Annotated in this window: 60 protein-coding genes (2 of these 60 cut by a window edge); 29 read left to right on the forward strand and 31 right to left on the reverse strand. The window is 65.4% G+C overall.

What is annotated here, in order from left to right; genetic code table 11:
* From M2432_RS03680 to M2432_RS03690, 3 genes are all read left to right on the forward strand, one after another.
* Nucleotides 1-1554, forward strand: partial view of an LCP family protein gene (locus M2432_RS03680; protein ID WP_280825404.1) — the 3' portion only. It extends 852 nt beyond the left edge of the window; the window shows 1554 of its 2406 coding nt (coding positions 853-2406); its start codon lies off the left edge, out of view; the stop codon is at nt 1552-1554.
* Between the two features lie 78 nt (nt 1555-1632).
* Nucleotides 1633-2301, forward strand: a complete 669-nt coding sequence (gene phoU, locus M2432_RS03685) for a phosphate signaling complex protein PhoU (RefSeq protein WP_280825405.1) — start codon at nt 1633-1635, stop codon at nt 2299-2301.
* Nucleotides 2302-2307: 6 nt separating this feature from the next.
* A complete protein-coding gene (locus tag M2432_RS03690; protein WP_280825406.1) occupies nt 2308-3282 on the forward strand; it encodes a zinc-binding alcohol dehydrogenase family protein in 975 nt (324 codons plus the stop codon).
* Between the two features lie 47 nt (nt 3283-3329).
* Here the strand turns inward: M2432_RS03690 and M2432_RS03695 are convergent, their stop codons facing one another.
* The 7 genes from M2432_RS03695 to M2432_RS03725 all read right to left on the reverse strand — a co-directional run bounded on the left by M2432_RS03695 (nt 3330) and on the right by M2432_RS03725 (nt 9935).
* Nucleotides 3330-4004 carry a response regulator transcription factor gene (locus M2432_RS03695; RefSeq protein WP_348536293.1) on the reverse strand — a complete coding sequence of 225 codons (675 nt, stop codon included), beginning with the start codon at nt 4002-4004 and terminating at the stop codon, nt 3330-3332.
* Nucleotides 4005-4133: 129 nt separating this feature from the next.
* A complete protein-coding gene (gene pstB, locus M2432_RS03700) occupies nt 4134-4910 on the reverse strand; it encodes a phosphate ABC transporter ATP-binding protein PstB (protein WP_280825408.1) in 777 nt (258 codons plus the stop codon).
* Nucleotides 4911-4929: 19 nt separating this feature from the next.
* On the reverse strand, nt 4930-5832 hold the full coding sequence (pstA, locus tag M2432_RS03705; RefSeq protein ID WP_280825409.1) for a phosphate ABC transporter permease PstA: 903 nt from the start codon (nt 5830-5832) through the stop codon (nt 4930-4932).
* Nucleotides 5833-5834: 2 nt separating this feature from the next.
* Nucleotides 5835-6803 (reverse strand): phosphate ABC transporter permease subunit PstC, encoded by a 969-nt coding sequence (pstC, locus tag M2432_RS03710; protein ID WP_280825410.1) that lies wholly within the window; start codon nt 6801-6803, stop codon nt 5835-5837.
* A gap of 92 nt (nt 6804-6895) precedes the next feature.
* Nucleotides 6896-8029 carry a phosphate ABC transporter substrate-binding protein PstS gene (pstS, locus tag M2432_RS03715; RefSeq protein WP_280825411.1) on the reverse strand — a complete coding sequence of 378 codons (1134 nt, stop codon included), beginning with the start codon at nt 8027-8029 and terminating at the stop codon, nt 6896-6898.
* Nucleotides 8030-8289: 260 nt separating this feature from the next.
* Nucleotides 8290-9159 carry a mycothiol synthase gene (gene mshD / locus M2432_RS03720; protein ID WP_280825412.1) on the reverse strand — a complete coding sequence of 290 codons (870 nt, stop codon included), beginning with the start codon at nt 9157-9159 and terminating at the stop codon, nt 8290-8292.
* Nucleotides 9156-9935 carry a response regulator transcription factor gene (locus tag M2432_RS03725; protein ID WP_280825413.1) on the reverse strand — a complete coding sequence of 260 codons (780 nt, stop codon included), beginning with the start codon at nt 9933-9935 and terminating at the stop codon, nt 9156-9158. Before M2432_RS03725 ends, mshD begins: the two co-directional genes overlap by 4 nt.
* Nucleotides 9936-10137: 202 nt before the next feature.
* Here M2432_RS03725 and lmeA point away from each other — a divergent pair, with 202 nt between their 5' ends.
* The 6 genes from lmeA (at nt 10138) to M2432_RS03755 (ending at nt 14239) form a co-directional block, all read left to right on the forward strand.
* The gene (lmeA, locus tag M2432_RS03730) at nt 10138-10953 is read left to right on the forward strand and encodes a mannan chain length control protein LmeA (protein WP_280825414.1); all 816 of its coding nucleotides are present in this window, start codon (nt 10138-10140) and stop codon (nt 10951-10953) included.
* Nucleotides 10950-11378 carry a thioredoxin family protein gene (locus tag M2432_RS03735; protein ID WP_280825415.1) on the forward strand — a complete coding sequence of 143 codons (429 nt, stop codon included), beginning with the start codon at nt 10950-10952 and terminating at the stop codon, nt 11376-11378. The genes lmeA and M2432_RS03735 overlap by 4 nt, the downstream gene beginning before the upstream one ends.
* A gap of 205 nt (nt 11379-11583) precedes the next feature.
* Complete coding sequence (locus M2432_RS03740; RefSeq protein ID WP_280825416.1) at nt 11584-12066, forward strand: DUF4395 domain-containing protein; 483 nt, start codon at nt 11584-11586, stop codon at nt 12064-12066.
* 34 nt (nt 12067-12100) lie between these two features.
* Entirely contained in the window at nt 12101-12937 is an 837-nt protein-coding gene (locus M2432_RS03745) for a sulfurtransferase (RefSeq protein ID WP_280825417.1), read from the forward strand.
* A 1-nt stretch (nt 12938) separates the two neighbouring features.
* Complete coding sequence (locus tag M2432_RS03750) at nt 12939-13241, forward strand: DUF1416 domain-containing protein (protein ID WP_280825418.1); 303 nt, start codon at nt 12939-12941, stop codon at nt 13239-13241.
* Nucleotides 13242-13594: 353 nt separating this feature from the next.
* Entirely contained in the window at nt 13595-14239 is a 645-nt protein-coding gene (locus tag M2432_RS03755; protein ID WP_280825735.1) for an FABP family protein, read from the forward strand.
* Nucleotides 14240-14542: 303 nt separating this feature from the next.
* Here M2432_RS03755 and M2432_RS03760 read toward each other — a convergent pair whose 3' ends face one another.
* Nucleotides 14543-15391, reverse strand: a complete 849-nt coding sequence (locus M2432_RS03760; RefSeq protein WP_280825419.1) for an aminotransferase class IV — start codon at nt 15389-15391, stop codon at nt 14543-14545.
* Nucleotides 15392-15414: 23 nt separating this feature from the next.
* On the opposite strand from M2432_RS03760, the gene M2432_RS03765 reads away from it, so the two are divergent.
* Both M2432_RS03765 and M2432_RS03770 read left to right on the forward strand, forming a co-directional pair.
* Nucleotides 15415-16506: a folate-binding protein YgfZ gene (locus M2432_RS03765; protein WP_280825420.1), complete on the forward strand. Its 1092-nt coding sequence runs from the start codon at nt 15415-15417 to the stop codon at nt 16504-16506.
* Nucleotides 16507-16588: 82 nt separating this feature from the next.
* Entirely contained in the window at nt 16589-16810 is a 222-nt protein-coding gene (locus M2432_RS03770) for a DUF3073 domain-containing protein (RefSeq protein WP_280825421.1), read from the forward strand.
* Nucleotides 16811-16850: 40 nt separating this feature from the next.
* Here M2432_RS03770 and purM read toward each other — a convergent pair whose 3' ends face one another.
* The 4 genes from purM to purL form a co-directional block, all read right to left on the reverse strand.
* Nucleotides 16851-17933, reverse strand: a complete 1083-nt coding sequence (gene purM, locus M2432_RS03775; protein WP_280825422.1) for a phosphoribosylformylglycinamidine cyclo-ligase — start codon at nt 17931-17933, stop codon at nt 16851-16853.
* Between the two features lie 177 nt (nt 17934-18110).
* Complete coding sequence (gene purF / locus M2432_RS03780) at nt 18111-19634, reverse strand: amidophosphoribosyltransferase (protein ID WP_280825423.1); 1524 nt, start codon at nt 19632-19634, stop codon at nt 18111-18113.
* Nucleotides 19635-19737: 103 nt separating this feature from the next.
* Nucleotides 19738-20127 (reverse strand): sterol carrier family protein, encoded by a 390-nt coding sequence (locus tag M2432_RS03785; protein ID WP_280825424.1) that lies wholly within the window; start codon nt 20125-20127, stop codon nt 19738-19740.
* Nucleotides 20128-20178: 51 nt separating this feature from the next.
* Entirely contained in the window at nt 20179-22467 is a 2289-nt protein-coding gene (gene purL, locus M2432_RS03790) for a phosphoribosylformylglycinamidine synthase subunit PurL (RefSeq protein WP_280825736.1), read from the reverse strand.
* Between the two features lie 125 nt (nt 22468-22592).
* Between purL and M2432_RS03795 the strand changes: the two genes are divergently transcribed.
* On the forward strand, nt 22593-22901 hold the full coding sequence (locus tag M2432_RS03795; protein ID WP_280825425.1) for a hypothetical protein: 309 nt from the start codon (nt 22593-22595) through the stop codon (nt 22899-22901).
* Between the two features lie 2 nt (nt 22902-22903).
* Here M2432_RS03795 and M2432_RS03800 read toward each other — a convergent pair whose 3' ends face one another.
* From M2432_RS03800 to M2432_RS03810, 3 genes are read right to left on the reverse strand one after another with little or no spacing between them, the layout of a single operon-like run.
* Entirely contained in the window at nt 22904-23272 is a 369-nt protein-coding gene (locus M2432_RS03800) for a VOC family protein (protein WP_280825426.1), read from the reverse strand.
* A 16-nt stretch (nt 23273-23288) separates the two neighbouring features.
* A complete protein-coding gene (locus tag M2432_RS03805) occupies nt 23289-23642 on the reverse strand; it encodes a VOC family protein (protein ID WP_280825427.1) in 354 nt (117 codons plus the stop codon).
* Nucleotides 23643-23656: 14 nt separating this feature from the next.
* Nucleotides 23657-24919, reverse strand: a complete 1263-nt coding sequence (locus tag M2432_RS03810) for a M18 family aminopeptidase (RefSeq protein ID WP_280825428.1) — start codon at nt 24917-24919, stop codon at nt 23657-23659.
* A gap of 136 nt (nt 24920-25055) precedes the next feature.
* On the opposite strand from M2432_RS03810, the gene M2432_RS03815 reads away from it, so the two are divergent.
* On the forward strand, nt 25056-26060 hold the full coding sequence (locus M2432_RS03815; protein ID WP_280825429.1) for a Dyp-type peroxidase: 1005 nt from the start codon (nt 25056-25058) through the stop codon (nt 26058-26060).
* Nucleotides 26057-26854, forward strand: coding sequence for a family 1 encapsulin nanocompartment shell protein (locus M2432_RS03820; RefSeq protein WP_280825430.1), 798 nt, complete (start codon nt 26057-26059; stop codon nt 26852-26854). Before M2432_RS03815 ends, M2432_RS03820 begins: the two co-directional genes overlap by 4 nt.
* Before the next feature lie 3 nt (nt 26855-26857).
* Here M2432_RS03820 and purQ read toward each other — a convergent pair whose 3' ends face one another.
* The gene (purQ, locus tag M2432_RS03825; protein ID WP_280825431.1) at nt 26858-27532 is read right to left on the reverse strand and encodes a phosphoribosylformylglycinamidine synthase subunit PurQ; all 675 of its coding nucleotides are present in this window, start codon (nt 27530-27532) and stop codon (nt 26858-26860) included.
* A complete protein-coding gene (gene purS / locus M2432_RS03830; protein WP_280825432.1) occupies nt 27529-27768 on the reverse strand; it encodes a phosphoribosylformylglycinamidine synthase subunit PurS in 240 nt (79 codons plus the stop codon). The genes purQ and purS overlap by 4 nt, the downstream gene beginning before the upstream one ends.
* 93 nt (nt 27769-27861) lie before the next feature.
* On the opposite strand from purS, the gene M2432_RS03835 reads away from it, so the two are divergent.
* Both M2432_RS03835 and M2432_RS03840 read left to right on the forward strand, forming a co-directional pair.
* Nucleotides 27862-28512: an MBL fold metallo-hydrolase gene (locus M2432_RS03835; protein WP_280825433.1), complete on the forward strand. Its 651-nt coding sequence runs from the start codon at nt 27862-27864 to the stop codon at nt 28510-28512.
* Between the two features lie 47 nt (nt 28513-28559).
* A complete protein-coding gene (locus M2432_RS03840) occupies nt 28560-29114 on the forward strand; it encodes a phosphatase PAP2 family protein (protein ID WP_280825434.1) in 555 nt (184 codons plus the stop codon).
* Here M2432_RS03840 and M2432_RS03845 read toward each other — a convergent pair.
* The 3 genes from M2432_RS03845 to M2432_RS03855 form a co-directional block, all read right to left on the reverse strand.
* Nucleotides 29111-30751 (reverse strand): FAD-binding dehydrogenase, encoded by a 1641-nt coding sequence (locus M2432_RS03845; RefSeq protein ID WP_280825435.1) that lies wholly within the window; start codon nt 30749-30751, stop codon nt 29111-29113. The two genes, M2432_RS03840 and M2432_RS03845, sit on opposite strands and share 4 nt — an antisense overlap.
* Before the next feature lie 48 nt (nt 30752-30799).
* Nucleotides 30800-31504, reverse strand: coding sequence for a DUF2334 domain-containing protein (locus M2432_RS03850; protein ID WP_280825436.1), 705 nt, complete (start codon nt 31502-31504; stop codon nt 30800-30802).
* A 101-nt stretch (nt 31505-31605) separates the two neighbouring features.
* Entirely contained in the window at nt 31606-32157 is a 552-nt protein-coding gene (locus M2432_RS03855) for a TetR/AcrR family transcriptional regulator (RefSeq protein WP_280825437.1), read from the reverse strand.
* Nucleotides 32158-32242: 85 nt separating this feature from the next.
* Between M2432_RS03855 and M2432_RS03860 the strand changes: the two genes are divergently transcribed.
* A complete protein-coding gene (locus M2432_RS03860) occupies nt 32243-32689 on the forward strand; it encodes a DoxX family protein (RefSeq protein ID WP_280825438.1) in 447 nt (148 codons plus the stop codon).
* Here M2432_RS03860 and M2432_RS03865 read toward each other — a convergent pair.
* Both M2432_RS03865 and M2432_RS03870 read right to left on the reverse strand, forming a co-directional pair.
* A complete protein-coding gene (locus M2432_RS03865; protein ID WP_280825439.1) occupies nt 32618-34792 on the reverse strand; it encodes a S9 family peptidase in 2175 nt (724 codons plus the stop codon). The two genes, M2432_RS03860 and M2432_RS03865, sit on opposite strands and share 72 nt — an antisense overlap.
* Entirely contained in the window at nt 34789-35688 is a 900-nt protein-coding gene (locus tag M2432_RS03870; protein ID WP_280825440.1) for a phosphoribosylaminoimidazolesuccinocarboxamide synthase, read from the reverse strand. Before M2432_RS03870 ends, M2432_RS03865 begins: the two co-directional genes overlap by 4 nt.
* Nucleotides 35689-35718: 30 nt before the next feature.
* Here M2432_RS03870 and M2432_RS03875 point away from each other — a divergent pair, with 30 nt between their 5' ends.
* The 3 genes from M2432_RS03875 to M2432_RS03885 all read left to right on the forward strand — a co-directional run bounded on the left by M2432_RS03875 (nt 35719) and on the right by M2432_RS03885 (nt 38274).
* Entirely contained in the window at nt 35719-36369 is a 651-nt protein-coding gene (locus M2432_RS03875; RefSeq protein WP_280825441.1) for a hypothetical protein, read from the forward strand.
* A gap of 146 nt (nt 36370-36515) precedes the next feature.
* Nucleotides 36516-37379 (forward strand): cyclopropane mycolic acid synthase family methyltransferase, encoded by an 864-nt coding sequence (locus M2432_RS03880; RefSeq protein WP_280825442.1) that lies wholly within the window; start codon nt 36516-36518, stop codon nt 37377-37379.
* A gap of 10 nt (nt 37380-37389) precedes the next feature.
* The gene (locus M2432_RS03885; protein WP_280825443.1) at nt 37390-38274 is read left to right on the forward strand and encodes a cyclopropane mycolic acid synthase family methyltransferase; all 885 of its coding nucleotides are present in this window, start codon (nt 37390-37392) and stop codon (nt 38272-38274) included.
* Here M2432_RS03885 and M2432_RS03890 read toward each other — a convergent pair.
* From M2432_RS03890 to M2432_RS03900, 3 genes are read right to left on the reverse strand one after another with little or no spacing between them, the layout of a single operon-like run.
* Entirely contained in the window at nt 38271-39494 is a 1224-nt protein-coding gene (locus tag M2432_RS03890) for a cytochrome P450 (RefSeq protein WP_280825444.1), read from the reverse strand. The two genes, M2432_RS03885 and M2432_RS03890, sit on opposite strands and share 4 nt — an antisense overlap.
* Nucleotides 39491-40909: an adenylosuccinate lyase gene (purB, locus tag M2432_RS03895; RefSeq protein WP_280825445.1), complete on the reverse strand. Its 1419-nt coding sequence runs from the start codon at nt 40907-40909 to the stop codon at nt 39491-39493. The genes M2432_RS03890 and purB overlap by 4 nt, the downstream gene beginning before the upstream one ends.
* A 15-nt stretch (nt 40910-40924) precedes the next feature.
* A complete protein-coding gene (locus tag M2432_RS03900) occupies nt 40925-41551 on the reverse strand; it encodes a TetR family transcriptional regulator (protein ID WP_280825737.1) in 627 nt (208 codons plus the stop codon).
* An 83-nt stretch (nt 41552-41634) separates the two neighbouring features.
* Here M2432_RS03900 and M2432_RS03905 point away from each other — a divergent pair, with 83 nt between their 5' ends.
* Nucleotides 41635-42534 (forward strand): alpha/beta hydrolase-fold protein, encoded by a 900-nt coding sequence (locus M2432_RS03905; protein WP_280825446.1) that lies wholly within the window; start codon nt 41635-41637, stop codon nt 42532-42534.
* A 48-nt stretch (nt 42535-42582) separates the two neighbouring features.
* Here the strand turns inward: M2432_RS03905 and purD are convergent, their stop codons facing one another.
* Nucleotides 42583-43851 (reverse strand): phosphoribosylamine--glycine ligase, encoded by a 1269-nt coding sequence (gene purD, locus M2432_RS03910; RefSeq protein WP_280825447.1) that lies wholly within the window; start codon nt 43849-43851, stop codon nt 42583-42585.
* A 125-nt stretch (nt 43852-43976) separates the two neighbouring features.
* On the opposite strand from purD, the gene M2432_RS03915 reads away from it, so the two are divergent.
* A complete protein-coding gene (locus tag M2432_RS03915; protein ID WP_280825448.1) occupies nt 43977-45230 on the forward strand; it encodes a cytochrome P450 in 1254 nt (417 codons plus the stop codon).
* Between the two features lie 10 nt (nt 45231-45240).
* Nucleotides 45241-45828: a helix-turn-helix domain-containing protein gene (locus M2432_RS03920; protein ID WP_280825449.1), complete on the forward strand. Its 588-nt coding sequence runs from the start codon at nt 45241-45243 to the stop codon at nt 45826-45828.
* A gap of 42 nt (nt 45829-45870) precedes the next feature.
* Here M2432_RS03920 and M2432_RS03925 read toward each other — a convergent pair whose 3' ends face one another.
* The 5 genes from M2432_RS03925 to M2432_RS03945 form a co-directional block, all read right to left on the reverse strand.
* Nucleotides 45871-47097, reverse strand: coding sequence for a hypothetical protein (locus M2432_RS03925; protein ID WP_280825450.1), 1227 nt, complete (start codon nt 47095-47097; stop codon nt 45871-45873).
* Nucleotides 47087-47530 carry a carboxymuconolactone decarboxylase family protein gene (locus M2432_RS03930; protein WP_280825451.1) on the reverse strand — a complete coding sequence of 148 codons (444 nt, stop codon included), beginning with the start codon at nt 47528-47530 and terminating at the stop codon, nt 47087-47089. Before M2432_RS03930 ends, M2432_RS03925 begins: the two co-directional genes overlap by 11 nt.
* Before the next feature lie 17 nt (nt 47531-47547).
* A complete protein-coding gene (locus M2432_RS03935; RefSeq protein ID WP_280825452.1) occupies nt 47548-48399 on the reverse strand; it encodes an NAD(P)-dependent oxidoreductase in 852 nt (283 codons plus the stop codon).
* A complete protein-coding gene (locus M2432_RS03940; RefSeq protein ID WP_280825453.1) occupies nt 48396-49145 on the reverse strand; it encodes an SDR family oxidoreductase in 750 nt (249 codons plus the stop codon). Before M2432_RS03940 ends, M2432_RS03935 begins: the two co-directional genes overlap by 4 nt.
* A 100-nt stretch (nt 49146-49245) precedes the next feature.
* Entirely contained in the window at nt 49246-50715 is a 1470-nt protein-coding gene (locus M2432_RS03945) for an aldehyde dehydrogenase (RefSeq protein WP_280825454.1), read from the reverse strand.
* A 210-nt stretch (nt 50716-50925) separates the two neighbouring features.
* Here M2432_RS03945 and M2432_RS03950 point away from each other — a divergent pair, with 210 nt between their 5' ends.
* The 6 genes in view from M2432_RS03950 to M2432_RS03975 are tightly spaced (at most 53 nt apart) and all read left to right on the forward strand, a layout consistent with a single transcriptional unit that may run on beyond the window.
* Nucleotides 50926-51573 (forward strand): TetR/AcrR family transcriptional regulator, encoded by a 648-nt coding sequence (locus M2432_RS03950; protein WP_280825455.1) that lies wholly within the window; start codon nt 50926-50928, stop codon nt 51571-51573.
* Nucleotides 51570-52802: a cytochrome P450 gene (locus M2432_RS03955; RefSeq protein WP_280825456.1), complete on the forward strand. Its 1233-nt coding sequence runs from the start codon at nt 51570-51572 to the stop codon at nt 52800-52802. The genes M2432_RS03950 and M2432_RS03955 overlap by 4 nt, the downstream gene beginning before the upstream one ends.
* Nucleotides 52803-52855: 53 nt before the next feature.
* Nucleotides 52856-53710 carry an SDR family oxidoreductase gene (locus M2432_RS03960; protein ID WP_280825457.1) on the forward strand — a complete coding sequence of 285 codons (855 nt, stop codon included), beginning with the start codon at nt 52856-52858 and terminating at the stop codon, nt 53708-53710.
* Nucleotides 53707-55098 (forward strand): cytochrome P450, encoded by a 1392-nt coding sequence (locus tag M2432_RS03965; protein WP_280825458.1) that lies wholly within the window; start codon nt 53707-53709, stop codon nt 55096-55098. Before M2432_RS03960 ends, M2432_RS03965 begins: the two co-directional genes overlap by 4 nt.
* Nucleotide 55099: 1 nt before the next feature.
* Complete coding sequence (locus M2432_RS03970) at nt 55100-55321, forward strand: ferredoxin (RefSeq protein WP_280825459.1); 222 nt, start codon at nt 55100-55102, stop codon at nt 55319-55321.
* A gap of 16 nt (nt 55322-55337) precedes the next feature.
* A protein-coding gene (locus tag M2432_RS03975) for a nuclear transport factor 2 family protein (RefSeq protein WP_280825460.1) crosses the window boundary here: on the forward strand, nt 55338-55464 show its 5' end (the start). 437 nt of this gene lie beyond the right edge of the window; only the first 127 of its 564 coding nucleotides appear in the window; it begins with the start codon at nt 55338-55340; its stop codon lies off the right edge, out of view.

A 55464-nucleotide genomic window follows, 5' to 3' on the forward strand; every position in this document is an offset into this window, starting at 1 on the left:
CGCCGCACCGCACTAGTGATCGGCCGCGCGGTGATCGCCCTGGCCGCGATACTGGCGCTGTCTTTGACCGGCTCCGCCTGGCAGTGGCAATCGGTGAAGAACCGCAACATGAACAAGGTTTCGGCGCTCGACCGCAACTCGCGCGACATCGTCGATCCCAACGCTCAGTTCGGCGACGAGAACTTCCTGATCGTCGGCGTCGACAGCCGATACGGCGACAACTCTGATATGGGCGCCGGCACCACCCAAGATGCCGACGGCATCCGGTCGGACTCGATCATGCTGGTCAACATCCCGGCTAGCCGAAAACGCGTCGTGAGCGTGTCATTCCCCCGAGACCTGGCGATCACGCCCACCGCTTGTGAGCCCTGGGACCCCAAGACCGGTAACTACGGCCCGGTCTGGAATGAAGACACCAAAAGCAATGGGCCCGACCAGGTTTACACCGAGACCAAGTTGAACTCGGCATACGCATTCGGCGGTCCGAGATGTCTGGTCAAGATCATCCAGAAGCTGTCCGGACTGTCGATAAGTCGTTTCATGGCAGTCGATTTCGCCGGATTCTCCAAGTTGGTCGACGCGGTCGGCGGCGTCGAGGTGTGCAGCACCACTCCGCTGGAGGACTACGAAATTGGCACGGTCCTGGACCATGCAGGCCGTCAGGTGATCGACGGCAAAACCGCGTTGCAGTACGTGCGGGCACGTCAGGTGACCACCGAGGTCAACGGCGATTACGGCCGGATCAAAAGGCAGCAGATGTTCTTGTCATCACTGCTTCGTTCGATGATCTCCAAGGACACGTTCTTCAACCTGAGCAAGCTCAACAACGTCGTCAACCTGTTCATCGAGGACACCACGGTTGACAACGTCACCACCAAGGACCTGGTCAACCTGGGTCAGTCCATCCAGGGCGTGAACGCCGGCCGGGTGACGTTTGTCACCATCCCCACCGGGGTCACCGATTCCGACGGCAACGAACCGCCCCGCGTCGACGACATGCACGCACTGTTCAGAGCCATCATCGACGACGATCCCCTGCCCGAGGAGCGCAAGGCCGACAACACCCCGGTGTCGGCCGCCCCGCCTGCTCCCGGGGCCGGGTCCGACAGCCCGTCCAACAGCGCGGACAGCGACCTGGTGAACGCCGTCACCGCAGATCCGAGCCAGGTGACGGTTCGGGTATCCAACTCGACCGGGCAAGACGGGCTGGCGGCCACTGCAACCAAACAGCTGGAACAACAGGGCTTTTCTGTCACCACGCCCGACGACTACCAAGGGCAGGTCAAGTCGACGACGGTGTTCTTCTCCCCGGGCCACGAACAGGCGGCCGCAACCGTTGCCTCCAGCCTCACCAATCCCAGCATCGAGCGGATGTCCGGCCTCGGCGATGTCGTCCAAGTGGTGCTCGGGACCGACTTCACCAAGGTGTCCGCGCCGTCGCCAAGTGGTTCGGCGGTTCAGGTCCAGGTTAAGCAGGGCACGCAGGCCGGCGAACCGACAAAACTCCCGGAAGACCTGACCGTCACCAACGCTGCGGATACAACCTGCAAATAGCTCCCGCTCAGCGGCATTCATCGGCCGTTCACCACCAGATCTCCGCGGGCCGGACCATCAGAAAGTACGCTGAATCACATGCGTACCGCGTACCAAGAGCAGCTAGAAGCATTAACCAACCGCCTAGGCGAAATGTGCGGATTGGCTGGTGTTGCCATGGAACGCGCGACCCAAGCCCTGTTGCAGGCTGACCTGGTGTTGGCCGAGCAGGTTATCACCGATCACGACCAGATCGCGGTATTGAGCACCGAAGCAGAGGAACAGGCCTTTGTGATGCTCGCCCTGCAGTCTCCAGTGGCCGGCGATCTGCGGGCCGTGGTCAGTTCCATTCAGATCGTCGCCGATGTAGACCGGATGGGCGCACTGGCACTGCACGTCGCCAAGATCGCCCGCCGTCGCCACCCGCAGCACGCGCTGCCGGAAGAGGTGAACGGCTACTTCGCCGAAATGGGACGGCTGGCAGTCGAATTGGGCAACAACGCCCAAGAAGTGCTGATCACCCATGACCCGGAGCGGGCGGCTCGCATCCAGGAGGAGGACGATGCGATGGATGACCTGCACCGTCATCTGTTCAGCGTGTTGATGGACCGGGAGTGGAAGCACGGCGTGACGGCCGCAGTCGACGTGACGCTGCTCAGCCGGTTCTATGAGCGCTTCGCCGATCACGCGGTCGAGGTTGCACGTCGGGTGATCTTCTTGGTGACGGGCCACTACCCAGAGCAAGACGACCTGCCCGCTTCGCCGTAGATCGCCATGAAAGCGGCGGTCGTTCAGGAATGGGGCCAGACCCCTACCTACACCGACTTTCCCGAACCAGAGCCCCACGGCGGCGCGGTGGTCGCCACCGTCGAGGCGTCCGCGCTGACCAATCTCAGCCGGATGGTCATCATGGGAAAGCACTACAGCAGCAAGGAAATTCAGCTTCCTGCCATCGCAGGAGTGGACGGTGTGGCCCGGCTCGACGACGGTAGTCGGGTCTACACAGGGTCACTGGCACCACACGGGCTGATGGCCGAACGCACCCTGGTGTACCCGGCCGCCGGCGTACCGGTGCCCGAGCACGTCGACTCGGTGACCGCGGCCGCGGTGCCCAATCCCGGCATCTCAGCCTGGATGACACTGGACTACGCCGCTGCCACCAAGCCCGGCGATCACGTCCTGGTGCTCGGTGCCACGGGAGTCACCGGATCCGTAGCCGTCCAGCTGGCCAAGTCGGTGTTCGGGGCGGGCCGGGTGGTAGTGGCGGGCCGCAACCCCTCACGTCTCGACTGGCTGCGCAGCGTCGGAGCCGACGACGTCATTCGGCTCGGTACGGACGACCTGACCGAATCCGTTGTCGCACAACACTCCAACCGTCCGTTCGACGCCGTCATCGACTACCTGTGGGGTTCACCGGCCCAGCAGGTCCTTGCCGCGCTGGCCGCTGCCCACTCGTCAACGCATTTCCACGCCACACGTTTCATCCAGGTTGGCGCCATGACCGGCGAAACCATCAGCGTCGACGCATCGACTCTGCGCAGCACCGGAATCACCTTGCAGGGCTTGGGCATTGGCAGCGTTCCACCTGAGGCCATGACACGGGCGCGCACCGACGGTCTGCCCCAGATGTTCGACATGCTCGATGCCGGAGAATTGCAGATAACCACTGTCGCGCGGCCCTTGGCACAAATCGAAAATGTTTGGGCCACAACCGAACCGTCAGGCACCCGGGTGGTCATCACGCCTTAGGGCGCATGCCGCGAGCTGGTACACGTCGGATTGTTTGTCGCGGTCGTTCAGGCGCAGATTGACGGCGCCAGCCGGTATCCGACCCCCCGAATGGTGCGGATGAACTCGCCGTGTTCGGGGTCGTTGCCGAGCTTGCTGCGCAGTCGTTTGACGTGCACTGCCACGGTGTTGGTGTCCGACGGGCGGCCCCATACCGCGCGGCTGATCTCTTCGCTGCTGGCGACTTTGCCGCGTTGCTCGATGAGAAAAACCAGGAGTTCCAATTCCCGCTGGGTCAGCTGCACTTCACGGCCCCGGACCTGTGTTTCATAGCGGTATAGATCGACGTGGATCGGTCCAGCGACCAACATTCTGGGCTCGGACACGCCGGCGAGGGCGAACCGGGCAATGGTGGCGATGTCGTACGGGCGGGCGATAACGGCGGAAGCCCCGGCTGCCAGCACCGGTCGGGTCAGATCATCTTCGCCAGGTGCGGCACCGACCAGGATCGGCAGATCCGATAACGCCCGCACTGCCGCGGTGATGCTGGCCGCATCGACGGTCGATGTTCTGACCGCGATCACCAGGACGTCGGGAACCTCGGCGCCGACAGTCAGCAGGGTATCGGCTCCGTTGCGGCACCAGGTGGTGCCGATGCCTGCGCGGGCGGCGTCAGCGATCAGGTCGTCGGCGATGGCTGGGTCCGTTTCGGAGAGCACGAGACTGCCGCGCGAGGCACCCAACGCTGCGCGGTGAGTGCCTGCCCCCTTTTGCGCACCCGCTGGCCGCTCCTCGATGGTCAACTCCTGCTGCCCATCCTTTCGTGCCGTTCGTGCGGCCGATCCGCCCCCGACCGACCGCCGCCGGTGCGGCTATCCGAACCGGCCCGAAATGTAGTCCTCTGTCGCCTTCTTGCCCGGATTGGAGAACATCTTCTCGGTGTCGTCGATCTCGATCAACCGACCCGGCTTACCGGTGGCCTCCAAGTTGAAGAACGCGGTCTGATCGCTGACCCGCGCGGCCTGCTGCATGTTGTGGGTCACTATCACGATGGTGTAGTCCTGCTTGAGTTCGGCGACGAGGTCCTCGATGGCCAACGTCGAAATCGGATCCAGCGCCGAACACGGCTCGTCCATCAGCAGCACGTCGGGCTGTACTGCAATCGCGCGGGCGATACACAACCGCTGCTGCTGACCACCCGAGAGGCCCGACCCCGGCTTGTCCAGGCGGTCCTTGACCTCGTTCCAGAGGTTCGCGCCCTTGAGCGATCTCTCGGCGGTCTCGTCGAGGGACTTCTTATTGCGCATGCCCTGCAGTTTCAGTCCGGCAACCACGTTGTCGCGAATCGACATGGTGGGGAACGGATTCGGCCGCTGGAAGACCATGCCGATGGTGCGACGTACACCTACCGGATCGATACCGGGGGCGTAGATGTCCTCGCCGTCGAGCAGAACTGAACCTTCCACCCGTGCCCCCGGGATGACCTCGTGCATGCGGTTCAGCGACCGCAGTACCGTGGACTTGCCACAGCCGGACGGGCCGATGAACGCGGTGACGCTCCGTGGCGGCACGGACAGCGAGACATCGGCGACGGCGTGAAAGGTGCCGTAGTAGATGTTGACGTCTTTGAGGTCGATACGTTTTGCCATGACCAGGGTTCCTGTCGAATCAGCGTTTACGGGTAAGCAGCCGGGTTGCCGCGGCGGCCGCCAGGATCAGGATGGCGACGACGATGATCAGTGTGAGCGCCGCGCCCCACACCCGCAGCTGACCGGCGGGCTGCGGGTTGATCAGCTCGGTGTAGATCAGCAGTGGGAGGGAGGCCATGTTGCCGTCGAACACATCGAAGTTGATCGAGCGGGCGTAACCGACCAGCACCAGCACGGGGGCTGTCTCGCCGATGATGCGCGCGAGCGATAACAGAACGCCGGTGATGATGCCCGGCAGCGCCGTGGGTACCACGATGTGCACGATGGTCTTCCATTTGGGGATGCCGAGCGCATAGCTGGCTTCGCGCAGATCGTTGGGGACCAGCTTGAGCATCTCCTCAGTGGAGCGCACCACAACAGGCAGCATCAGCAGCACCAGCGCCAAGGACACAGCGAAGGCGCTCTGGTGGAAGCCCAGGGTGGTGATCCACAGGCTGAAGATGAACAGCGCCGCCACGATCGAGGGCACGCCAGCCAGCACGTCCACCATGAACGTGGTGGTGCGGGCCAAGCGGCTTCCGCCGTACTCGACCAGGTACACCGCGGCCATCACTCCGAGCGGGATCGCCAGTACCGCAGCGATACTGGCTTGCACAACGGTGCCGTAAAGCGCGTGGTAAACGCCGCCGGCGAACTGTTCGGGCAGCACCCCTTGCAGTGACCGGGTCCACCAGTGCACGGTGATGATGGCGTGCCAGCCCCGCTCGATGACGATGTACAGCACCCACACCAGTGGGATCAGCGCGATCCCGAATGCGGCCGTGACCGCGGTGGTGGCGACAGCGTTCTTGACCTTGCGGTTGGTGCTGGTCGGATAGAGCGTCGGGCCTTTGATCGGTTCCTGCAGTGTCGCGGTAGACATTCTCAGTTCACTTTCGATCCGGCGATGGCCCGGGCGGTGGCATTGACTGCGAACGTCAGCGCAAACAGCACGAAACCGGCCGCGATGTAGGCCCCGGTGGGCAGCGGGGCGCTGAATTCGGCTGCCGCCGAGGCGATCTTGGACGCGAATGTGTATCCGCCGTCGAACAGCGACCAGTGCCCGGCTTTGGCTGCCGACCGCAGAATGATCAACACCGCGACGGTTTCACCAAGAGCGCGGCCCAACCCCAGCATGGCCGCGGCGATCACACCGCTGCGGCCGAACGGCAGCACCGTCAGGCGCACTACTTCCCATTTGGTGGCGCCCAGGGCTTGCGCGGCCTCGATGTGCGGGATTGGGGTCTGGCGGAACACTTCCCGGCTTACCGAGGTGATGATCGGCAGGATCATCACCGCAAGGACGATGCCGGCGGTGAAGATCGTGCCGCCACCTGCCAGCGACACGTTGCCCTGTTTGAACAGGAACAACCAGTCCAGGTTGCGATTGAGGAACGCCGCCACCGGCTTGATCTGTGGCGCCAGCACGAAGATGCCCCACAGCCCGAAAATGATGGAGGGCACCGCGGCCAGCAGGTCGACGACGATAGCGAACGGCCGCGACAGCCGCGCCGGGGCGTAATGCGTCAAGAACAGGGCGATTCCGATCGCCACCGGCACCGCCAGGGACAAGGCAAACGCCGAACTCAGCACGGTAACCATGAACAGGTCGGCGATACCGAACGCCAAGTGCTCGCTGTCCGAGGTGAGGAACCGACTGCTGGTGAAGAAGTTGTCGTGGTTGGCCATCAACGATGGCACCGCCTGAACCAAGAGGAAGATGGCGATTAGCGCAATGGCGATGACGATGGTGGAACCGGCAGCCACCGCGACCGCTTTGAACAACCTGTCACCAAGATGTCCGGTGCCGCGACCGGTCGCTGACCTCATGGGAGATTCCGACGCATCAGGCATCGGTGAAGCTTCCCGCTTCGCGGGTGCCGCCCCTGAGGACGGCACCCGCTGGGATCCCGAGATATCGGGCTGCAGTGCCATGTGAACTCAAATCAAGAGATGGCGTTGATCGCCGTGGACAGTTTCGCCTGGAACTCAGCAGGCAACGGAATGTAGCCATTGTCGCTCAATCCGGTCTGGCCCGCACCGATTGTCGACGTCAGGAATGCCCTGACAGCCTTGCTGGTGTCGCCATCAGCGTACTTCGAGCACACGATCTGGTAGGTGGCCAGCACGATCGGGTAGGAACCGGCCTGCGTGGGCTTGTAGAACGTGGCGGTGTCGAGCACCAGGTCGTTGCCCTGGCCCTTGACCTTGGCCCCGGCGATGGTCTTGCCCACCGACTCGGTGCTGATGTCGACCGCGTCCGGTCCGGCCGAGGTGATGATCTTGGCGGTGGCCAGGTTCTGCGCCCTGGCGAACGACCACTCGTTGTAGGTGATCGAACCCGGAGTGCCCTTGATCGCCGCGGAGGTGCCCTCGTTGCCCTTGGCGCCTTCACCGATACCGCCGGCGAACGCCTTGCCCGCGCCCTTGCCCCAGGCTCCGTCTGACGCCGCGTCCAGGTACTTCTGGAAGTTGTCGGTGGTGCCGGACTCGTCACTGCGGAAGACGACGTGGATCGGGTCGGCCGGCAGGGTCACACCCTTGTTCAGTGCCGCGATGGCCGGGTCGTTCCAGGTCTTGATGGTGCCGTTGAAGATCTTCGCCGCGGTCGGACCGTCGAGCGCCAACGAGCTGACGCCGGGCACGTTGTAGGTGACGGCGATCGGGCCGAACACCACCGGCAGGTTCCACGCGTCCGAGCCGCAGCGGGCCTTGGCCTTGTCGTACTCGCCCTTCTTGGCGTTCAGCGGCGAGTCCGAACCACCGAAATCGGTCTGGTTGCCGACGAATTCACTGACACCGGCACCCGAGCCATTGGACGTGTAGTTCAGGGTGTAGCCCGGGCAAGCCTGCTCGTAGGCGTTGATGAACCGGGTCATCGCGTTGGACTGAGCGGTCGAACCGCTGGCCTTGAGCGTCTTCTTGCCACCACATTCGACCTTGGACGTCGAACCGCCGGCCGCGGCGTTGGCTCCGCCCGATGAGGCGTTGTTGTTGTTGTTGTCGCTGCCGCAGCCCGACAACGCCACCGCACCGGCAGCCAGCAAGCTCACGGAAACGGCCAATCGATTGAGCTTCACAGAACTCCCTCACAGAGTTGGGGTGACGACCGCTTCGTCTGCGTCACCGGTTTAGGCCGAGCACGAAACAGACGCTCCGCTGGGCGGATCGGTCTCCGTCCGGCACCAAAACGTAGGCAACCACTGTGAACGTCCACCGCTATCACCATGAACGGAAGATGAACCAAACTGGGAGCGCCCTGTCATCGGCACCGCACCCACTGTTTTGACGAACACCTCGATGGCGTCAGGCAGACCTGTGCACTGCCCTAAATTGTCCGCTAGCTGCGCGAATAGGCAACATCGGCGCGGTAGACCTCGAATCCGAGGCGCCGGTAGGTTTTCACCGCCGCGACGTTGTCGGCCTCCACATACAGCAACACCGTTCCTGCCGAACCCAGCACGTCAGCCAAGTGATGTAGACCAGCCAGGGTCAGCACGGCCCCTAAACCGCGACCCTGCGCTGCCGGGTCCACCCCGACGATGTAAACCTCGCCCAGTTCGGGCTCGCCGGCAGAGGCAGAGTGGACTTTGGTCCAGTGAAATCCCAGCAATCGCTGATCCTCATAAGCCAAGAACAGACCTTTGGGGTCGAACCATGGTTCGGCCCGGCGCTCGGCGAGGTCGGCTTCGGTCCAGCCACCCTGCTCCGGATGCCAAGAGAAGGCGGCGTTGTTGACTCGCAGCATTTCGTCGTCGGCATCGGGTCCGGGATAGGTGACCAGCGGCGGCCCGTCGGGCATCGGCGGCAGATCGGCCAGCGACCGACGCATCTGCAGAAGTTCGCGCACAGCGACCAAACCGAGTGCGGAGGCCGTCGCCTGCGCGGAGGCCAGGTTGCCGTGCGCCCAGATCTGGGTGCCCGGTCCCCCGGCGGCCAACCCGGTACGGATCAGTTCCGCACCGATCCCGCGGCGCCGCGCGTCGGGCGCAACAGTCGCCTCGGCCATCCCCGACGCCAGGTTCAGATAGCCGACCAGCGTGCCGTCTTCGTGCGCCAACAGGTGCCGGGTGCGGTCCAGGGGAAGTTCGCGCAACACCTGGTCGCCGACGGGGGCGACGCCGTCAGCTGCGGTCGCAGCAGCGATGAGCGCACGGATATCCGCCTGGTCCTCGGAGCTCAGTGGGGTGCGCCAGTCGATGGCCGTCACTGTGCGGGCATGGACTGGCGGGGCTCGGGAGCGCCATCGAAATCGGCCGGGTCCGCGCCGTCGTCGTCGTCCAGTTCGTCCGCGGGAGTGGCGCTGGGAGAACGGCCGCGCGACGGACGGACCGCTTTGTACCCGACGTTGCGGACGGTCCCGATCAGTGATTCATAGTCCGGGCCGAGCTTGGCGCGCAGTCGTCGGACGTGCACATCGACGGTGCGGGTGCCGCCGAAGAAGTCATAGCCCCACACTTCCTGGAGCAGCTGGGCCCGGGTGAACACCCGGCCGGCGTGCTGGGCCAGGTACTTCAGCAGTTCGAATTCCTTGTAGGTCAGGTCCAACGGTTTACCGCGCAGTCGCGCGGTGTAGGTGCCCTCGTCGATGACCAACTCGCCCAGGGTGATCTTGCCGGCGCTCTGCTGGTCGGCAACCCCGTTGCGCCGGCCCACCAGCAACCGCAATCGGGCATCGATCTCGGCCGGGCCGGTGCCGGGCAGCAGGATTTCGTTAATGCCCCATTCCACGTTGACCGCCACCAGGCCGCCCTCGTTGACCACTGCCACAACAGGAACGGACGCCCCTGTGCTGCCCAGCAGGCGACACAGCCCGCGGGCGGCGGCCAGATCGGTTCGGGCGTCGACGATCGCCACGTCGGCATTGCCGGCTTCCAGCAGTGCGGACACTTCGGCCGGGGCGGGCCGGACGTTGTGCGGCAGCAGTGCCAGCGCGGGCAGCACCGCTTCGGGATGCGGGTCGACGGTCAGAAGTAGAAGATCCAACGGTCCTCCAGTACGCCCGAGAGCTGTTGCAGTTCCCCGCCACGACCGCGTTGTCGCGGCTTCGGTGTCCCGATCAGCGCCGGAGATTCATGTCTTGCACGTGGCCGTTGCCGACCAAGATGACCTAACGATAGCGTGCCACCTGCGATTTAGCGGCGCAGAACCGCGACGCTGACCCTTGCAGCCCCGAGGCGAGGACCGCGTGGTCCAGAATGTCCGGATGCGCAAGGTGCTGGTCCGGCTTCTCGTCTCGCTATCTGCGCTGCTGTTACTGGCTGTGGGCACCGACTTCGGTTTCGCCATCTTCGCCGAGTACCGGATGGCCCGGAGCGTCCGTACTGCGGCACACCTTCAGTTCGATCCGTGGGTCGCGATCATCAGTTTCCCGTTCATCCCGCAGGCATTGCACCAGACCTACCGTCAGGTGGAGATCAAAGCCGGCGGCGTCACTCACCCCGTGGTCGGCAAGGCGTCGCTGGAGTCCACGCTGTACGACATGACCGCCACCCCGGCGTCCTGGCTCATCGGCCCCGACGCCACCCTGTCGGCCGCGAAAGTGGAGAGTCGGATCATCGTCGACTCCACCCACATCGGACGTTTCATGGGCATCAACGATCTGTTGGTGGAGGCGCCCACCAAGGACACCAACAATGCCACCGGCGGCACCACCGAATCCGGCATCTCCGAGAGCCACGGACTGGTGTTCACCGGAACTCCGCCCACCCCCGGCTCCGACAAGCGGGTCAGCGTCTCCGTCGATCTGTCCATCACCGGCGCCGACCACACCAACCTGGTGATGACAGCGACCGAGGTGCTGACCGGTCCGGGCACCGCCGACCAACCTGTGCCCGACGACCAGAAGGCCGCTGTCCTGCGCGCCTTCAGCATTACCATGCCGGGCATGAAGCTGCCGTTCGGACTGGCGCCCACCAGTGAGGGAGCCCGAGGTTCGGACGTCATCATCGAGGGCGTCGCCACGGGAGTAACCGTGCCACTCGATGGGTTCAGACAGTCATGAGTTCCACTGTTGTTCTGGTGCTGACGGTCCTGGTGGCGGCCTTCGGCGTCGCGTATGTGATCGGCCGCCTGCTGACCCTGCGGGCCGGGTTGGTCCGGGAGGTCCAGCCGGCCGAATCGGACGCCGAAATCGACCATTCTGATCTGGGCCTGTCCACCACCGGCCCGACTGTGGTGCATTTCAGCGCAACCTGGTGCGGACCGTGCGTGGCGGTGCGCCGAGTGGTCGACCAAGTGTGTGACGAACTCGGGGTGGCCCACGTCGAGATCGACATGGACGCCAATCCTGTTGCGGCACGACGGCTGTCGGTGCTGTCCCTGCCGACGACATTCGCCTTCGACGCCGACGGCCGACAGCGGTACCGCACCGCAGGCGTGCCCAAGGCCGCTGATCTGCGGTCGGCCTTGCAGCCGCTGTTGGCTTGATCACTGTGTCTTTAGGTAAGCTCTCTGCCGTGTCGACCCGCCTCGAGCTCCGGCTCACCCACCGCCGCGCAGTAGATCTGTGCCGCATTGCGGGTTGTTGCTGTTGTTGTTGCAGCCGCTGAGCAGCCGCGCCGTAGTTTTGCGCCGCGCTCCCAGCTGGCCCCTGTGGCACGCCCACACACCTTCCAACAACAGGAGCACTTCCATGTCGAACAATTCCCCCGCAGGCCAGCCCCAGCAGGTTGACGTGCGCGGTCCGCGTTCCGCCGCCTGGGTGACCACCGCCGTGCTGGTCGTAGCACTGCTGGTGTCAGCCGCCAGTCCGGCCGCAGCCGCCGTCGTGCTCGGCCTCCAGGCCGTGGTGTTCGCCGTCGGCGCCATAGGCGGGCCTCGCAAGCACCCGTACGGCCGCATCTTCGCCACGCTTGTTGCGCCCCGATTAGGCCCGGTGACCGAGAAAGAACCGATTCCGCCGCTGAAGTTCGCCCAGCTGGTCGGGTTGCTGTTCGCGGTGGCCGGTGCGGTCGGTTTCGGCGCCGGCATCACTGCGCTGGGTCTGACCGCTACCGCGTTCGCCTTGATCGCGGCATTCCTCAACGCGGCCTTCGGCATCTGCCTGGGCTGCCAGATCTACCCGTTGGTGGCGCGGCTGCGCCGCTCGACCATCCCTACCGCCCAACCCACCTGACCTCTGCATCTGAGCAACCGAAAGGAATTCGTACATGGCACGTTCTGACGTCCTGGTCTCGACCGAGTGGGCCGAGAACAACCTCAACACCGCCGGCGTGGTGTTCGTCGAGGTCGACGAGAACACCGCGGCCTACGACGACGAAGGTCACATCCCCGGCGCCGTCAAGCTCGACTGGCGCGACGATCTGCAGGACGCCGTGAAGCGCGACTTCATCGACCAGCAGCAGTTCTCGAAGTTGTTGAGCGACAAGGGCATCAGCAACGACGACACCGTGATCCTGTACGGCGGCAACAACAACTGGTTCGCGGCCTACGCGTACTGGTACTTCAAGCTGTACGGCCACGCTGACGTCAAGCTGCTCGACGGTGGCCGCAAGCGCTGGGAGCTCGATGACCGTCCATTGGTCAAAGAAACGACCCCGCGCGCGGCCACTTCGTACACCGCCGCGCCGCTGGACAACAGCATCCGCGCCTTCCGGGACGACGTGATCGCCGCGATCAACAACAAGAACCTGGTCGACGTCCGGTCCCCCGACGAGTTCTCGGGCAAGATTCTGGCCCCTGCCCACCTGCCGCAGGAGCAGAGCCAGCGCCCCGGCCACGTCCCCGGCGCCATCAACGTGCCGTGGAGCAGGGCCGCCAACGACGACGGCACCTTCAAGTCCGACGAGGAGTTGGCCAAGCTGTACGCCGACGCCGGCCTGGACGGCGAGAGAGAGACCATCGCCTACTGCCGGATCGGTGAGCGCTCGTCGCACACCTGGTTTGTTCTCCAGGAATTGCTCGGACACAAGAACGTTAAGAACTACGACGGCAGTTGGACCGAATACGGCTCCCTGGTGGGTGCCCCGATCGAGTTGGGAAATTGATATGTGCTCTGCACCCAAGCAAGGCCTGACGCTGCCGGCCAGCGTTGACCTGGAGAAGGAAACCGTGATCACCGGCCGCGTCGTCGACGGCTCGGGCCAGCCTGTCGGCGGTGCGTTCGTGCGCCTGCTGGACAGCACGGACGAGTTCACCGCCGAGGTCGTCGCGTCGGCCACCGGTGACTTCCGGTTCTTCGCCGCTCCCGGCACCTGGACGCTTCGTGCGCTGTCCAAGTTCGGCAACGGCGACGCGGTGGTCGCACCGTCCGGCGCGGGCATCCACGAGGTCGACGTCAAGGTCGCCTAGCGACGATCGACGATCAAGGCGAGGCACGAGCCGCTGAGGAGCGTGCCCGCGCGCACGCCTGACCCGACCTGACTGCAGTACCCCGTCTTTCGCGAGCGGGCGTGTTTGTACCCGGACACACTGTGTCGACAGGTGCAAATGCGCCCGTTCTCTGCGTTTGAGGTGACCAATTCGGCCCACCGAGTACCGACGAACTAGACTCCACCCGTGGTTCTTTTCTTCGAGATCATGCTGGTCGCGGCCTCGGTGGCCATCACCTGGTTCGCGTTGTACGCGCTCTACCGGCTGATCACCGACGAGTCGTGACGACCGAAGGCCCCGACGTCCCCAACGCCCCGGACGCTGAGTCCGGAGTGGTCACCGGGTCAGGTGACCGTGCGATCGCGGCCGCGGCCGAGCGCGCCAAGGCTACGGCCGCACGCAACGTCCCCGGCTTCGACGACCTGCCGCTGCCGGCTGACACCGCCAACCTACGTGAGGGTGCCCACTTCAACGACGCACTGCTGGCGCTGTTGCCGCTTGTGGGCGTCTGGCGTGGCGAAGGCGAGGGCCGCGACGCTCACGGCGACTACCGGTTCGGCCAGCAGATCATCGTGTCGCACAACGGCGACGATTATCTGAATTGGGACGCCCGGTCCTGGCGGCTGGACGATTCCGGCGGCTACGCCGGCCCGGGCCTACGCGAGACAGGTTTCTGGCGCTTCGTCAACGACCCGACCGATCCGGCAGGCGCGGACGAGTCCCAGGCCATCGAGTTGCTGCTGGCGCACTCGGCCGGCTACGTCGAATTGTTCTACGGCGGCCCGCTGAACCAGGCCTCGTGGGAGCTGGCCACCGACGCACTGGCCCGCAGTAAGTCGGGCATGCTGGTCGGCGGGGCCAAGCGGCTCTACGGGATCATCGAGAACGGCGACCTGGCCTATGTCGAGGAGCGGGTCGACGCCGACGGTGGTCTGACCCCGCACCTGTCAGCCCGCCTCTCCCGCTACGTCGGCTGACTTCCCGACCAAACGGACAAGCGGGCCGCAAAGTTCGGGTAGAAGCGGCCATTTCGTCGATCTCGGCGCTACCGCTCAGATGCACTGAGCCGCTCCAGAAATGGAGCGGCCCCCGAGCCGTGGTTCCTGGTTGGACAGACCGGAAGGCTCGGGGGCCGGGTGGCTGCGGGTATTCGCGAGCGCGCTCAGGCGAATAGCCCCGCGCTACTAGCTAGCAGCCACCTCACATGTCCTCAAAGCTATCAATTTGTCGGACCACCTCCTTCCCTGTGTACGTGCGACCGTACTCCCGCTCACCAGGGGCTACAACCGATTTTTCGCCCTGTCAGCGCCCCCACCACCTATCCCGACGTCGATCAGTTCACGAATCAGACCGTCGAACGGCGACCCAGCCAACTCCACGCCGTCGAGGGTGTGCACCCGGGCCGCGAGGGTGATGCTCGACAACAACCAAAGCCCTTGTGCCGCCATCAGATCCGCGAGTTCGAGCCGTCGGTAACAGCACTCGATACCGCGCGCCGTAGCCGCGGCGAACAGTGCCTTCTGGGTGGTCGACGGCAAGATAGCGGGCGAATCCGGTGTCACCAGAATGGGTTTTGCGTCGATGCCGGTACCGGGCATCGCAATTACCACGGCCGACCGCGGCCCTTCCAGCACGGCACCGTCCAGGTCCAGAAATACGACATCCTCGGCGCCCAAATCTGCGGCATACCGCACCGCAGCCGAGTTCGCCGCGTAGGAAAGCGATTTCGCGGTCGCCAACGGCCAACGTGGCCGGCGCAGTGTCACCGCTACGACACCGGCCCGCCGCACTGTTGCCACGCGAGCCGACAACTCCGACACCATCGCGAAAGCCACCGGGGTCACCGCACCCCGCCCGAGAATCAGCCGCAGTACGGCCTCCCCCGTCACCGTCCTGCGGCTGACGGCAGCATCAGCGGCGGCGCGCCACAACTGTTTGTCAGGGCATCGGAGCCCGACCAGCGCGGCCGATTCGGCCAACCGCCGCAGGTGCTCGTCCAGCAGGCACACGCGTCCCGCACGCACCAGCAGCGTCTCGAACACTCCATCGCCCCGCGTGAATACCGGGTCGTCGGCGCACACCTCGGCCGTGCAGCCCTCAAGCGCGACGACGGCATCCGAGGCTGACACGACGACGAGGTTAGCCTGAGGTCATGAATGCAGTTCCCGCCCCTGAATCCGGGCCTGACGCCGGCGCAGTCTGGCACTACGGCGACCCACTGGGGGAACAACGCGCCGCCACCACCGAGGCCGTCGTGGTCGACCGCGGCCACCGCGCCACCATCGAACTGACCGGCGCCGACCGTCAGACCTGGCTGCACAGCATCTCCAGCCAACATGTCAGCGCGCTGCACGACGGCGCCGTCGTGCAGAACCTGAGCCTGGATGGACAGGGCCGGGTCGAAGACCACTGGCAGCAGACTGAACTGAATGACGCCACCACCCTGGACACCGAGTCCTGGCGTGGGCAACCGCTGGCTGACTTTCTGCGCAAGATGGTGTTCTGGTCGAAGGTCGAGGTGACGCCGACGGATTTGGCGGTGCTTTCACTGCTCGGCCCGGCGGCCAACGAATTGGACCTGCCGGCCCCGGCCGACGAGTGGCGCGCCGCAGCCCTGCCGGACGGCGGTTTTGTGCGCCGCGTCGGCCCGCAGCAGCTGGATCTGGTGGTACCGCGCGCTGAGAAGGTGCAGTGGCTGCAGCGGCTCGCTCAGGCCGGCGTACGGCCTGCCGGTGTCTGGGCCTACGAAGCGCTGCGCGCGGCCGCCCGGATACCGCGGCTGGGCGTCGACACCGACGAGCGCACCATCCCCCACGAAGTCGGCTGGATCGGTGGCCCCGGCGTCGGCGCCGTGCATCTGGATAAGGGGTGCTACCGGGGTCAGGAGACCGTGGCGCGGGTCCACAATCTGGGCAAGCCGCCCCGCATGCTGGTCTTGCTGCATCTGGACGGTGGCTCCGACCGGCCTACGACGGGTGACCCGGTGCTGGCTGGCGGCCGTGCGGTCGGCCGGCTGGGCACCGTCGCCGACCATGTCGACCTCGGTCCGATCGCGCTGGCTCTGATCAAGCGCGCCGTGCCCGCCGACACCGCCCTGACCACGGGCGGGGACGTCGAGGTACCCGCAGTGATCGATGCGGACTCGCTTCCGACCGACGATGGAGTCGGTGCCGGCCGCCTGGCAGTGGAGCGACTGCGTGCCGGTGAGGGTGGCCTTCCAGCATCACCGCGCCCGGCACGGTAAGGTGTTGGCAGGACAATAAACACACTCAGATCGGAGCCGCCTGAACACCGGGCCGCTCCGTTATTGCGCGAGGGGGTCCCCCATGGGCCGCGGCCGGGCAAAGGCAAAGCAGACCAAGGTTGCTCGTGACCTTAAGTACAGCTCACCGCAGACCGATTTCGGTCGGCTGCAAAGGGAGCTGTCGAATGACCCCGTTGGATTTAACGGTGGCGCTCACGGCAACCTTGATGACGATCTTGATGACGATCTCGAACACGATTCGGCCGGCCGCTGGGCCGTACCCGACGACGACTGGCGTCATTAGTCACCGATTGCAGGTCCAGCGCCCGCAACTGACCCGAAGGTCAGAATCGCGGGTGCTGGCCTACCAGTTCAGCTCGGACGCTGCCCTTGCCGCCCTTCTTGACGGTGCCCAGGGTCCAGCAGTTCAAGTGACGTGCGGTCAGAATCGCCAGCGCGCGGTCGGTGTCCTCCGGCGCGACGACGGCGACCATGCCGACACCCATGTTGAAGGTCTTCTCCATCTCGGCACGCTGGACGCGGCCGCGCTGGGCGATCATCTGGAACACCGGTGCCGGCGTCCAGGTGCCCCGGTCCAGTTCGGCGACCAGCCCGTGCGGGATGACCCGCTCGAGGTTGCCGGCCAGTCCGCCACCGGTGACGTGGCAGAAGGTGCGCACCTGGGTCTCGGCGGCCAGTGCCAGGCAGTCCTTGGCGTAGATCCGCGTGGGTTCAAGCAGTTCCTCACCCAGAGTGCGGCCGAACTCTTCAACATGAGCGGTCAGGTTCATGCGATCGATGTCCAGCAGCACCTTGCGAGCCAGCGAGTAGCCGTTGGAGTGCAAGCCGGTCGCCGCCATCGCGATGATCACATCGCCAGGCTTGACCCGTTCGGGGCCCAGCAGGTCGTCGGCTTCAACGACGCCGACTCCGGTGGCCGAGATGTCGTAATGGTCCGGCTCCATCAGGCCGGGATGCTCGGCGGTCTCGCCGCCCAGCAGCGCACAGCCGGCCTGCACGCAGCCCTCGGCGATGCCGGAGACGATCTCGGCAACCCGCTCGGGCACGGTACGACCGACCGCAATGTAGTCCTGTAGGAACAGCGGCTCGGCTCCGCACACCACGAGGTCGTCAACCACCATCGCCACCAGGTCGATACCGACCGTGTCGTGCTTATCCATGGCCTGCGCCACTGCGAGCTTGGTGCCAACCCCGTCGGTCGAGGACGCCAGCAGCGGCTCACGGTATCCGGCTTTCAGGCTGAACAGCCCGGCGAAGCCGCCGAGCCCGCCGCGCACCTCGGGGCGGGTTGCCCGCTTGGCATGGGGTTTGAACAGTTCGACGGCGCGATCGCCGGCCTCGATGTCGACCCCCGCTGCTGCGTAGGAAGCGCCGATCGATTCAGCTCGCTCATCCTGGCTAGTCATCGGCCTCAAGGCTACCGGTCCAACCCGAACAGCAGGCAATGCGGTCGGGGCGGTGAGACGCGGCTGGGCCGTCGCGGAAAGGCGACTGCGGCCGAGCCGTCAAGGACGCCACGACGGCCGAGCCGTCAAGGACGCCACGACGGCCGAGCCGTCAAGGACGTCACGACGGCTGAGCCGTCAAGGACGTCGGAGCGCCGATACGTTGTCGTTGTCGGACGCCAGCGGCATTCCGTTGCGGGCCGCCGAGGCCAGCATGTGTTCGACGACGTTCTTGCCCAGCGCCGATTCGCCCGGCAGCTCGATCGGATAGTTCCCGTCGAAGCAGGCCGAGCACAGTCGGCTGGCAGGCTGCTCGGTGGCCGCGATCATTCCCTGCAGGCTGATGTAGCCCAGGCTGTCGGCGCCGATGGCGTGCCGGACGGCCTCGAGCATCTCGCCTTCGTCCTCAACCGCGTTGGCGATCAGTTCGGCCGGGGTGGCGAAGTCGATGCCGTAGAAACACGGCCACTTGACCGGCGGCGACGCGATCCGAACATGCACCTCGACGGCGCCTGCCTCACGCAGCATGCGGATCAGAGCACGTTGGGTGTTACCGCGGACGATCGAGTCGTCCACCACGATCAGCCTCTTGCCGCGGATGACTTCCTTGAGCGGGTTGAGCTTGAGTCGAATACCCAGCTGCCGAATAGTCTGAGACGGCTGGATGAAGGTGCGGCCGACGTAGGCGTTCTTCATCAGACCCTGACCGAACGGCACGCCCGATTCCTGCGCGTAGCCAACCGCAGCGGGGACGCCGGATTCCGGCACACCGATCACCAGGTCGGCCTCGACCGGCTTCTCCCGGGCCAGCCGGCGACCGATATCGACGCGGGCTGCGTGCACAGACCGGCCGGCGATGGTGCTGTCCGGGCGAGCCAGGTAGACGTACTCGAAGACGCAGTTCTTGGGCTCAGGGTTGGCGAACCGCGTGGAACGGACGCCGTCGGCGTCGATGGCCAGCAGCTCGCCGGGCTCGATGTCGCGGACGAACGAGGCACCGACGATGTCCAGCGCGGCGGTCTCGGAGGCCACCACCCAACCGCGGTCCAGCCGGCCCAGCGACAGCGGGCGCACGCCATACGGGTCACGGGCGGCATACAGGGTGTTCTCGTCCATGAAGGTCAGGCAGAACGCTCCGCGCACGGTGGGCAGCAGGTCCAGGGCGGCCTGTTCCAGCGTCGCGTCGGCCGCTCCGTGGGCCAGCAGAGCGCCCAGGATGTCCGAGTCTGTGGTGGCCGATACAGTGCCACGCGAATTGATCAGTCCGGATTCCCGTGCCCGGGCGGCCAACTCAGCGGTGTTGACCAGGTTTCCGTTGTGGCCCAGGGCAACTCCGGTGCCGGCTGCGGTGTTGCGGAACACCGGCTGCGCGTTCTCCCACGTGGTCGAGCCGGTGGTGGAGTATCGGCAGTGTCCGACGGCGACGTGGCCGTGCATGGCGGCCAGGGTCTGCTCGTCGAAAACCTGGCTGACCAGACCGAGATCCTTGAATACCAGAATCTGGGATCCGTCGGCCACGGCGATGCCTGCCGCTTCCTGTCCTCTGTGCTGTAGCGCATAAAGGCCGTAGTAAGTGAGTTTTGCCACATCCTCGCCAGGAGCCCAAACCCCGAAGACGCCGCATTCCTCGCGTGGATCGTTTTCAGTCTCTTCGCAGGTCACGATATGGGTGCTCCGTAGGGGCGGTTGGGTGACTGTAGCCAGTCTACGGGGAAGACCAGGGTCGACAGCAACCGCAGCCGTTCACGTGTCAGTCACACTTTTGTCAGTCCAGTGTCACCAGCGGCAACCAGTCGGCCACCTCGCCGGCTCGTGATCCAGACATCTGCAGCACGCCCCCGTCGACGGCTTCGGTCATGGTGAGTTGCCCGGTCGCGAGCAGCAGCCACGTGCGCGGGTCTGTCTCGACCACGTTCGGCGGATTGCCGCGAGTGTGACTGAGCCCCGAAATGCATTGCACCGCAACAAACGGCGGCACCCTGAGTTCGACGGAGGCCCCCGGTGCGACAGCGGCCAGGGTGCGGGCCGTCAAGCGGGTGGCCTCAGCCAGGGCGATGCGGTCCGGGGCCTCGGCGCCTGGGTCACGCAGCCAGTCGGCCAGCCGCAGCACCGCGGCCCGGGTCTGGCCCGGCTCCGGTGCCTTACGCCCGACCATCAGCGATCTGTGCACGATTTGGTGCGCTGAGCGCACCTCTTCATGCACAACTCACTCATGGGAGAACAATGCGGGCAGCACGGATTCGGACACCCCGCGCAGTTCGTCGAGCGTGACGCTGAAATGCCCCTGCACCTCCACGGAATCGCTGCCCGAATCCACCACGCCGATGCGAACAGCCGGTAGCTCACGCGCTTCGCACATCGCCATGAACCGGCTCTCCTCGGTGCGCGGGACAGCGACCAGCACCCGGCCCGACGATTCGGAGAACAGTTGAACAAAGGCGTCGGCGGCTGATTCACATCCGGAGGGCAGCAGGACCCGGCAACCGGTCTCGCCGGCCAGCGCCGCCTCGACGACGGCCTGGATCAGCCCGCCCTCGCTCAAGTCATGCGCCGCGGACAGCAGCCCGTCGCGCGAACCGGCGGTCAGCACCTCGGCGATCAGCTTCTCCCGGGCCAGGTCGACCTTGGGCGGCACGCCGCCGAGGTGGTCGCCGGTCACCTGGGCCCACACCGAGCCGTCGAACTCGTCGTGGGTGTCGCCGAGCAGGATCAGCGTCTCCCCCGGTTCGGTGCCGAAGCCGGTCGGGATACGGCGGTGCACATCGTCGATCACGCCCAGCACCCCGACCACCGGGGTCGGCAGGATCGCCGTCGACCCGGTCTGGTTGTAGAAGCTGACGTTGCCGCCGGTGACCGGAATGCCAAGGGCCGCACAGCCATCGGCGAGACCACGCACGGCCATCGAGAACTGCCACATAACACCCGGGTCCTCCGGGGAGCCGAAGTTGAGGCAGTTGGTGACGGCGACCGGAGTGGCGCCGGTGACCGCGACATTCCGGTACGCCTCGGCCAGCGCCAGCTGCGCACCGGTGTACGGGTCGAGCTGGGTGTAGCGGCCCGACGCGTCGGTCGAGACGGCGATGCCGCGGCCAGTGGTCTCATCGATGCGCAGCACGCCGCCGTCGGCATGTTCGGCCAGCACGGTGTTGCCGCGGACGTAGCGGTCGTACTGCTCGGTGATGAAAGCCCGGCTGCACAGGTGCGGGCTGCCCACGAGCTGCAGCAGGGTGGCCTTGAGCTCATCGCCGGTCTTGGGCCGCGGCAGCTTCGCCGAGGTGTCGGCGATCAGCGCGTCCTGACTGTCCGGGCGCTGCACCGGCCGCTGGTAGACCGGGCCCTCGTGGGCGACGGTTCGCGGCGGCACATCGACGACGGTCTCGCCGTGCCACGTGATGCGCAGTCGGTCGCCGTCGGTGACCTCACCGATGACGGTGGCCAGCACGTCCCACTTGCGGCAGACGGCCATGAAGGCATCGACGTTCTCCGGTGTGACGACGGCGCACATGCGCTCCTGCGATTCACTGGAGAGCACTTCGGCCGGGGTCATGCCGGTAGCGCGCAGCGGCACCTGGTCCAGTTCGATGTGCATGCCACCGTCACCGGCGGATGCCAATTCTGAAGTGGCGCAAGACAATCCGGCACCACCCAGGTCCTGGATGCCGACCACCAAATGGGCTGCGTACAGCTCCAGACAGCACTCGATCAGCACCTTTTCAGTGAACGGGTCACCGACCTGAACCGAGGGCAGCTTCTTGCGGCCGGCCCCGGACTCGTCCCCCGAGAACGTGTCCGACGCCAGGACCGAGACACCGCCGATGCCGTCCAGTCCGGTGCGCGCACCGAACAGGATGATCTTGTTGCCGGTACCCGACGCGAATGCCAGGTGCAGGTCTTCCTTGCGCAGCGCGCCGACACACAGCGCGTTCACCAACGGGTTGCCGGCGTACGACGGGTCGAAAATGGTCTCGCCACCAATGTTGGGCAGCCCCAACGAGTTTCCGTAGCCGCCGATGCCGCGGACTACGCCGTCGAGCACCCGGCGGGTGTCGGGTGCGTCGGCCGCGCCGAAGCGCAGCTGGTCCATGACGGCGACCGGCCGGGCACCCATGGCCATGATGTCGCGGACGATGCCGCCGACGCCGGTGGCCGCGCCCTGGTAGGGCTCGACGTACGACGGGTGGTTGTGGCTTTCGACCTTGAAGGTGACGGCCCAGCCATCACCGATGTCGACGACGCCGGCGTTCTCGCCGATTCCGGCCAGCATGCCGGCCCGCATCTCATCGGTGGTGGTCTCCCCGAAGTAGCGCAGATGCACCTTGGAGGATTTGTAGGAGCAGTGCTCGCTCCACATGACCGAGTACATGGCGAGCTCGGCGTCGGTGGGGCGCCGGCCCAGGATCTCGCGGATGCGCTGGTACTCGTCGTCCTTGAGACCAAGCTCGCGGTAGGGCTGCGGCTGATCGGCGGATGCTGCGGCGCGCTCGACGGTGTCCACTTCGGGTGCGTTACCAGTCACGGAAACAGTCTAGAGAGCGACGACGACTACTACCCGACTGCACTCACAGCTGGCAGCTAACCAACACAAACCCGGGCCTTAACCAGCGGATTTAGTGTGGCCAGATGAAACTCCACATCGGTGTCAGCCGGCCCACCGTCGCGGTGTTTGCCGTGGTGGTGGCGCTGGTGGTCATATGCGCCGGCGCGATTCTGGTCGCGTCAACCGCCTGGCGTGCCGAGTCCGAGCGGTCGGTCACAACCAACGTCCGATTGCTTGACGACTCCGACGATCAGACCCAGCAGCAATTGATCGACGAGCAGCAGATGATCGCCTCGCAACAGCAGGCCGAAGAACAGAACGAACTGGCCCAGCAAGAAGCTCAGCAGGCTGAGCAGCAAGGCCTGCTGGTCGAGCAGCAGGCCGGCCAGTAGTCCTAATCCGGGATCAAGGTGGTTATGCAGAACGGGTGACCGGCCGGGTCGATCAGTACCCGCCAACTATCCGGGTTAGGCTGAACTTCGGCTTTGGTGGCACCGAGTCCCAGGATCCGGGTTTCGGCGGCGGCAAGGTCGTCGACCGCCAATTCCAGGTGCAACTGCTTGGGCACGGGTCCGTCGGGCCAGCTTGCCGGACGATGGTCCGCCACGCGCTGGAACGTCAACAGCACGCCCGAACCCTTGAGCGCGACGAATTCCGGGGTGGAGAACATCTCCTCCAGCTCCAACATCTTCTGGTAAAAACCGGACAGCTCAATCGGATCGGCGCAGTCGATCGAGACCGCGCCCAGTCGAATATCGGCCATTAGCTTCTCCTTTGGTTCACGCCGCGCCGGCGATACAGAACGCGTTGCCCTCGGGGTCGGCCAACACCACCCAACGCGCTTCATACCCGAAGGCGTGCCGCTCGGTTTCCGTCGCGCCGGCAGCCTTGAGCCGATCCACCTCCGGCTCGATGTCACCTTCCAGATGGAAGTCCAAGTGCAGCCGGTTCTTTCCCGGGGTCGGCTGGTCAACCTTCTGGAAGCCCAGGTTCACGCCTTCGGTCATGTTCACCACGAAGAACTCTCCCGGCATCAGCGCATGCACGCTGCCGCCGAATTGCGCGGCCCACCAGTCGGCCAGCTCTGCGGGGGCCGCACAGTCGAAGGTGACCATCTCCACTTTGAACGCCATGGCCTGACTGTAGGTCAGGCGGGTGACAAGAAAGCCCCGAGCGCGGCGGAGTACGCGGCCACATCGTCGGCACCCATCAATTCGCGCGCCGAATGCATGGCCAATTGCGCGGCACCCACGTCGACCGTCGGGATGCCCGTACGAGCGGCGGTCATCGGGCCGATGGTCGACCCGCACGGCAGGTCCGCACGATGTTCGTAGCGCTGCAACGGAACTCCGGCCTGCGCGCAGGCCAACGCAAACGCGGCGGCGGTTCGTCCGTCAGTGGCGTAGCGCAGGTTCGGCTGGACCTTCAGCACCGGGCCTGCGTTGACCTCGATCAGGTGGCCGGGCTCGTGCCGATCGGGGTAGTTCGGGTGGGTGGCATGAGCCATATCCCCGGAGGCCACCATCGACCCGGCCATCCGGCGCAGCAGGTCCTCCCGGGTTCCGCCGGAGGCCAACACTATCCTCTCCAAAACCGTTGGCAAAAAATCTGATTGGGCGCCATGGTCCGATGTCGAACCGACCTCCTCGTGGTCGAACAACGCCAGTACTGGAACAAATGCCGAAGACTCAGGGACCGCCAGGAAGGCTTCCAAGCCCGCGTAGCACGTGCCCTGGTTGTCCAGCCTTGGCGCACTTACCAATTCGTTGCTCGCGCCGACGAGTGACGAGAGCGCAAGGTCGTGGGTCATCAAGTCGGCAGCCAGCACATCGGCAGCGTCGACCCCGGCGCGCTCGGCGACGAAAGCCAGGAAATCCCGTGTCCCGGTGCCCACGCCCCACACCGCGTTGACGTGCCGCTGCGGGTCCAGGCTGACGCCTTTGCGGTCGTCGGAAAGGTGAATGGCCAGCTGCGGCACTCGCAGGATCGGATCGTCGACGCGGACCAGAATGTCCTCGACGGCACCACTTCGGCGCACCGAGAGCCGTCCGCTGATACCGAGATCACGGTCCAGCCAGGAGTTCAGCCAGGCCCCGCCGTAGGGCTCCAAGGCCACCACCTGCCAGCCGGACACGAACCGGTCCGGGTGCTGCTTGACCCGCAGGTTGGGGCTGTCGGTATGGCCACCGACGATCCGGAACGGAAGCGGATCGTCAGTCGTCTTCCAGGCCACCAACGAGCCTGCCCGCTCGGTGAAATACGAGCCCACGCCGGTCGGCCAGGCGTTGGTCTCGACCAGTTCGGTGAAGCCGGCGTCGCGCAGGCGTCCCGCCACCGTCAGACAAACATGGAACGGCGACGGCGACGCATCAATGAACTGACAAAGGCCAGCGGCAGAAGCTCGGGTCATGGCCAGGAAATCTACGCCGTCGGCTGATGACGCTCGCTCGCCGTTCACCATGGCGGCCAACGAACCGGTCCGGGCGCGCGTGCGGTCTCGAACCAGTTACCCAGAAATCCGACCGTGTTGCCGCTAGGGTCGCTTCGTGGGTCCAGCCAAGCCGCAACCCGTCCTGACGCCATTGACGTCCGCGGCGATCTTCCTGGTCGCCACCATCGATGACGGCGCCGAGTCCCTCGTACGCGATGCGCTATCCGGTCTGTCCGGTCTGGTGCGCGCTGTCGGATTCCGCACGCCGGCAAGCAATCTGACCTTGGCGACGTCGATCGGATCGGACGCCTGGGACCGGTTGTTCAGCGGACCGCGGCCGGCCCAGCTGCACCCGTTCCCGGAGTTGCAGGGGGCACGCCACCACGCCCCGTCGACGCCGGGCGATCTGCTGTTCCACATCCGGGCCAACGCCATGGATGTGTGCTTTGAGTTGGCCGGCCGGATTCTGCGCCCGCTCGACGGGGCGGTGACCGTGGTCGACGAGGTGCACGGGTTCAAGTTCTTCGAGAACCGGGATCTGCTGGGATTCGTCGACGGCACGGAAAACCCTGATGGGCCCGACGCGGTGACGGCCGCGCAAGTCGGTGCCGGCGATCCCGAATTCGCCGGTGGCAGTTACGTGCACGTGCAGAAGTACCTGCACGACATGACGTCCTGGGAGTCGCTCAGCGTTACCGAGCAGGAGCGGGTGATCGGCCGCTCCAAGCTTGAAGACATCGAGATGGACGATGACGTCAAGCCGCCGAATTCACACCTGGCGCTCAACGTGATCAGTGACGCCGACGGCAACCAGCTGCAGATCGTGCGGGCCAACATGCCGTTCGGCCGAGTCGGCTCAGGCGAATTCGGCACGTACTACATCGCGTATTCGGCGGACCCCGATGTCACCGAACGGATGCTGCGCAACATGTTCATTGGTGACCCGCCTGGCAATACCGACCGCATCCTGGATTTCTCCATACCAGTCACAGGCGTGCTGTTCTTCACTCCGACAACGGATTTCCTCGATGATCCCCCGGCGCTACCCGCCGCGGCACCCGCCACCACTGAGTCCACAGACACCATGTCCATCGGCAGCCTGAAAGGTCAACCGCAATGAACAACCTGTACCGCGAACTCGCGCCTGTTACTGCCGTCGCGTGGGCACAGATCGAAGAAGAAGCGGGCCGGACCTTCAAGCGGCACATCGCCGGACGACGGGTTGTCGACGTGAGTGATCCAGGCGGGCCGACCGCCGCCGCGATCAGCACCGGCCACCTGGTGGGTATCGGATCGCCCGGGGACGGCGTAGAGGCACACCTGCGGGAGGCCCGGTCGCTGGTGCGGCTGCGGGTGCCGTTCACGGTGTCCCGCCAGGCCATCGATGACGTCGAGCGGGGCGCACAGGATTCAGACTGGGACCCGGTGAAGGAGGCCGCGAAGAACCTGGCGTTCGCCGAGGACCGGGCCATCTTCGAGGGCTATCCGGCGGCCCAGATCGAGGGCATCCGGGCGTCCAGTTCCAATCCGGCGCTGGCTCTGCCCGACGACCCGCGCGGCTACCCCGACGTCATCGCCCAGGCGCTGTCCGAGCTGCGCCTGGCTGGTGTCGATGGCCCGTACTCGGTGCTGTTGTCGGCCGAGGCGTACACGAAGGTCAGCGAAACCACCGAGCACGGCTACCCGTTGCGCGAGCACCTGAACCGGCTGGTCGACGGTGACATCATCTGGGCGCCGGCCATCGATGGCGCATTCGTATTGTCCACTCGCGGTGGCGATTTCGACCTGCAGTTGGGCACCGACGTCGCGATCGGCTACCTGTCACACGATGCGGACGACGTGCAGCTGTACCTGCAGGAGACGCTGACGTTCCTCTGCTACACCGCTGAAGCGTCGGTGGCGCTGAGTGTCTGACGGCTAAGCCGTCAGGACCGCATCAAGCGCTGAGAAGAACATCCCCAGCCCGTCGTCTGACGGGCCGGTCAGCGCCTCGGTGGCGTGCTCGGGGTGCGGCATCAGGCCGACGACCCGGCCGTTGGCCGAGCTGACCCCGGCGATCGAGCGCATCGAGCCGTTCAGGTTGTCGCGGTACCGGAACACCACGCGGCCTTCGCCTTCGAGTTGGTCGAGCACCTTTTCCGATGCGACGTACCGGCCTTCACCGGACTTGAGCGGGATCAGGATGTCGGCGCCCGCCTCGTAGCGACTGCTCCATGCGGTCGAGGTGGCCGTCACCTCAAGCCAGACGTCGCGGCAGATGAAGTGCAGGCCCTCGTTGCGGGTCAGCGCGCCCGGCAGCAGCCCGGCCTCGCATAAGACCTGAAAACCGTTGCAAATCCCCAACACCGGCATGCCGTTAGCAGCAGCCTCGACCACCGACGCCATGACGGGTGCGAACTTTGCGATGGCGCCGCAGCGCAGATAGTCCCCATACGAGAAGCCGCCGGGCACGATCACCGCGTCAACACCCTTGAGGTCGGCGTCCGCATGCCAAAGGCTGACCGCCTCGCCGCCGACCGCGCGCACCGCCCGGGCCGCGTCGATGTCATCGAGCGTCCCCGGGAACGTGATGACACCTACTTTCGCAGTCACGCCTCCTCCCGGTGCACCGAGAAGTCCTCGATGACGGTGTTGGCCAGCAGCGTCTCGGCGATGTGCTCCAGCGTCTCGTCGGACACGCTGTCGTCGACCTCAAGCTCGAAACGTTTGCCTTGCCGCACATCCGAAATACCGGTCACCCCGAGACGCCCAAGCGCCCCGACGATCGCCTGGCCCTGCGGGTCCAGAATCTCGGCCTTGGGCATCACGTGCACAACAACGCGGGCCACGCGCGCTCCTTTGTTCGGGTCGGATTGCTCGGGGCTACTTTACCGGCGCCGGGAAATGCGGCGATGTCGACCAAGCAGGCCCAGAATGTAGGCATGGAGTTGACGCACTTCGGCCATTCCTGCCTACTGGCCCGGTTCCGCGACACTGACACTGAAACACAGGTGCTGTTCGACCCGGGCAACTTCTCCCACGGCTTCGAGGGCATCACCGGACTCGATGCCATCCTGATCACTCACCAGCATCCCGATCACGCCGATCCTGCCCGGCTGCCTGCACTGGTCGAGGCCAACCCGCAGGCCAAGCTGTACGCCGATCCAATGACCGCGGCCCAGCTGGGCGAGCCGTGGCAGGCGGTGCACGTCGGCGACACCCTGTCGATCGGCCACTTGACGGTGCGCGGCGCCGGCGGCAAGCACGCGGTCATCCATCCGGAGATCCCGATCATCGACAACATCTCGTACCTGGTCGGCGACGCCGGCCATCCGGCCCGGCTGATGCACCCCGGCGACGCGCTGTACGTGCCGGGCGAGCCCATCGAGGTGCTGGCCGCGCCGGCCGCTGCACCGTGGATGAAGATTTCCGAGGCCGTCGACTTCCTGCGGGCAGTCGCCCCGCAGCATGCTGTGCCCATCCACCAGGGCGTCGTCGCCGAGCAGGCCAAGGGCATTTATTACGGGCGCCTGACCGAGATGACGAACACCGACTTCCGGGTGCTCGCGCTCGAGAATGGCACGCAGTTCTGAACGCCCGGCGATTCCTGTGGTGGTGGCCGATAGTCGGCCTGACCGGCATGGTCGTGCTGGGCCTGTTGGTCGGGACCGGCGCGACGGCCGTCGATGGGTGGTTCGTCAGGGCGTCGCAGAAGTTGCTCGGCGCTGATCCGGTGTGGATGTTGGTGTTCAACCAGGTCTGGGTGCTGCTGCCGCTGCTCGCCGTGGCGGTGGCCATCACGCTGCGGCGACGGCAATGGCGGCTCGCGGTCGTGATGGCACTGTGCCCGCCGCTCGCGGTCGTCGGCGCCCGGGTGCTCAAGGTGTTTTTCGACCGGCGCTGGGAGGGCGTTCTGGCCTACCCGAGTGGTCACACCACAGCCGTCATCACCGTGGCGTCGATGTTGGTGCTGGCGCTGGGGGTCCGGTGGTGGACAGTCGCGGCCGCGGTCGTGTTCAGCATCATCGGCTCAATTGCCATGGCCAGCAATCCGTATCACTACTTCACCGACATCATCGGCGGGGCACTGTATGGCACCTCCATGGTGTGTCTGGCGGTGCTTGTCGCTGGGCCTGCGGCACCGTCAACCGCCCACGCGGCCGCCAGTCCGGGATTGACGCGCTCGCGGAACTAGCCGACAGCCCGGGCAGCGGCCCTCCCGGCTGCCCGCCCGGAGAAGATGCACCCGCCCAGGAACGTGCCCTCCAGCGCCCGGTAACCGTGCACGCCACCACCACCGAAACCAGCCGCCTCGCCCGCCGCGTACAGCCCGTCGAGCACTGCGCCGTCCGCCGTCAGCACCCGCGAGTCAAGATCGGTGTGCAAGCCGCCCAAAGACTTTCGGGTCAGGATGTGCAGTTTCACGGCGATCATCGGCCCGGCCTTGGGTTCGGTCAGCCGATGCGGCGGGGCGATCCGGGCGATTCGGTCCGGCAGATAGGTACGGGCCGCGCGGTACGCGATGGTCTGACCGTCGCTGGTGAGCTTGCTGGTCATCTCGCGGTCCCGTGCAGCCACCTCGGCTTCCACGGTCGCGTAGTCCAGTGGCACTACATCGGGCACGTCGTTCATCGCGGACACCAAGTCCCGCAACGAGTTTGCCGTCACGAAGTCCACACCCTGGTCGACGAAAGCACGCACCGGGCCAGGCCCGCCATTTCGGCTGCGCGAGAGCACTTCTCGCACATTCTTGCCGGTGAGGTCGGGATTCTGCTCCTGACCGGACAACCCGAACTCCTTGGCGATAATGCTTTGGTCCAGCACGAACCACGTGTAGTCGTAACCGGTTTGGCAGATGTACTCCAGCGTGCCCAAGGTGTCGTAGCCCGGGTACAGCGGGTCGGGCAATCGCTTACCGGTGGCATCCAGCCAAAGCGACGACGGCCCGGGCAGGATGCGAATGCCGTGCAGCGGCCAGACCGGGTCGTAGTTGGTGATGCCTTCGGTGTAATGCCACATCCGGTCGCCGTTGATGACACTGGCGCCGGCGGCCTCGCTGATGCCGAGCATCCTTCCGTCCACGTGGGCCGGCACCCCGGACAACAATTGGCCTGGGACCCGGCCCATCCGCGCCGGCCAGTTCTTGCGCACCAAGTCGTGGTTGCCACCGATGCCGCCACTGGCGACGATCACCGCTTGGCTACGGAACTCGAACTCCCCCAACACGTTACGTGACGACGCTTCGCCCCGGGCAGCAGCTGACGGCTCCAGCACCGCGCCGCGGACGCCGGTCACGGCGCCGTTCTCGACGATGAGTTCATCAACGCGATGCCGATGCGCGAACCTGACTTTGGCGTGCCCGACCACCCGTCGGGCGAAGACGTCGACCAACGCCGGACCTGTGCCCCAGGTGATGTGGAATCGGGGCAGCGAGTTGCCCGGCCCCCTGCCGTCCCACCCGCCGCGCTCGGCCCAGCCGACCAACGCGAAAGTCTGCAGTCGGCGCTCACGCAACCAACTGCGCTTCTCCCCTGCGGCGAAGTCCACGTAGGCGTGCGCCCACTGCCGGGGCCAGTGGTCCTCAGCACGGTCGAATCCGGCGGTGCGCAGCCAATCCTGCAGCGCCCGCTCGTAGCTGTCGCGAATGCCCATGCGCCGCTGTTCCGGGCTGTCGACGAAGAACAGACCGCCGAACGACCAGAACGCCTGGCCACCGATGTTGGCCTGGTTCTCCTGGTCGACAATCAGCACCGACTTGCCACGTTCGAGCAATTCGGCCGCGGCCACAAGTCCGGCCAGACCCGCCCCGACGACAATGACGTCTGCGTCCATGGGGCAACCGTAGCCCGCCCTCGCGGTGAGCGAGTCATGTGCTCCGGGCTAAGCGGCGTCGGTCAGCACCGGGTAGGGCTGCCAGTGATAGGCCGCGGGAACGCAGCCGTGCATGAGGGCCAGGTCGATGGCGTCCAGCACGGCCTGTCGCGGCCCGGTACGGCGCAACTGACTGGCGGCCACTGCAATCCGCACCGTCCCGGAACGCCGGGCGGTACGTTCCGCGGCGAGCACCAGGGTGCGACACCACCACGGTTCGGTGAGGAAGCCTTCGCCGATACCCAGCACGCGGGCCCGCACCGAGGTCGCCCGCACCAGGTCAGTGATGACGCTGTCTCCGACCAGCAACCGGAATCCGTTGCGCGGCAATGCGGTAACAGTGCCCTGCGATACCGTCCAGCCCGGGGCCGCGAACAGTCGAGTACGGAGGCCGAGGTATTCCAGCACCCGGTCGGCACCCATCAGCCGCAGGTTGGCCTCGTGTGCGGGCAGGGCGGCGAACTCGCCGCGACGCTTCTTGGTGGCAGCCTCGTCGAAACCGTGCAGCACCACAGCAGCTCCGGCGGCCCGGCGGGCGGTCAGCCACGCCACCGTGTCGGGGTCGCGGTCCAGCCGGTAGCCGCCCTTCAGCCGGGGCGCCACAAACAACGACGGCGGAATTTTCCGGGTTTCGAGTTCGGCGCACAGGTCGGCGACGTCACCCAGGGCGCGGCCCCGGATGCCGGAGATCGAGACGATCAGCTGCCCAGCCATGCTCACAGTGTGGCAACGTCAGGTGTCCCGCCGGTTGCCACCGCGTAGGTGGCAGCTGACCATTTGGGGCGGGTTGGACTCCACCGAGAACGCTTGTCCGCCTAGCCGGAGAACAAGATTCGAGCAATCCGTTCCGTGGTGTGAATGGGATCGGTGTCAGCGACTGCGCTATTGAGCGTCAGCAGCGCGAATCCGTGCACCAGCGACCACGCCGCCAGCGCCGCGCCTGACGGGTCGGCCTGCGCGCCCGGATCGGTCAGGGTGGCCACTCCCGCATTGAGTTCGGCCGCAGCCTCGGCCTCGGCGGCGCGCAGTGCCGGGTCCGCGGAGTCATAGAGCGCCTTGTCGAACATCACTTTGTAGTGGCCGGGATGGTCAAGCGCGAATCGGACGTAAGCCTTTGCCGCATCGATGAATTCGGGCTGGGCCTGACGTAGCGCTGCGGCCAGCGCAGTGAAGCCCTCGGCCGCCAATGCGGTGAACAGCCCGCGACGATCGGTGAAGTGGTGAGCCGGTGCGGCGTGTGACACCCCTGCCGAACGGGCCAGTTCACGCAGCGAGATGGCGTCGGCACCACGCTCAGCGACCTGGGTGGCGACCTCGGCCAGGATGACGGTCTTCAGGTCGCCGTGGTGGTAGTTCTGCTTGGCCATTTACCGATCCTAGCTCACATCTTGACATTGGCTAGTTTTGGTTTAACCTTATCTTGTCACTGGCAAGATATCGGAGGTGTCGATCATGGCCGTTCTTCTCGCTCTTGTTCTGGGTAGCCTCGCCGCCCGCGCGGTCGGCTGGCTCGGCGTGGCCTACGTCGACAACTGGCCCGCGGCTGTCGCGGTCGGCATGGCACTGATGTTCACCATGACCGGCATTGCGCACTTCACCCCGGGCATGCGCCGCGACATGATCGCCATCGTCCCGCCGCGGTTACCGTCCCCCGCAGCGCTGGTGACTGCCACCGGGGTGCTGGAATTGCTCGGCGCGGCCGGGTTGTTGTTCCCGCCCACCCGGATCGCCGCCGCGATCTGCTTGTTCCTGCTGATGTTGGCGATGTTCCCGGCCAACGTATACGCGTCGCGGATGCCCGAACCGCCGGCATCCATGACGTCGAAGCTAAGCCTGCGTACCGCCCAGGAGGTCGTCTACCTGGCCGCTGCCGTATTTGTCGCGGTCTGCGGTGGCTAGCAGCCAGCTGTACTGGAACGCCACTTCCTTCCACCGCTCGTAGCGCCCACTGGTACCTCCATGCCCGGCGGCCATCTCGGTCTTGAGCATCACCGGATGGTCGTCGGTCTTGGTATAACGCAGGGCGGCAACCCATTTCGCCGGCTCGACGTACAGCACGCGAGTGTCGTTCAGCGAAGTCATCGCGAGGATTTGTGGGTAGTCCTGGGCAGCCACGTTCTCATACGGCGTGTAGGACTTCATGTAGTCGTAAACGTCTTTGTCCGCCAATGGGTTTCCCCATTCGTCCCATTCGGTCACGGTCAATGGCAGCGACGGATCCAGGATGGTGGTCAGCGCATCGACGAACGGCACCTGAGCCAGGATGCCGGCGAAAAGCTGCGGTGCCATGTTGGCCACAGCACCCATCAGCAGTCCACCGGCACTACCGCCCAGCGCCACCAGATTCTCCGGGAGGGTCACCCCGGTGGCAACCAAATGCTCACCGGCAGTGATGAAGTCGGTGAAGGTGTTCTTCTTCTCCAGCAGCTTTCCATGCTCGTACCACCCACGGCCCATCTCGCCGCCACCTCGCACATGGGCAATGACGAACACCATGCCGCGGTCCAGCAGTGACAGCCTGGCAATCGAGAACCGTGGGTCCTCGCAGGACTCATAGGCTCCGTAGCCATACAACAGTGCCGGAGCCGGCAGTACCACGTCGGCCCGGTGGATGACGGAAAGCGGCACCTTGGTGCCATCGGCAGCCTCCGCCCATTCCCGCCGCTCGACATAATCCTGCGGGCGGTAATCGCCCAGAACCGGCTGTTCCCGCAACAGGATTCGCTCACCTGTCGCCAGGTCGATGTCATAGATCCGTACCGGAATCACGAACGACGTCGCACCGACCCGCAGCCGTGGCGATGACCAGTTCGGATTGCCGGACATGCCCACCGACATCAGCTCTGAGTCGAAAGTGATGTCCTGCAGCTCACCGTAGTTCCCATTGGAGTCCAACGGCCACAGCTGAATTCGGGGCAGCGCCTGACTCCGGTAGCTGACCACCAGGCGATCTTCGAATGCGTCGACCCCGTCGAGACGAACATCGTCGCGATGCTCGACCAGGGTACGGAAGTTCGTCGGATCGGACACTGGTGCCTCGACCAGCGTGAAGTTCTCTGCGCCGTCATTGTGCAGAATCAGGAACCTGTCCTCGCCCCGGATCACCGCATGCTCGACCGAGTACTCCACATTATCCTTGCGCGGCAACACAATTGCGAAGCCGGTCTCCGGATCGGATGCGTCGCCGTACCGCACCTCGGTGGTGACGGCGCTGCCTGCCGCGATGAACACGTACTTGTCGCTGCGGGTGCGACCAACCCCGACCCAGAACCGCTCGTCGGACTCGTGGTGCACCTTCTCACCCGGTAAGCCAGAACCCAGCCGGTGCCGCCACACGGTGTCCGGGCGCCAGGCATCGTCGACCGTGACGTAGTAGAGCGTCTTGTTGTCCGCGGCCCAGGTGGCGCCGCCGCCGATGCCCTCGATCTGATCCGGGTACAGCTCGCCGGTGCGTAAGTCCTTGAACCTCAGCGTGTATCGCTCGTCACCGACGGTGTCGACCGAGAAGGCCAGGATGTTCGCATCGACGCTGACCGTGGCTGCACCCAGGCTGAAGAAGTCGTGACCCTCGGCTTCCACGTTCTCGTCGAGCAACACCTGCTCGCCGGGCACCTCGGTGTTCTCATCAAGTTGAGGGGGTGTCCAGTCGTCGGGGTCGCTGATAGGGCACCGGCAGTGCACACCGTACTGCTTGCCCTCGAAGCTACGGGCGTAGTACCACCAGTCGCCGCGACGGCTGGGCACCGACAGGTCGGTCTCCTTGGTACGGGCTTTGATCTCATCGAAGATTTTCTGCCGCAACGGTTCCAGTGGTGCGGTGATCTCTTCGGTGTATGAGTTCTCGGCCTTCAGGTAGGCGGTCACATCGGGGTCGGTTTTATCCCGCATCCACTCATAGGGGTCGACGAACACGTCGCCGTGGTGTTCCCGCTTCGAGTCGACCCGCTTCGCGATCGGGGGGGCGCACACGGGCCGTTGATTCGCTCGGCGAGCCTCGCTCATGCGCCGACCCAGTCGGAGAACTGCAGGCCTGAAATACGTTCGTACGCTTCGATATAGCGGTCGCGAGTAGCCGTGATGATGTCGGCGGGCAGCGCCGGCGGCGGGGTGTCGCCGTGCCGGTCCCAGCCGGATTCCGGTCCGGTCAGCCAGTTGCGGACAAACTGCTTGTCGAAGCTCGGCTGCACCACCCCTTCGACATAGGTGTCGGCCGGCCAGTACCGCGACGAGTCCGGCGTCAGCACCTCGTCGGCCAGCACCAGCTGACCCGCGGCGTCGACACCGAACTCGAACTTGGTGTCCGCCAAGATGATCCCTTTCGTCGAAGCATGCGCAGCTGCGGCGCTGTAGATCGTCAGCGTGGCGTCGCGCAGCTGAGCGGCCCGCTCCACGCCGACCAGCTTCTCGGTGGCCGCAAGACTGATGTTCTCGTCATGCTCGCCGATCTCGGCCTTGGTCGCCGGGGTGTAGAGCGGCTCGGCGAACCTACTGGCCTCCGTGAGCCCGTCCGGCAGCTCGATGCCGCAGACTTGGCCGGTCTTGCGGTAGTCGATCAGCCCCGAACCGGTCAGGTAGCCGCGGGCCACGCACTCGACCGGCATCATCTCCAGCCGCCGCACCACCAACGCACGCCCCAAGACCTCTTCCGGGATGCGGAGGTCGTCAGCTGGGCCCGCCAGATGGTTGGCTGCGCCGACCGCCCCGGCCAAGTAGTCGAAGAAAAAGACGCTCATTGCGGTCAGCACCCGGCCCTTGTCCGGGATGGTGGTGTCCAGCACGTAGTCGAACGCCGAGATTCGGTCGGAGGCGACGAACAGCAGGTTGTCGTCATCGATGCGATACAGGTCACGGACCTTGCCGCTGGTCAGATGCCGGTAATCGGCCAGAGCTGGGCGCATCGGCACAGACTATCTGTTGGGATGGCCAGTATGAGTTCGCGCTATGTGCCCTACGCCCGGTCGCCGGGCCGGCTGTTCGCCCAGCTGACCAGCGACCTCGCAGTAATGCTGTGGTTCGTGATCTGGATCTCGGTCGGCCTCGCGGTGCACAGCGCGATAGCGACCATCGCCGATGTGGGGCGACAGTTCCACGACGGCGCGGGCGGTGTGGCCCACAACTTGGCCTCGGCCGGCCACAGTGCGGACAGCATCCCGTTGATCGGCAGCTCGCTCGGGGCTCCGCTGCGCTCGGCCAGCAGTGCGGCAACCGACATCGCGAGCGCCGGTGACAACCTCAACAGCACCGCGAGCTGGCTGGCCTGGGTGCTGGCACTGGCGGTGGCGCTGCCGCCGATCCTCGCGGTGGCAATGCCGTGGCTGGTGCTACGGATCCGGTTCTTCCGGCGCAAGTGGACCGCAGTCACATTGGCGTCGACCGACGCGGGCGAACAGTTGCTCGCCTTGCGTGCGCTCGCCAACCGACCACTGGCCAAACTCACCGAGGTCTCCGACGATCCGGTGACCGCCTGGCGTTCGCACGACACAATCGCGATCCGCAAACTGGCCGCGCTGGAGTTGCGATCCGCCGGCCTGCGCCCGGCCCGGCCGAAGCGGCAGCCGCTGCAATCGCCAGCGGACTGACGACTCAGCCAAGCTCGCTATTGCCTGGCACCTCAGTCGCTGCTTCACTGGTAGCGCTTTGGTTAGCTTTTCGCGGAGCCAACGGCCCCGCGAATCACGTCGCAACCAATGCTGCTCCCCCCTGCTTGATGTCGGGAAAGGCAACCATGGCAGAGAAGCTCAAACCGTACTTCGCTGATGTCCAAGCGCACTACGACCTGTCGGACGACTTCTTCCGGCTGTTCCTGGACCCCAGCCAGACGTACAGCTGCGCGTTTTTCGAGCGCGACGACATGACTCTCGAAGAAGCCCAGATGGCGAAGATCGACTTGGCGCTGGGCAAGCTGGGCCTGACCCCCGGTATGACGCTGCTCGACATCGGCTGCGGTTGGGGCGCGGCGATGAAACGGGCCGTTGAGAACTACGACGTCAACGTCGTCGGTCTGACGCTTTCGAAGAACCAGGCCGGGCACGTCGAGCAACTGCTGAACGGTATGAACACCACCCGTTCCCGTCGCGTGTTGCTGGAGGGCTGGGAGCAGTACCACGAACCGGCCGACCGGATCGTGTCCATCGGTGCCTTCGAGCACTTCGGCCACGACCGCTATCCGGCGTTCTTTCAGATGGCCTATGACGCGCTGCCCGAAGACGGCGTGATGCTCCTCCACACCATCTGTGGCATGGACCCCCGCAACGCCAAAGAACTCGGCATCCCGCTGACGTTCGAGTTGGCGAGGTTCATCAAGTTCATCGTGACCGAGATCTTCCCGGGTGGACGGCTGCCGTCGACCCCGATGGTCTGCCACCACGCCACCGCAGCCGGATTCCGGGTGACCCGGGTCCAATCGCTGCAACTGCACTATGCGAAGACACTGGACCTGTGGGCCGAGGCGCTGGAAGCGCACCGTGACGAGGCGATCGCACTGCAATCGCAGGAGGTCTACGACCGCTATATGAAATATCTGACCGGCTGCGCCAAAAAGTTCCGCCTGCGCCAAGTCGACGTCAACCAATTCACCCTGGAGAAGTAGGCAGCGCTTCATGTCAACTGGTTCCCATGAAGCGCTGAGCCCTCACTTCGAAGATGTCCAAGCACATTACGACTTGTCAGACGATTTCTTCGCCCTCTTCCAAGACCCCTCCCGCACATACAGCTGCGCCTATTTCGAACCCGCCACCCTGAGCTTGGAACATGCGCAGATCGCCAAGATCGACCTCAACCTCGACAAGCTCGACCTCAAACCGGGTATGACGCTGCTGGACATCGGCTGCGGGTGGGGCGCCACCGCCAAACGGGCCGTCGAGAAGTACGACGTCAACGTCATCGGGCTGACGCTGTCGAAGAACCAGCAGGCCTTCACTCAGCAGCTCCTCGACGGCATCGACACCAATCGGACCCATCGGGTGCTGCTGCACGGCTGGGAAGAGTTCACCCAACCCGTCGACCGGATCGTGTCCATCGAGGCTTTCGAGCACTTCGGTTTCGACCGTTATCCGGATTTCTTCAAGAACTGTTTCGAGATTCTGCCGGACGACGGCCGCATGACCATTCAGAGCAGCGTCGGCTACCACCCCTACGACTTGCACGCTGACGGTAAGAAGTTAACCTTCGAGACTGCGCGATTCATCAAATTCATGATCACCGAAATCTTCCCGGGTGGGCGCATTCCGACGACGAAGATGATGATCGAGCACGGTGAACAAGCCGGATTCGATGTCCCCGAGGCGTTGTCACTGCGGCCGCACTACATCCGGACTTTAAACACCTGGGGCAACGCGCTGGAGGCCAACCACGACAAGGCCGTCGAGGTCCAATCGGAGCAGGTCTACCAGCGCTTCATGAAATACCTTCGCGGCTGCGAACGCTATTTCACCCAAGGCATCCTCGACGTCACTCTCGCGACGTATCGCAAGCAGGCAGCCTAGCGGCCGGACAGGGCGACCATCAGGTGCCGAAGCCCGGTGTGCCGGTTGCTGCGGGTCCACTCGGGCGGGGCGGTCACCTGCACATCGGAGAACCGGGTCAGCAACTCCTCGAACAGCACCCGCAGCTCCAGCCGGGCCAGATTGGCGCCCAAGCAGTAGTGCACGCCCTGACCGAAGCCCAAGTGCGGGTTGGGTTTACGGGTCACATCGAATTCGCCCGCACGGTCGAAGACCAGCTCGTCTCGGTTCGCCGAGCCCTCCCACACCACGACCTTCTGCCCTGCCTCGATATCGCAACCGCCGAGCGACACAGCCCGCGTCGCGGTGCGGCGCTTGGACGGCGACGGCGACGTCCAACGCACCATCTCCTCGATCGCCGTCGGCAGCAAAGAGGGATCAGAAAGCAGTGACGCCAATTGAGATAGGTTGTCGCACAACGCCAATAGCCCGCCCGCAACCGAATTGCGGGTGGTCTCGGCACCTGCGCTGAACAACAGGTTGAAGAACAGGTACACCTCGATGTCCGATACACCCTCGGCGTTGGCCACCACCGACAGCAAGTCGTCGGTGGGGTGCTGTCGCTTGGACGCGATCAACTCCATGCCGAAGGTGTACATCCGCGAACTGGCTTCCTCGACGGACAGCTTGGTGATGGAGGCCTTCTTCGAACCACCGAAGTCGAAGCTCGGCTCGATCGCCTCGAACAACCAATGCCGTTGCGACTCAGGGATACCCATCAGAATGCAGATCATCTGCATGGGCAGCTCGGCGGCCACGTCCACCAGGAAGTCGAAGGGAACCCCGGGCACCACCGCATCGAGCAGCGCCGACGTCCGCACCCGCAGGTCATCCTCGACCCGCGCGATCATCCGCGGCGTCAGTCCGGACGACACCAGCCGTCGGATCTCCGAATGCCGCGGGTCGTCCATCATGTTGAGCACCTGCCCCGCGATGGACAGGTCCTGAATCAGCGTTCCGCCGAACGGTCGCGAGCCGCCGGTCACCGACGAGAAGGTCACCGGATCACGCAGCACCGCAAGGGTTTCCGCATGGGTGGCCACCGACCAGAAGCCTTCGCCGTCCGGGGTGTTCTCGGTGGGCTCATGCCAGCAGACTGGCGCCTCCGCCCGGTGCAGGGCGAACAGTTCGTGAGGGAAGCCGGACGCAAAATTGTCGAGGTCGGTCAGGTCGATCCCGGCCAGACTCCCCGCCAACGTCACAGGATGGCGCCTGAGGTGTACTTCGCGGCTTCGGGATACTGCGCCACCAGCTGGCCCACGGCCGCCACGACACCGTCGACCTGATCGCCGGCCGCGCCACTGAACGCCTGCCTGTCGGCCAGCGCCGCGTCCAGTTCGACACGATCCAGCGGCAACCGCGGATCGGCAGCCAACCGGTCCAAAAGGTCTGGTTCCAGGCCTTTTTCGCGCATGGCCAGAGCTACCGCGACGGCGTGCTCCTTGATCACCTCGTGCGCGGTCTCACGGCCGACACCGGCCCGTACGGCAGCCATCAGAATCCGGGTGGTGGCCAGGAACGGCAAGTAGCGGTCCAACTCGCGCTGGATCACCGCCGGGTAGGCACCGAACTCGTCGAGCACCGTCAGGAAGGTCTCGATCTGCCCGTCGATGGCGAAGAACGCATCCGGCAGGGCGACGCGGCGCACCACCGAGCAGAAGACGTCGCCCTCATTCCATTGCGCCCCAGCGAGTTCCGCTGCCATCGACGCGTACCCACGCAACACCACCTGCAGGCCGTTGACCCGCTCGCAGGACCGGGTGTTCATCTTGTGCGGCATGGCCGACGACCCGACCTGCCCGGGCGCGAAGCCCTCGGTGGCCAGTTCGTGGCCGGCCATCAGCCGGATGGTGTGCGCGAACGACGAAGGTCCGGCGCCCAACTGCACCAGCGCGGACAGCACGTCATGGTCCAGCGACCGCGGGTACACCTGCCCCACTGATGTGAAAACCTCAGTGAATCCAAGGAATACGGCAACCCGTCGCTCCAGGTCGGCCAGCCGTGAGGCGTCGCCGCCGAACAGATCTAGCATGTCCTGCGCCGTGCCCATGGGGCCTTTGACGCCGCGCAACGGATACCGGTCGATCAGTTCCCGCAGTCGGGTCAGCGCGATCAGGGTCTCCTCGGCGGCCGAGGCGAACCGCTTGCCCAACGTGGTGGCCTGCGCCGCGACGTTGTGCGAGCGGCCGGCCATCACCAGGTCGCGGTACAGCTCCGCGCGCTCAGCCAGTCGCGCTACCACGGCGACACCGTGGGAGAACACCAGCTCCAGGGACTGCCGGACCTGCAGCTGCTCGACGTTTTCGGTGAGGTCGCGGCTGGTCATGCCCTTGTGCACGTGCTCGTGGCCGGCCAGGGCGTTGAACTCCTCGATGCGGGCCTTGACGTCGTGCCGGGTGACCCGTTCGCGCGCGGCGATGGACCCCAGGTCAACCTGCTCCAGCACGCGCTCGTAGTCAGCGATCACGCCGTCGGGTACAGCCACGCCCAGTTCGGACTGAGCCCGCAGAACAGCCAGCCACAGTCGGCGTTCGGCGACGATCTTGTTCTCCGGCGACCAGATGGCCACCATCTCGTCGCTGGCATAACGGTTGGCCAGCACATTCGGAATGCTCACGGAACTACAGCCTACTTATAGAGTCACATTGCGCTCTTGATCGAAGGGGGCGAGTACGTCGATGACGTCGACCAAGGTGGCCCGGGCCGTCGCCCGCGGCCCCTCACCGTCACCAACCATCGAGGCGACCACAGCCCCGTCGACGGCGCAGACCAACGCAGTCAGCAACTCGGCACGCACCGCGCGACCGGAACGCTCGACCACCTCGACGACGGCGTCCGAGCGCTGCTTGAGAATGCGGCGCTGCACGTCACGCAGCCCGGGCTGACGGGCGCAGGCGATGTAGCGCTCATAGCGGGAGATCAGTTGATCGGAGGCGCGGGTGCCATCACCGACCAACAGGTCGACCAGGACGTCGGCGGTCGCATCGGCGCCGCGGCGCCGCCTGGACAGCGCCGAGACCCGGAGCCGCAGCTGCTGCGATTCGGTCTCGCCGACGTGTTCGACGGCCTTCTCGATGAGGTCGTCCAGCGAGGTGAAGTAGTAGGTGGTGGACGCCAGCGGCAGCCCCGCGCGCTGCGCCACGGCGCGGTGCCGGACGGCGTCGAATCCACCTTCGCACAGCAGCTGGGCGGCTGCGTTGACCAGCGCATACCGTCTTCGTTCCCCCTTCGGGGTAACTGCTGTCGTCACGGCTTGAATGCTGCCAGCAGAACCCTTCCGGCACCGGGCTTTCGGCCAATCATTAGCCATTACTCAGGTAAGCCCGATCTGCGGTCGATGGCATGATGGCCGGCATGCCAGAGCTGAGTCGACGTGCCCTCCTTCGCCTCGGCGCCGGTGCGGCCGCAGGTGCCGCGGGCGCTTACACATTGGGGATGACATTGAGCCGGCCGCAGGCCGCTGCCCGCCCCGCGGTCATGGCGAGTGTCGGCGCGCCGCTGGCTCCGCCGCCGCTGTCACCACCTAGCGCAGCCCCCACATACGTCACCGGCTCGTTCGTCTCGTCGGCCCGCGGTGGAGCATCGACCAACTGGGCCATCGCCCGCCCGCCAGGGCAGACCGGACCGTTGCGTCCGGTGATCGCGCTGCACGGCAAAGGCAGCGACGCCGCGGCAGTGATGGCCGGCGGTGTGGAGCAGGGTCTGGCTCAGGCGGTCGCGGCTGGGCTGCCGCCATTCGCGGTGGTGGCCGTCGACGGCGGCGGAGGCTACTGGCACAAGCGGGCCTCCGGGGAGGACTCCGGCGCCATGGTGCTGAACGAGCTGATACCGATGCTCGGCGACCAGGGCCTGGACACCTCGCGGGTGGGGTTCCTCGGCTGGTCGATGGGTGGCTATGGCGCGCTGCTGCTGGGTGCGCGGCTGGGCGCCGCGCGGACTGCGGTGATCTGCGCGGTCAGCCCGGCGTTGTGGACATCATCGGGTGCGACGGCACCGGGCGCATTCGACGGCGCCGACGATTACGCGGCCAATTCGGTCTGGGGCCTGTCCGCGTTGGGGTCCATCCCGATCCGGATCGATTGCGGCAACAGCGATCCGTTCTACTCGGCGACCAAGCAGTTCGTTGCGCAGCTGCCGCATCCACCGGCAGGTGGGTTCTCCCCGGGCGGGCACGACGCCAGCTTCTGGAGTGCCCAATTGCCCGCCGAAATCCAGTGGCTGGCACCCATACTCGTCCAGTGATTTGTGCACGAAAATGTGCGCTCAGCGCACAAAGTCGTGCACAAATCGCTAGAGGGCGATACGGCCTTCGGCGGCGGCCAGACCGATGTCGGTGCGGAAGTGGCTGCCCGGCAACCGAATTGATTGGATGATCCGGTAGGCCTCGTCACGGGCGGCGGCCAGATCGGCGCCGGTACCCACCACCGACAGCACCCGGCCGCCGGCCGAGACGACGGCACCGTCGTCGCGGCGGGTGGTTCCGGCGTGCAGTACGCCGGGCGCCTCGGAGCCGGTGATCACGTCACCGACCCGCGGGCGTCCCGGGTAGTTCTCCGCGGCTACCACGACGGTGACGGCCGAGCCGTCGCGCCATTGCAGCTCACCGAACGACGCCAACGTCCCAGTGGCGGCGGCGTTCAGCAGCGAGCCCAACGGCGTGTCCAGTAGCGACAGCACGGCCTGAGTCTCCGGATCACCGAAGCGGCAGTTGAATTCGACGACCGCAGGCCCGCGAGAGGTGATGGCCAGGCCCGCGTACAGCAGCCCAGAGAACGAGCTGTCACGCCGAACTAGTTCAGCGGCAACAGGTTTGACGACCTCTTCGACTATCTGGGATACCGCCGACGCGGGCAGCCACGGCAGCGGGGTGTAGGCGCCCATGCCGCCGGTGTTGGGCCCGGTGTCGTTGTCGCCGACCCGTTTGAAGTCCTGTGCGGGCAGCAGTGGCACCACGGTCTCGCCGTCGACGACGCAGAACAGCGACACCTCGGGCCCATCGAGGAACGACTCCAACAGCACCGGATGTCCGGTCTCCAGCAGTTCGGCAGCGTGCGCCCGGGCGACGTCACGGTCGGCTGACACGACCACGCCCTTGCCAGCGGCCAATCCGTCATCCTTGACCACCCACGCCTGCTGGCCAGCGGGCGGGCCGAAGCGATCCAGCGCGGCATCCAGATGACCGGGATTGTCGACGATCTCGCTGGTGGCGGTGCGCACACCCGCGGCGGCCATGACGTCCTTGGCAAAGGCTTTGGAACCTTCGATACGGGCGGCGTCCTTGTTGGGACCGAAGCAAGCGATGCCGGCGCCGCGCAGGGCTTCCGCCACGCCGAGTACCAGCGGGACCTCGGGGCCGATCACGACCAGGTCGGCCTGCAGGCGCTTGGCCAGCGCTGTCACCTCGTCGGCTGCGGTGATGTCGACGTCATGCTGCTCGGCGACCGCGGAGGTCCCGGCATTGCCCGGCGCCACGGCCAGGTAGTCGACCTGTGGGTCTCTACCCAGCGCAAGCAGCAAGGCATGTTCACGGGCACCAGATCCGATCACGAGGACGCGCACAGCCACACCCTAATCGCTGCAAGTCGCGGCCACGCCAAGAGTCCGATCAGCCCGGCCATACAGTTTCCGTCACAGTGTATGGTCTAGTGACAACAGTGCCCCACGTCACGCAAGGAGATGTCCGGATGACCACCACCTGCCCCTTCGGACAAGCCAGCGAGCTGCTGCCCCCAGGGTTCGACTTCACCGACCCGGACGTTCTGCTGCAGGGCATCCCGGTGACCGAGTTCGCGCAGCTGCGCAAGACCGCCCCGGTGTGGTGGAACGAGCAGCAGGAGTCGATCTTCAGCGACGGCGGCTACTGGGTGATCAGCCGTTACGAGGACATCAAGTCCATCTCGAAGAACAGCGATCTGTGGTCCACCAACGCCAAAGGCGCCGTCATGCGCCTGCCCGACGGGGTGACCAGCGATCAGTTGGACCTGACCAAGGCGCTGCTGATCAACCATGACGCGCCCGAGCACACCCGCCTCCGCAAGATCGTGTCCCGGCTGTTCACCCCGCGCGCCGTCGCGACGCTGGAGGAGAAGTTGGCGGTGGCCGCTCGCGAGATCGTGCAGGAGGCGGCGCAGAAGGACAGCGGCAACTTCGTCGACGACGTGGCGATGAAGCTCCCGCTGTTGGCCATCGCCGACCTGATCGGAGTGCCCGAGGAAGACCGCGAGAAGCTCTTCCACTGGAGCAACGCGATCATGAACACCGACGACCCGGACTTCGACTCGGACCCGACCATGGCCAATGCCGAGCTGATGGGCTACGCGTACAACATGGCTGAGCAGCGGCGGAAGTGTCCGGCCGATGACATCGTCACCCGGCTCGTGCAGGCCGACTTGGGAGATGAGGCCGGTGAAGGCATCAGTGACGTGGAGTTCGCCTTCTTCGTCATCCTGCTTGCGGTGGCCGGCAACGAGACCACTCGCAATGCCATGACGCACGGCATGAACGCCTTCTTCGACAACCCTGACCAGTGGGAACTGTTCAAGCGGGAGCGGCCCGAAACCGCCATCGACGAGATCGTCCGCTGGGCCACCCCGGTGCATTGCTTCCAGCGCACCGCCCTGCAAGACATCGAATTGGGCGGCGTGACCATCAAGGCCGGTCAGCGCGCGGGGCTGTTCTACAGTTCGGCCAACTACGACGAGGCCGTTTTCGAGCGCCCCTTTGATTTCAATATCCTGCGTAACCCCAACCCGCACTTAAGCTTTGGCGGCAATGGCGCGCACTACTGCATCGGGGCGAACCTGGCGCGCATGGAGATCAAGCTGATCTTCAACGAGATCGCCGACCAGATTCCGAACATTGCCAAACTGGCCGAGCCGCAACGGCTTCGCTCCGGCTGGATCAACGGAGTCAAAGAGTTGGCGGTGTCGTACCGCTAATATTCGCCGGGTGCGCACCCATGGATGGGCCGGGTCAGCCCCGGCCAGTGACGAGGAGGCCATCGCCCGGGTGCTGTCCGCAGCGGGCGAGGTCATCGACGCGCACGGCGCCGACTTTTCCATCGCCGACGTCGCCCGCAAGTTGGGTGTCACCCGGCAGACCGTGTACCGATACTTCCCCAGTACCAACGCGCTGCTGGCTGCGGCGGCCACTCAGGCGGCATCCGGTTTCCTGGAGCGACTGGCGGAACACGTCGCGGGACTGACCGACCCGGCGGACGCAGCAGTGGAGGCCATCGCCACCACGCTGGAGTGGATACCCGAGGACAACCGACTGGGATTGTTGTTGTCACCGGATCGCGCCAATGCCTTCAGCGCCAACGTGACGTCCGACGTGGCGCTGGCATTCGCCCGCGCCCTGCTAGCCCGCTTCGAAGTCGATTGGGAGGCTTCGGGTTTCGGCCCCGACATGGATGGGCTTGCCGAATACCTGCTGCGGACCATCCAGTCGTTCGTCGTCGACCCAGGACGCCCACCGCGGCGAGGCCCCGAACTGCGGGCGTACCTGAGTCGGTGGGTCGCGCCCGCGTTGCGGTAGGCGCGACCCAGCCGGCTAGACCACCGTCGGCGGGGCCGACAGTCAGACCACCGTCAGCGGCAACGACTTTCGTTCCTCGAAGACCCACGACGCGCCGGCGCTGATCTTGCACACCGCGACCTCGCCCAGCTCCTTTGCCGGGGTGTCGGTTTCGACGAAACGGACGGTCCAGTCCGTGGCGTCACCGGAGACCTCAGCCCGCAGCAGCGGGTTGACACCGGCCGCAATGGCCTGCAACGGCAGGTCCGACACCGGGGATACCAGGTTGATCCAGGCGTCGTCCTCATGGGCCGGCGACGGGTGGACGTGCGCCGAGTCCGACGAGAAGTCAACGGACACATAGGCTGCCGGGTTCAGCAACGGATGTAGTTCCAGGACCCGCAATGCGCCTGCGGCATCGGCAGGCAGACCGAGTGCGTTACGGATTCGCTCGGCTGCCACACCCGCGATACCGGTCAGCGACTTGGTCCGAATCGAGCGTTCCAGTTCCGCATCGCCCTTGCAGCGCAACCGAACCGCCAGGGTGAAGGACAGCATCAGCAGGTGCATCTGCAGGCACACCTCGTCGGCGATGCGCACCAGCGCGGAGTGCGAGAAAGCGGCGAAGTCGAAGTCGCTCATCAGCGCACCGGAATAGTCGGCCTGCCCCTCATCGGACGGGTCGATCGCATCGAGCACACAGTTGTAGGCGTGGGTGGCGCCCACGACGTCCAGCTGCGGAATGAACCCGACCTCCGGGTACGACTCGTCGATGATGACGGTCCATGCGCAGTGCGGGCTGCGATCCGCCGGCACCCGCGGCGGCCGGTGAATGGGCCGCACCTGGCAGCGCCGGTTGGTAGCCAGCGCCGTCGCATCGAAGGTCGGATCCTCGATGTCATGGCACATTCCACGCACGTAATCAGGACCCATGGGCTCCACGTCGAGCAACGCACCGCAATGGTCGAGGTGGAACTCGCCGTGCCAACGGTCGTGCACGGTGTAGCGGAAGTCCATGAACTGCGGCGGCGCGCCGATGTCGAGCTGCAGGCCCTTGAAGATCGTGATGACGTCCACGCCTTCGTACTTCAGCGCCTTCTGCATCCGCTTGGTGTACAGCGGGCTGGAGCCGGCCCACTCCTCGATGGCGATCTGCAGCATCTCTTCGCGGCCGAATTCGGCTATGCACCAGGCCATTCCGGAGCGATCGATGAGCTGGCCGATCAGCAGCAGCTCCGGCACCAGAGTCGCCAGCTCGGTGCGCGAAAGCGAGGCGTACCTACTTGTCATCGAGGTTGCTTCCGGTGTTCATCCTGACAGCCGCGTTGACGTTGGCCTTCCGGTCCTCGGCGAGGCCCTTCTCAGCCGCCTTGCGACGCTTGGCCACCACCTTGGACACGGTGCCGTTGAACGCAGAACCAAGCGGGAAGCCGAGGTACTGGGTCAGGAAGATCCCGATGTCCTTGAGCTCGTCCTCGGTGAACTCCCCGTTGAGCAACGCAGCGTTGACCTGGATTTCCGCGAGGTCCTGCGAGCCGACTGCAGTAACGCAGGTCAACGTCATCAGCCGCTTCTCACGCATGCTCAATCCGGGCTTGGACCAGATGGTGCCGAAGAGATGATCCACGGTGAGGTCGAAGTACGGGTCGCCCTCGATGTTGGGCATCTCCCAGCCGTAGACCTCGTTCATCTTCGCCAGGCCCTTGGCGCGCAACTCGTCCATGTGTTGTCTCCTGCCCGTTATTCCGGCTTGTGGGGTACGCCGAGCCCCTCGGCGAGGTTGGCCAGTGCGATCTCGGCCAGCGGCAGGTCCACGCCGGTCGCCTCGCCGAGTCCGAGCGCCAACCGAAGATCCTTCTCGGCCAACCCACGGGTGTGAATGAACATGTTGTACAGAAAGTGGTCGGGGGTCAGCGGTTTGGTGTCGTCACGGGCCATGATCGCGCCCGGTCCGCCACTTTGTGCATCACTGTGCCGCACCACCCGCCCCAGCTTCTGCAGGTCGATACCCGCTGCCTCAGCCAGCTTCTGGGTCTCACACGCGGCAGCGAATCCGATGAAGGTGAGCATGTTGCGCGCCACCTTCATGCGAGTTCCCGCACCGGGCTCGCCGGCCCGGACCACCATGGACGCCCACTGCTTGAACACCGGCTTGACCGTCTCGTAGGCGTCGTCGTCGGCGCCGACCATGACGGCCAGCTCGCCCTTCTCGGCGGCGCCGGCGCCGCCGCTGACCGGAGCATCGACAATGCGGATTCCCTTGGGACGCACTTGCTCTGCCAACTCCGCGGCTGTGTCCGGCTCGATGGTGGAATGGATGGCGATCACCGTGCCGGGCTGGGCATGCTCGGCCAGCTCTCCCACCACCTCCCGCACCTGCGCGTCATTGAGCACGGTCACACTGATCACGTCGGCCTTGGCGACATCGGCGACGCTGTCGGCCAAGGTGGCGCCCAGTTCGGCCAGCGGCGTCATGGCCTCGGTACGCACATCGAAAACGATTACGCCGCCGGGCCATTCGACCAGCCGCTTGGCCATGGGCGCACCCTGGTTGCCCAGACCGATGTAACCGAGTTTGATCTGGTCGCTCATGATCGGATGATCTGTCCGCCGTCGACATTGAAGATCTGCCCGGTGATCCACTTGGCCTCGTCGGACAGCAGGAACAGGCACATGCCCACCAGGTCCTCCGGCTGGCCCATGCGGGACAACGGGATTCCCTTGACGATGTCGGCGACCATCTCGGCCGGCGTGGTGGTGCGGTTGGCCTCGGTGTCGATGGGGCCCGGGGCGATGGCATTTATCCGGATGTTCTGGCCGCCGAGTTCGCGGGACAGCTGCTGGGTCAGGCCGTTGACGCCGACCTTGGCCAGGCCGTAGTAGTTGGCGTAAAGCCAAGCGGCGGTGGAGGACTGGTTGACGATCGAGCCGCCGCCACGCTTGGCCATCTTGCGGTAGACCGCGCGGGTGCACACCAGCGCGCCGTCGAGGTTCACGCTCATGAACTTCTTGTAGTAGTCCCAGTCGACGGTCAGCAGGAAGTCCAGCTTCATGCCACCGAAGATCGCAGCGTTGTTGACCAGGTAGTCAATGCCGCCGAACTCTGCAAGCGTTTGGGCAGCCATGTCTTTGGCCGAGTCGATGTCGGACACGTCGACCCGCACCGCGAGCGCGTTGCCGCCTTCTGCCTTGATGCCGGCGGCGACCTTCTCGGCGCCTTCAACGTTGATGTCGGCGACCACGACCGCGGCGCCCTCCCGGGCCAGCGCTTCGGCGTAGGCCTGGCCGATGCCACCGCCCGCGCCGGTCACAATCCCGACTTTGTTCTCAAACCTCATGATTCCCTTCCCGCCGAATGGCCAGTTATTGCACGGTTTTCGCGAATTTACGTCTGATAATCCCCCGCAAGCGGGAGGTGCCCCCAGGCTGATTCGGCCGTTAGGTGGCCAGCGTGGCGATGCACTTGGTCTCCAGGTACTCCTCGAACCCGGCCACGCCCATCTCCCGGCCGTTGCCGGACTGCTTGTAGCCGCCGAACGGGGCGTCGGCGGAATACCAGATGCCGCCGTTGACGTTCACGGTGCCGACCCGCATCCGGGCGGCGATACCCGCGGCGCGCTCCGGATCGGACGAGAAGACCGTGCCGGACAGGCCGTACGGCGAGTCGTTGGCGATGCGGACCGCGTCGTCGTCACCGTCGTGGGCGATGACGGTGAGCACCGGGCCGAAGATCTCCTCGCGCGCAACTCGCGCCGAATTGTCCAGTCCGGCAATCACAGTCGGCTCGATATAAAAACCGCGAGCCGCGTCCGCTGGACGTCCGCCACCGCAGGCGAAGCTGCCGCCCTCTTGGAGGGCCAGGTCCAGGTAGCTCTGCACGCGGTCGCGCTGGCGAGCCGAGATAACCGGGCCGCAGACCGTGCGAGGGCTGTTCGGATCGCCTGGCTTGATGCCGCCCATGGTTCCCGCAGCAGCGGCTACTGCTTCGTCGTACTTCGCGCGTGGCACCACCAGACGCGTGGTGATGGCGCAACCCTGGCCGGCATGCATGGCAGCGGTGAACGCGGCCATGGCACAGGCGCCGTTCAGGTCGGCGTCGTCGAGCACCAGGAACGCCGACTTACCGCCGAGTTCGAGGAACACCTTCTTGATGGTCACGGCGGCGTCGGTCATCACCGCGCGGCCGGTGACGGTGGAGCCGGTGAACGAAACCATGTCCACCCCAGGGTCTTTCGACAACAGGGCGCCGACACCGTGGTCGCTGGAGGTGATGATGTTGACCACGCCGGCGGGGAAATCGGTGTGCTCGGCGATCAGCTCACCCAGGACAGCCGCAACCCACGGGGTGTCGGGCGCGGGCTTGAGGATCAAGGTGTTGCCCGCGGCCAGGGCCGGGCCGACCTTGGCGAGGTTGATCTGATGCGGGAAGTTCCACGGGGTGATGGCACCGACGACACCAACGGCCTCACGCGCGATCACTCGATTGGTCGGAATGCCCTGCGGGGTGGCGTGTCCCAGGTCGGTGGTCCACTGGTAGTTCTCCGCCGTATCGGCGGCGAAGCTCAAATCCTCTACCGGGCCATCCAATTGGGCGCCGGCGGTGAGCATCCGGGGTGCACCGACCTCGGCAATGGTCAACTCGCGCAGTTCTTCCGAATGGTCGCGCATGGCCTGCTGCAGCTGACGCAAGCAGCGCACCCGTAGCTCCACATTGGTGGACCAGTCTGTTTCGTCGAAAGCCCGGCGCGCGGCACCGATCGCCGCTCCCATGTCTTCGAGGGTCGCGTCGGCCGCAACACCGAGGGTCTCCTCGGTCGCCGGATTGATGGTCGGGAACGTGCCTCCCGAACCCGCAACCAGTTTGCCGTCGATGAGAAGGCGGCTTTCACGATCAGCCAGCAAGGCCATCTAACACTCCTGCTCTCTGGACGGGGTCCAGCAATGTATTTGAACTGGACAACTGTCCGACTCCGTTCAGTCGAACCATAGCCCCACGCCGTGGCGAGTGGCAAGGGCCGGAACTCATCGCGCCGATTGTTTAACCCATACATTGCGGTTGAACAGGCATTTTTCAACACAATCTTGCCTACCAGCCAAACGATCGGCTAATTTGGACATGTGTCCAGCGATGCAGTGCTCGCGATCACAGACGACAGTGATCCCAGTGAGCCGACCCGCAACCGTCGACAGGAAGAGACGTTCCGCAAAGTCTTGGTCGCCGGCCGGGAGATGCTGCGCGAGTCGTCGTACGCCGACCTGACAGTGCGCGCCGTGGCCGCACGCGCCAAAGTCGCGCCGGCCACCGCGTATACCTACTTCTCGTCGAAGAACCACCTGATCGCCGAGGTCTATCTGGACATGGTCAAGCGGGTGCCGTACTTCACCGACGTCAACCAGCCCATGGTCAGCCGAGTTCAGCAGGCACTGCGAAGCCTGGCCCTCGTCGTCGCCGACGAACCCGAGGTCGCCGCAGCCTGCACCGCCGCCTTGCTGTCCGGCAACGATGAGACCGTCCGCAAAGTGCGCGACCGTATCGGCGGCGAGATTCACCGCCGCATCCGCTCTGCGGTCGGCCCCGACGTCGACCCTCGCATCACGTCAGCCCTCGAGATGACCTACTTCGGCGCACTGGTCAACGCCGGCAGCGGCGCCTACACCTACCACCAGATCGCCGATCGCCTGTCTTATGCGGTGGGCCTCATCTTGAGCAGCACCGCCGGAGACTCCGCTGAGTCAGCCGGAAACAACCTGGGAGACAACACATGACGACCGACACCGGCCAGCCCCCGTCGCTTCGCTCGCCCCAGGGCGAGCTGGTTCTCGATCCGTACAGTTACGACTTTCACGAGGACCCGTACCCGTACTACCGGCGACTGCGCGACGAGGCGCCGCTTTACCGCAACGACACCCTGAACTTCTGGGCGCTGTCCCGGCACAAGGATGTGCTGCAGGGCTTCCGCAACAGCACCTCGCTGTCCAACAAGCACGGCGTTTCCCTGGACCCGATCTCCCGCAACGACGAAGCCCACCGGGTGATGTCCTTCCTGGCCCTTGACGATCCGGCTCATCTGCGGCTGCGCACCCTGGTGTCCAAGGGCTTCACCCCGCGGCGCATCCGCGAGCTGGAAGGCCGGGTCACCGAGATCGCGGTCCAGCATCTTGATCAGGCGTTGCAGAACAACAGCTTTGACTACGTCGACGACTTTGCCGGCAAGCTTCCGATGGACGTCATCAGCGAGCTGATGGGTGTGCCGGAAGAAGACCGGGTGCGCATCCGCGCCCTGGCCGACGGTGTCATGCACCGCGAGGACGGCGTCGCCGACGTCCCCCAATCAGCCATCGCGGCGTCCGGTGAATTGCTGGTGTACTACGCCGACATGGTCAAGCAGCGCCGCAAGGCACAGACCGACGACCTCACCTCGGCTCTGGTGGAGGCCGAGATCGACGGCGACAAGCTCACCGACGACGAGATCATGGCCTTCCTGTTCCTCATGGTGGTGGCCGGCAACGAGACCACCACCAAACTGCTTGCCAACGCGGCATATTGGGGCTTCAAGAACCCCGATCAGCTGGCGCCGGTGTTCGATGATCACGAGCTCATTCCGCTGTGGGTCGAGGAGACCCTGCGCTATGACACCTCCAGCCAGCTGCTGGCGCGTGCCGTGGTCGAGGACCTGACGTTCTACGACACCACCATCCCCGCCGGGGACGTGCTGGTGCTGCTGGCCGGTTCGGCCAACCGCGACGAGCGCGCTTTCGAGAACCCCGACGAGTACCGGATCGGCCGCGACATCGGTTCCAAGCTGGTGAGTTTCGGCAGTGGCGCGCACTTCTGCCTGGGCGCGCACCTGGCCCGGATGGAGGCCCGCGTGGCGCTGACCGAGTTGTTCAAACGTATCCGTGGCTACGAGGTGGATGAGGCGGGCGCCGTCCGCGTCCACTCCAGCAGCGTCCGTGGTTTCGCCCACCTTCCGATCACCGTCCAGACCCGCTGATCCCAGCACAAAACCTGTTGAGACCCGCCAAAACCCCTGAGAGGCAACCCTAAATGGCCCGTTTCGAACCCCTTCCCGCCCGCCGGCCGGCCATCGTGGCCGGAGCGTCGTCGGGTATCGGCGCCGCCACCGCACTCGAGCTGGCCCGCCACGGTTTCCCGGTAGCGCTCGGCGCCCGCCGGGTGGAGAAGTGCCAGGAACTCGTCGAGCAGATCACCGCCGAAGGCGGCGAAGCCATTGCGCTTCCGCTGGATGTGACCGACCCCGAATCGGTGTCCAAGTTCGTCGCCGATGCCACCGCCACCCTGGGCGACATCGAGGTGCTGGTCGCCGGTGCCGGTGACACCAACTTCGGCAAGCTGCACGAAATGAGCACCGAGGACTTCACCGAGCAGCTTCAGATCCATCTGGTCGGCGCCAACCGGATGGCGACCGCAGTCGTCGAGGGCATGGTGGCGCGCCGGCGCGGCGACCTGATCTTCGTCGGCTCCGATGTGGCACTACGTCAGCGTCCGCACATGGGTGCCTATGGTGCGGCGAAGGCCGGCTTGGTGGCCATGGTGACCAACTTCCAGATGGAGTTGGAAGGCACCGGGGTGCGGGCCTCGATCGTGCACCCCGGCCCCACTATGACCTCCATGGGCTGGAGCCTGCCGGCCGAGAAAATCGGCCCCGCCCTTGAAGATTGGGCCAAGTGGGGTCAGGCCCGGCACGACTACTTCCTGCGTGCCGCCGACCTGGCGCGCGCCATCACCTTCGTCGCCGAGACGCCGCGCGGCGGCTACATCGCCAACATGGAGCTTCAGCCCGAGGCTCCGCTCGCCACCACCAAAGACCGCCAGAAGCTCGCGCTTGGCGAGGACGGCATGCCGGAACCCGCGGACGCGAGGAGCAAGGAGAACAAATGACGACAACCTCAGAGGTACAGCGCGTTTCAGGTGGCGAGGAGGAGCACGGCCACCTGGAAGAGTTCCGTACTGACCCGATCGGCCTGATGCAGCGCATCCGCGACGAATGCGGCGATGTGGGCTGGTTCCAGCTGGCCGGCAAGCAGGTGGTGCTGCTGAGCGGCGCCGAGGCCAACGAATTCTTCTTCCGTTCCAGCGACAGTGAACTCAACCAGGCCGAGGCCTACCCGTTCATGACGCCGATCTTCGGCGAGGGTGTGGTGTTCGATGCCGACCCGGAGCGTCGCGCGGAGATGCTGCACAACACCGCGCTGCGCGGTGAGCAGATGAAGGGGCACGCCGCGACCATCGAGCACGAAGTGCGCCGGATGATCGAAAATTGGGGTGACTCAGGTGAAATCGATCTGCTGGAGTTCTTCTCCGAGCTGACCATCTACACCTCGACCGCCTGCCTGATCGGGCCCAAGTTCCGCAATCAGCTCGACTCGCGGTTCGCGAACTACTACCACCTGCTGGAGCGCGGCACCGATCCACTCTGCTACGTGGATCCGTACCTGCCCATCGAGAGCTTCCGCATCCGAGACGAAGCCCGGGCCAACCTGGTGGAGTTGGTGCAGGAGGTCATGAACGGCCGAATTGCCAACCCGCCCACCGACAAGAGCGATCGCGACCTGCTCGACGTGCTGGTCTCGATCAAGGACGAGGAAGGCAATCCGCGCTTCTCGGCCAACGAGGTCACCGGCATGTTCATCTCACTGATGTTCGCCGGGCACCACACCAGCTCGGGCACCTCGTCGTGGACCATGATCGAGCTGCTGCGTCATCCCGACTTCTACGCCAAGGTGCAGCATGAGCTCGATGATCTCTACGCCGACGGTCAGGAGGTGAGTTTCCATGCACTGCGTCAGATTCCCAACCTGGACAACGCGCTGAAGGAGACCCTGCGCCTGCATCCGCCGCTGATCATCCTGATGCGGGTGGCCCAGGACGAGTTCGAGGTTGCCGGACACCCGATCCACAAGGGTCAGATGGTGGCCGCCTCGCCGGCGATCTCCAACCGGATCCCCGAGGACTTCCCCAACCCGGATGCCTTCGATCCGGACCGCTACGAGAAACCGCGCCAGGAGGACCTGATCAACAGGTGGACCTGGATCCCGTTCGGCGCCGGCAAGCACCGGTGCGTAGGCGCGGCGTTCGCGCAGATGCAGATCAAAGCGATCTTCTCGGTTCTGTTGCGCGAGTACGAGTTCGAGATGGCGCAGCCGGCCGAGAGCTACCAGAACGACCACTCCAAGATGGTCGTCCAACTGGCCCGTCCGGCCAAGGTGCGCTACCGGAGGCGCGCTGCGGCGGACAAGAGCGCAGCGACCGGGGAAAACGGAGCCTGACATGGGCAGCTACCGCGTCGAGGTCGATGCCGACCTGTGCCAGGGGCACGCCATGTGTTCTCTCGAAGCGCCCGACTACTTCAACGTGCCCAAGCGCGGCATCGTCGAAATTCTCGACCAGACACCGCCCGACGAGGACCGCGACCAGATCGAGCGAGCCGTCGAAATGTGCCCCACCCAGGCCCTGTTCATCCGCGAAATCACCTCTGAGACAACCGACTAACGAGAAGGACTAGACAATGACGTCATTCCCCCGCGAACAGCTCGAAGACTGGGTCGAGCGCTGGCTGCAGATCAACCGCGACGCCGAGGCCGCCGGCGACTGGCGGCCGATGGCGGACTTCTACACCGAGGACTCGACCTACG

The sequence above is a fragment of the Mycobacterium sp. OTB74 genome (genome assembly GCF_029892685.1).
Taxonomy (GTDB): Bacteria; Actinomycetota; Actinomycetes; order Mycobacteriales; family Mycobacteriaceae; genus Mycobacterium.

Bases quoted from the DNA above. Each gene is read 5' to 3' on its own strand.
- M2432_RS03840 (WP_280825434.1), top strand. From the start codon at position 28,560: ATGGTCGTGCTGGGCCTGTTGGTCGGGACCGGCGCGACGGCCGTCGAT.
- M2432_RS03965 (WP_280825458.1), top strand. From the start codon at position 53,707: ATGACGACAACCTCAGAGGTACAGCGCGTTTCAGGTGGCGAGGAGGAG.
- M2432_RS03940 (WP_280825453.1), bottom strand. From the start codon at position 49,145: ATGAGGTTTGAGAACAAAGTCGGGATTGTGACCGGCGCGGGCGGTGGC.
- purM (WP_280825422.1), bottom strand. From the start codon at position 17,933: ATGACTAGCCAGGATGAGCGAGCTGAATCGATCGGCGCTTCCTACGCA.
- M2432_RS03850 (WP_280825436.1), bottom strand. From the start codon at position 31,504: ATGGCTGGGCAGCTGATCGTCTCGATCTCCGGCATCCGGGGCCGCGCC.
- pstA (WP_280825409.1), bottom strand. From the start codon at position 5,832: ATGTCTACCGCGACACTGCAGGAACCGATCAAAGGCCCGACGCTCTAT.
- M2432_RS03770 (WP_280825421.1), top strand. From the start codon at position 16,589: ATGGGCCGCGGCCGGGCAAAGGCAAAGCAGACCAAGGTTGCTCGTGAC.
- M2432_RS03955 (WP_280825456.1), top strand. From the start codon at position 51,570: ATGACGACCGACACCGGCCAGCCCCCGTCGCTTCGCTCGCCCCAGGGC.
- M2432_RS03845 (WP_280825435.1), bottom strand. From the start codon at position 30,751: ATGGACGCAGACGTCATTGTCGTCGGGGCGGGTCTGGCCGGACTTGTG.
- M2432_RS03925 (WP_280825450.1), bottom strand. From the start codon at position 47,097: ATGACAAGTAGGTACGCCTCGCTTTCGCGCACCGAGCTGGCGACTCTG.
- M2432_RS03885 (WP_280825443.1), top strand. From the start codon at position 37,390: ATGTCAACTGGTTCCCATGAAGCGCTGAGCCCTCACTTCGAAGATGTC.
- M2432_RS03800 (WP_280825426.1), bottom strand. From the start codon at position 23,272: ATGGCCGATATTCGACTGGGCGCGGTCTCGATCGACTGCGCCGATCCG.
- M2432_RS03765 (WP_280825420.1), top strand. From the start codon at position 15,415: ATGAATGCAGTTCCCGCCCCTGAATCCGGGCCTGACGCCGGCGCAGTC.
- M2432_RS03805 (WP_280825427.1), bottom strand. From the start codon at position 23,642: ATGGCGTTCAAAGTGGAGATGGTCACCTTCGACTGTGCGGCCCCCGCA.
- M2432_RS03875 (WP_280825441.1), top strand. From the start codon at position 35,719: ATGAGTTCGCGCTATGTGCCCTACGCCCGGTCGCCGGGCCGGCTGTTC.
- M2432_RS03930 (WP_280825451.1), bottom strand. From the start codon at position 47,530: ATGGACGAGTTGCGCGCCAAGGGCCTGGCGAAGATGAACGAGGTCTAC.
- M2432_RS03870 (WP_280825440.1), bottom strand. From the start codon at position 35,688: ATGCGCCCAGCTCTGGCCGATTACCGGCATCTGACCAGCGGCAAGGTC.
- phoU (WP_280825405.1), top strand. From the start codon at position 1,633: ATGCGTACCGCGTACCAAGAGCAGCTAGAAGCATTAACCAACCGCCTA.
- M2432_RS03740 (WP_280825416.1), top strand. From the start codon at position 11,584: ATGTCGAACAATTCCCCCGCAGGCCAGCCCCAGCAGGTTGACGTGCGC.
- M2432_RS03735 (WP_280825415.1), top strand. From the start codon at position 10,950: ATGAGTTCCACTGTTGTTCTGGTGCTGACGGTCCTGGTGGCGGCCTTC.
- M2432_RS03905 (WP_280825446.1), top strand. From the start codon at position 41,635: ATGATGGCCGGCATGCCAGAGCTGAGTCGACGTGCCCTCCTTCGCCTC.
- M2432_RS03690 (WP_280825406.1), top strand. From the start codon at position 2,308: ATGAAAGCGGCGGTCGTTCAGGAATGGGGCCAGACCCCTACCTACACC.
- M2432_RS03855 (WP_280825437.1), bottom strand. From the start codon at position 32,157: ATGGCCAAGCAGAACTACCACCACGGCGACCTGAAGACCGTCATCCTG.
- M2432_RS03880 (WP_280825442.1), top strand. From the start codon at position 36,516: ATGGCAGAGAAGCTCAAACCGTACTTCGCTGATGTCCAAGCGCACTAC.
- M2432_RS03935 (WP_280825452.1), bottom strand. From the start codon at position 48,399: ATGAGCGACCAGATCAAACTCGGTTACATCGGTCTGGGCAACCAGGGT.
- M2432_RS03745 (WP_280825417.1), top strand. From the start codon at position 12,101: ATGGCACGTTCTGACGTCCTGGTCTCGACCGAGTGGGCCGAGAACAAC.
- M2432_RS03750 (WP_280825418.1), top strand. From the start codon at position 12,939: ATGTGCTCTGCACCCAAGCAAGGCCTGACGCTGCCGGCCAGCGTTGAC.
- M2432_RS03810 (WP_280825428.1), bottom strand. From the start codon at position 24,919: ATGACCCGAGCTTCTGCCGCTGGCCTTTGTCAGTTCATTGATGCGTCG.
- M2432_RS03795 (WP_280825425.1), top strand. From the start codon at position 22,593: ATGAAACTCCACATCGGTGTCAGCCGGCCCACCGTCGCGGTGTTTGCC.
- M2432_RS03970 (WP_280825459.1), top strand. From the start codon at position 55,100: ATGGGCAGCTACCGCGTCGAGGTCGATGCCGACCTGTGCCAGGGGCAC.
- M2432_RS03865 (WP_280825439.1), bottom strand. From the start codon at position 34,792: ATGAGCGAGGCTCGCCGAGCGAATCAACGGCCCGTGTGCGCCCCCCCG.
- M2432_RS03960 (WP_280825457.1), top strand. From the start codon at position 52,856: ATGGCCCGTTTCGAACCCCTTCCCGCCCGCCGGCCGGCCATCGTGGCC.
- M2432_RS03860 (WP_280825438.1), top strand. From the start codon at position 32,243: ATGGCCGTTCTTCTCGCTCTTGTTCTGGGTAGCCTCGCCGCCCGCGCG.
- M2432_RS03835 (WP_280825433.1), top strand. From the start codon at position 27,862: ATGGAGTTGACGCACTTCGGCCATTCCTGCCTACTGGCCCGGTTCCGC.
- pstC (WP_280825410.1), bottom strand. From the start codon at position 6,803: ATGCCTGATGCGTCGGAATCTCCCATGAGGTCAGCGACCGGTCGCGGC.
- M2432_RS03915 (WP_280825448.1), top strand. From the start codon at position 43,977: ATGACCACCACCTGCCCCTTCGGACAAGCCAGCGAGCTGCTGCCCCCA.
- M2432_RS03785 (WP_280825424.1), bottom strand. From the start codon at position 20,127: ATGGTCGGGCGTAAGGCACCGGAGCCGGGCCAGACCCGGGCCGCGGTG.
- M2432_RS03945 (WP_280825454.1), bottom strand. From the start codon at position 50,715: ATGGCCTTGCTGGCTGATCGTGAAAGCCGCCTTCTCATCGACGGCAAA.
- pstB (WP_280825408.1), bottom strand. From the start codon at position 4,910: ATGGCAAAACGTATCGACCTCAAAGACGTCAACATCTACTACGGCACC.
- M2432_RS03820 (WP_280825430.1), top strand. From the start codon at position 26,057: ATGAACAACCTGTACCGCGAACTCGCGCCTGTTACTGCCGTCGCGTGG.